54 protein-coding genes (1 of these 54 cut by a window edge) are annotated in these 54,812 nt (G+C 72.7%); 34 read left to right on the forward strand and 20 right to left on the reverse strand.

Annotated features, from left to right (window positions below; all coding sequences use genetic code 11):
- Positions 1–163: 163 nt before the first annotated feature.
- On the forward strand, positions 164–1,186 hold the full coding sequence (locus AB0M30_RS17445) for an oxidoreductase (RefSeq protein WP_364585037.1): 1,023 nt from the start codon (positions 164–166) through the stop codon (positions 1,184–1,186).
- On the opposite strand, the gene AB0M30_RS17450 is transcribed toward AB0M30_RS17445, so the two are convergent.
- Both AB0M30_RS17450 and AB0M30_RS17455 read right to left on the reverse strand, forming a co-directional pair.
- Entirely contained in the window at positions 1,183–1,881 is a 699-nt protein-coding gene (locus AB0M30_RS17450) for an SDR family oxidoreductase (protein WP_364585038.1), read from the reverse strand. The genes AB0M30_RS17445 and AB0M30_RS17450 overlap by 4 nt on opposite strands.
- A 32-nt stretch (positions 1,882–1,913) precedes the next feature.
- Complete coding sequence (locus AB0M30_RS17455) at positions 1,914–2,837, reverse strand: NADP-dependent oxidoreductase (protein WP_364585039.1); 924 nt, start codon at positions 2,835–2,837, stop codon at positions 1,914–1,916.
- Positions 2,838–2,944: 107 nt separating this feature from the next.
- On the opposite strand from AB0M30_RS17455, the gene AB0M30_RS17460 reads away from it, so the two are divergent.
- From AB0M30_RS17460 to AB0M30_RS17490, 7 genes are all read left to right on the forward strand, one after another.
- Positions 2,945–3,376 carry a helix-turn-helix domain-containing protein gene (locus AB0M30_RS17460; RefSeq protein ID WP_003065074.1) on the forward strand — a complete coding sequence of 144 codons (432 nt, stop codon included), beginning with the start codon at positions 2,945–2,947 and terminating at the stop codon, positions 3,374–3,376.
- A 10-nt stretch (positions 3,377–3,386) separates the two neighbouring features.
- Entirely contained in the window at positions 3,387–4,370 is a 984-nt protein-coding gene (locus AB0M30_RS17465; protein WP_364585040.1) for a WYL domain-containing protein, read from the forward strand.
- Positions 4,367–5,347 (forward strand): WYL domain-containing protein, encoded by a 981-nt coding sequence (locus tag AB0M30_RS17470; RefSeq protein WP_364585041.1) that lies wholly within the window; start codon positions 4,367–4,369, stop codon positions 5,345–5,347. Before AB0M30_RS17465 ends, AB0M30_RS17470 begins: the two co-directional genes overlap by 4 nt.
- A 9-nt stretch (positions 5,348–5,356) precedes the next feature.
- Positions 5,357–5,569, forward strand: a complete 213-nt coding sequence (locus tag AB0M30_RS17475; RefSeq protein WP_360181470.1) for a bacteriophage holin — start codon at positions 5,357–5,359, stop codon at positions 5,567–5,569.
- A 31-nt stretch (positions 5,570–5,600) separates the two neighbouring features.
- Positions 5,601–5,915 carry a Sec-independent protein translocase subunit TatA gene (gene tatA, locus AB0M30_RS17480; RefSeq protein WP_103342696.1) on the forward strand — a complete coding sequence of 105 codons (315 nt, stop codon included), beginning with the start codon at positions 5,601–5,603 and terminating at the stop codon, positions 5,913–5,915.
- Between the two features lie 87 nt (positions 5,916–6,002).
- Positions 6,003–6,974 (forward strand): twin-arginine translocase subunit TatC, encoded by a 972-nt coding sequence (gene tatC, locus AB0M30_RS17485; RefSeq protein ID WP_103342697.1) that lies wholly within the window; start codon positions 6,003–6,005, stop codon positions 6,972–6,974.
- Entirely contained in the window at positions 6,974–7,855 is an 882-nt protein-coding gene (locus AB0M30_RS17490; protein ID WP_364585042.1) for a YegS/Rv2252/BmrU family lipid kinase, read from the forward strand. Before tatC ends, AB0M30_RS17490 begins: the two co-directional genes overlap by 1 nt.
- Before the next feature lie 205 nt (positions 7,856–8,060).
- Here AB0M30_RS17490 and AB0M30_RS17495 read toward each other — a convergent pair whose 3' ends face one another.
- On the reverse strand, positions 8,061–8,636 hold the full coding sequence (locus AB0M30_RS17495; protein ID WP_364585043.1) for a hypothetical protein: 576 nt from the start codon (positions 8,634–8,636) through the stop codon (positions 8,061–8,063).
- Between the two features lie 122 nt (positions 8,637–8,758).
- Between AB0M30_RS17495 and AB0M30_RS17500 the strand changes: the two genes are divergently transcribed.
- The 4 genes from AB0M30_RS17500 to AB0M30_RS17515 all read left to right on the forward strand — a co-directional run bounded on the left by AB0M30_RS17500 (position 8,759) and on the right by AB0M30_RS17515 (position 15,018).
- The gene (locus AB0M30_RS17500; RefSeq protein WP_364585044.1) at positions 8,759–11,536 is read left to right on the forward strand and encodes a DEAD/DEAH box helicase; all 2,778 of its coding nucleotides are present in this window, start codon (positions 8,759–8,761) and stop codon (positions 11,534–11,536) included.
- 157 nt (positions 11,537–11,693) lie between these two features.
- Positions 11,694–12,461, forward strand: coding sequence for a DUF4333 domain-containing protein (locus AB0M30_RS17505; protein WP_364585045.1), 768 nt, complete (start codon positions 11,694–11,696; stop codon positions 12,459–12,461).
- An 82-nt stretch (positions 12,462–12,543) separates the two neighbouring features.
- Positions 12,544–13,746, forward strand: a complete 1,203-nt coding sequence (locus AB0M30_RS17510) for a GNAT family N-acetyltransferase (RefSeq protein WP_364585046.1) — start codon at positions 12,544–12,546, stop codon at positions 13,744–13,746.
- A gap of 54 nt (positions 13,747–13,800) precedes the next feature.
- Positions 13,801–15,018 carry a GNAT family N-acetyltransferase gene (locus AB0M30_RS17515; RefSeq protein ID WP_364585047.1) on the forward strand — a complete coding sequence of 406 codons (1,218 nt, stop codon included), beginning with the start codon at positions 13,801–13,803 and terminating at the stop codon, positions 15,016–15,018.
- On the opposite strand, the gene AB0M30_RS17520 is transcribed toward AB0M30_RS17515, so the two are convergent.
- Positions 15,015–15,959: a 5'-3' exonuclease H3TH domain-containing protein gene (locus AB0M30_RS17520; protein ID WP_364585048.1), complete on the reverse strand. Its 945-nt coding sequence runs from the start codon at positions 15,957–15,959 to the stop codon at positions 15,015–15,017. The genes AB0M30_RS17515 and AB0M30_RS17520 overlap by 4 nt on opposite strands.
- Positions 15,960–16,616: 657 nt before the next feature.
- On the opposite strand from AB0M30_RS17520, the gene AB0M30_RS17525 reads away from it, so the two are divergent.
- From AB0M30_RS17525 to AB0M30_RS17540, 4 genes are read left to right on the forward strand one after another with little or no spacing between them, the layout of a single operon-like run.
- Positions 16,617–17,759 carry a Xaa-Pro peptidase family protein gene (locus AB0M30_RS17525; protein WP_364585049.1) on the forward strand — a complete coding sequence of 381 codons (1,143 nt, stop codon included), beginning with the start codon at positions 16,617–16,619 and terminating at the stop codon, positions 17,757–17,759.
- Positions 17,756–18,211, forward strand: a complete 456-nt coding sequence (locus AB0M30_RS17530; RefSeq protein WP_103342705.1) for an Lrp/AsnC family transcriptional regulator — start codon at positions 17,756–17,758, stop codon at positions 18,209–18,211. Before AB0M30_RS17525 ends, AB0M30_RS17530 begins: the two co-directional genes overlap by 4 nt.
- Positions 18,212–18,257: 46 nt before the next feature.
- Positions 18,258–18,482 (forward strand): hypothetical protein, encoded by a 225-nt coding sequence (locus AB0M30_RS17535; RefSeq protein WP_364585050.1) that lies wholly within the window; start codon positions 18,258–18,260, stop codon positions 18,480–18,482.
- The gene (locus AB0M30_RS17540; protein WP_013226701.1) at positions 18,469–18,768 is read left to right on the forward strand and encodes a hypothetical protein; all 300 of its coding nucleotides are present in this window, start codon (positions 18,469–18,471) and stop codon (positions 18,766–18,768) included. Before AB0M30_RS17535 ends, AB0M30_RS17540 begins: the two co-directional genes overlap by 14 nt.
- Before the next feature lie 147 nt (positions 18,769–18,915).
- On the opposite strand, the gene AB0M30_RS17545 is transcribed toward AB0M30_RS17540, so the two are convergent.
- Together AB0M30_RS17545 and AB0M30_RS17550 are read right to left on the reverse strand one after the other, a co-directional pair.
- Positions 18,916–19,995 (reverse strand): GDSL-type esterase/lipase family protein, encoded by a 1,080-nt coding sequence (locus AB0M30_RS17545; protein WP_364585051.1) that lies wholly within the window; start codon positions 19,993–19,995, stop codon positions 18,916–18,918.
- Positions 19,996–20,047: 52 nt separating this feature from the next.
- A complete protein-coding gene (locus tag AB0M30_RS17550) occupies positions 20,048–20,680 on the reverse strand; it encodes a helix-turn-helix domain-containing protein (RefSeq protein ID WP_364585052.1) in 633 nt (210 codons plus the stop codon).
- Between the two features lie 61 nt (positions 20,681–20,741).
- Between AB0M30_RS17550 and AB0M30_RS17555 the strand changes: the two genes are divergently transcribed.
- Together AB0M30_RS17555 and AB0M30_RS17560 are read left to right on the forward strand one after the other, a co-directional pair.
- Positions 20,742–21,371: an NAD(P)H-dependent oxidoreductase gene (locus AB0M30_RS17555; protein WP_364585053.1), complete on the forward strand. Its 630-nt coding sequence runs from the start codon at positions 20,742–20,744 to the stop codon at positions 21,369–21,371.
- Positions 21,372–21,381: 10 nt separating this feature from the next.
- Positions 21,382–21,717 carry a rhodanese-like domain-containing protein gene (locus AB0M30_RS17560; protein ID WP_364585054.1) on the forward strand — a complete coding sequence of 112 codons (336 nt, stop codon included), beginning with the start codon at positions 21,382–21,384 and terminating at the stop codon, positions 21,715–21,717.
- On the opposite strand, the gene AB0M30_RS17565 is transcribed toward AB0M30_RS17560, so the two are convergent.
- Positions 21,705–22,607: a LysR family transcriptional regulator gene (locus AB0M30_RS17565; protein ID WP_364585055.1), complete on the reverse strand. Its 903-nt coding sequence runs from the start codon at positions 22,605–22,607 to the stop codon at positions 21,705–21,707. The genes AB0M30_RS17560 and AB0M30_RS17565 overlap by 13 nt on opposite strands.
- A 97-nt stretch (positions 22,608–22,704) precedes the next feature.
- Here AB0M30_RS17565 and AB0M30_RS17570 point away from each other — a divergent pair, with 97 nt between their 5' ends.
- Complete coding sequence (locus AB0M30_RS17570) at positions 22,705–23,544, forward strand: oxidoreductase (RefSeq protein ID WP_364585056.1); 840 nt, start codon at positions 22,705–22,707, stop codon at positions 23,542–23,544.
- Here AB0M30_RS17570 and AB0M30_RS17575 read toward each other — a convergent pair.
- On the reverse strand, positions 23,541–23,894 hold the full coding sequence (locus AB0M30_RS17575; protein WP_364585057.1) for a VOC family protein: 354 nt from the start codon (positions 23,892–23,894) through the stop codon (positions 23,541–23,543). The genes AB0M30_RS17570 and AB0M30_RS17575 overlap by 4 nt on opposite strands.
- A 144-nt stretch (positions 23,895–24,038) precedes the next feature.
- On the opposite strand from AB0M30_RS17575, the gene AB0M30_RS17580 reads away from it, so the two are divergent.
- Both AB0M30_RS17580 and AB0M30_RS17585 read left to right on the forward strand, forming a co-directional pair.
- Entirely contained in the window at positions 24,039–25,241 is a 1,203-nt protein-coding gene (locus tag AB0M30_RS17580; RefSeq protein WP_364585058.1) for an FAD-dependent monooxygenase, read from the forward strand.
- 137 nt (positions 25,242–25,378) lie between these two features.
- Positions 25,379–25,585 (forward strand): hypothetical protein, encoded by a 207-nt coding sequence (locus AB0M30_RS17585; RefSeq protein WP_364585059.1) that lies wholly within the window; start codon positions 25,379–25,381, stop codon positions 25,583–25,585.
- Here AB0M30_RS17585 and AB0M30_RS17590 read toward each other — a convergent pair.
- From AB0M30_RS17590 to AB0M30_RS17600, 3 genes are read right to left on the reverse strand one after another with little or no spacing between them, the layout of a single operon-like run.
- Positions 25,566–26,234 (reverse strand): ATP-binding cassette domain-containing protein, encoded by a 669-nt coding sequence (locus tag AB0M30_RS17590; protein ID WP_364585060.1) that lies wholly within the window; start codon positions 26,232–26,234, stop codon positions 25,566–25,568. The genes AB0M30_RS17585 and AB0M30_RS17590 overlap by 20 nt on opposite strands.
- The gene (locus tag AB0M30_RS17595; protein WP_360181529.1) at positions 26,231–26,923 is read right to left on the reverse strand and encodes an ATP-binding cassette domain-containing protein; all 693 of its coding nucleotides are present in this window, start codon (positions 26,921–26,923) and stop codon (positions 26,231–26,233) included. The genes AB0M30_RS17590 and AB0M30_RS17595 overlap by 4 nt, the downstream gene beginning before the upstream one ends.
- The gene (locus AB0M30_RS17600) at positions 26,916–29,501 is read right to left on the reverse strand and encodes an ABC transporter permease (protein WP_364585061.1); all 2,586 of its coding nucleotides are present in this window, start codon (positions 29,499–29,501) and stop codon (positions 26,916–26,918) included. The genes AB0M30_RS17595 and AB0M30_RS17600 overlap by 8 nt, the downstream gene beginning before the upstream one ends.
- A gap of 287 nt (positions 29,502–29,788) precedes the next feature.
- On the opposite strand from AB0M30_RS17600, the gene AB0M30_RS17605 reads away from it, so the two are divergent.
- The 4 genes from AB0M30_RS17605 (at position 29,789) to AB0M30_RS17620 (ending at position 33,269) form a co-directional block, all read left to right on the forward strand.
- Positions 29,789–31,504: a glycosyl hydrolase family 18 protein gene (locus AB0M30_RS17605; RefSeq protein WP_364585062.1), complete on the forward strand. Its 1,716-nt coding sequence runs from the start codon at positions 29,789–29,791 to the stop codon at positions 31,502–31,504.
- Between the two features lie 161 nt (positions 31,505–31,665).
- A complete protein-coding gene (locus AB0M30_RS17610; protein ID WP_364585063.1) occupies positions 31,666–32,199 on the forward strand; it encodes a carboxymuconolactone decarboxylase family protein in 534 nt (177 codons plus the stop codon).
- 55 nt (positions 32,200–32,254) lie between these two features.
- The gene (locus AB0M30_RS17615) at positions 32,255–33,019 is read left to right on the forward strand and encodes a hypothetical protein (RefSeq protein WP_364585064.1); all 765 of its coding nucleotides are present in this window, start codon (positions 32,255–32,257) and stop codon (positions 33,017–33,019) included.
- 82 nt (positions 33,020–33,101) lie between these two features.
- Complete coding sequence (locus AB0M30_RS17620) at positions 33,102–33,269, forward strand: hypothetical protein (protein ID WP_364585065.1); 168 nt, start codon at positions 33,102–33,104, stop codon at positions 33,267–33,269.
- 49 nt (positions 33,270–33,318) lie between these two features.
- Here the strand turns inward: AB0M30_RS17620 and AB0M30_RS17625 are convergent, their stop codons facing one another.
- The 5 genes from AB0M30_RS17625 to AB0M30_RS17645 all read right to left on the reverse strand — a co-directional run bounded on the left by AB0M30_RS17625 (position 33,319) and on the right by AB0M30_RS17645 (position 37,970).
- The gene (locus AB0M30_RS17625; protein WP_364585066.1) at positions 33,319–34,254 is read right to left on the reverse strand and encodes a zinc-binding dehydrogenase; all 936 of its coding nucleotides are present in this window, start codon (positions 34,252–34,254) and stop codon (positions 33,319–33,321) included.
- A complete protein-coding gene (locus tag AB0M30_RS17630; RefSeq protein ID WP_364585067.1) occupies positions 34,251–35,111 on the reverse strand; it encodes a dioxygenase in 861 nt (286 codons plus the stop codon). Before AB0M30_RS17630 ends, AB0M30_RS17625 begins: the two co-directional genes overlap by 4 nt.
- An 11-nt stretch (positions 35,112–35,122) precedes the next feature.
- A complete protein-coding gene (locus AB0M30_RS17635; protein WP_364585068.1) occupies positions 35,123–35,914 on the reverse strand; it encodes a citryl-CoA lyase in 792 nt (263 codons plus the stop codon).
- Complete coding sequence (locus AB0M30_RS17640) at positions 35,907–37,064, reverse strand: CaiB/BaiF CoA-transferase family protein (RefSeq protein WP_364585069.1); 1,158 nt, start codon at positions 37,062–37,064, stop codon at positions 35,907–35,909. The genes AB0M30_RS17635 and AB0M30_RS17640 overlap by 8 nt, the downstream gene beginning before the upstream one ends.
- Positions 37,065–37,160: 96 nt before the next feature.
- Positions 37,161–37,970, reverse strand: coding sequence for an IclR family transcriptional regulator C-terminal domain-containing protein (locus AB0M30_RS17645; protein ID WP_364585070.1), 810 nt, complete (start codon positions 37,968–37,970; stop codon positions 37,161–37,163).
- Positions 37,971–38,111: 141 nt separating this feature from the next.
- Between AB0M30_RS17645 and AB0M30_RS17650 the strand changes: the two genes are divergently transcribed.
- Complete coding sequence (locus AB0M30_RS17650) at positions 38,112–39,527, forward strand: amidohydrolase family protein (RefSeq protein WP_364585071.1); 1,416 nt, start codon at positions 38,112–38,114, stop codon at positions 39,525–39,527.
- 16 nt (positions 39,528–39,543) lie between these two features.
- Positions 39,544–40,047 (forward strand): hypothetical protein, encoded by a 504-nt coding sequence (locus AB0M30_RS17655; protein ID WP_364585072.1) that lies wholly within the window; start codon positions 39,544–39,546, stop codon positions 40,045–40,047.
- A gap of 9 nt (positions 40,048–40,056) precedes the next feature.
- On the opposite strand, the gene AB0M30_RS17660 is transcribed toward AB0M30_RS17655, so the two are convergent.
- Positions 40,057–41,547, reverse strand: a complete 1,491-nt coding sequence (locus AB0M30_RS17660) for a right-handed parallel beta-helix repeat-containing protein (protein ID WP_364585073.1) — start codon at positions 41,545–41,547, stop codon at positions 40,057–40,059.
- Positions 41,548–42,173: 626 nt separating this feature from the next.
- Between AB0M30_RS17660 and AB0M30_RS17665 the strand changes: the two genes are divergently transcribed.
- Positions 42,174–43,007, forward strand: a complete 834-nt coding sequence (locus tag AB0M30_RS17665; RefSeq protein ID WP_364585074.1) for a hypothetical protein — start codon at positions 42,174–42,176, stop codon at positions 43,005–43,007.
- Between the two features lie 60 nt (positions 43,008–43,067).
- Here the strand turns inward: AB0M30_RS17665 and AB0M30_RS17670 are convergent, their stop codons facing one another.
- On the reverse strand, positions 43,068–43,985 hold the full coding sequence (locus AB0M30_RS17670) for a hypothetical protein (RefSeq protein WP_364585075.1): 918 nt from the start codon (positions 43,983–43,985) through the stop codon (positions 43,068–43,070).
- Between the two features lie 8 nt (positions 43,986–43,993).
- Positions 43,994–44,548 (reverse strand): hypothetical protein, encoded by a 555-nt coding sequence (locus AB0M30_RS17675; protein ID WP_364585076.1) that lies wholly within the window; start codon positions 44,546–44,548, stop codon positions 43,994–43,996.
- A gap of 458 nt (positions 44,549–45,006) precedes the next feature.
- Between AB0M30_RS17675 and AB0M30_RS17680 the strand changes: the two genes are divergently transcribed.
- The 5 genes from AB0M30_RS17680 (at position 45,007) to AB0M30_RS17700 (ending at position 50,126) form a co-directional block, all read left to right on the forward strand.
- Positions 45,007–45,666: a DUF4255 domain-containing protein gene (locus AB0M30_RS17680; RefSeq protein WP_360181584.1), complete on the forward strand. Its 660-nt coding sequence runs from the start codon at positions 45,007–45,009 to the stop codon at positions 45,664–45,666.
- A complete protein-coding gene (locus tag AB0M30_RS17685) occupies positions 45,663–47,648 on the forward strand; it encodes an ATP-binding protein (RefSeq protein WP_364585077.1) in 1,986 nt (661 codons plus the stop codon). Before AB0M30_RS17680 ends, AB0M30_RS17685 begins: the two co-directional genes overlap by 4 nt.
- A gap of 103 nt (positions 47,649–47,751) precedes the next feature.
- Positions 47,752–48,498 carry a DUF4157 domain-containing protein gene (locus AB0M30_RS17690; RefSeq protein WP_364585078.1) on the forward strand — a complete coding sequence of 249 codons (747 nt, stop codon included), beginning with the start codon at positions 47,752–47,754 and terminating at the stop codon, positions 48,496–48,498.
- Between the two features lie 69 nt (positions 48,499–48,567).
- Positions 48,568–49,365 carry an alpha/beta fold hydrolase gene (locus tag AB0M30_RS17695; RefSeq protein ID WP_364585079.1) on the forward strand — a complete coding sequence of 266 codons (798 nt, stop codon included), beginning with the start codon at positions 48,568–48,570 and terminating at the stop codon, positions 49,363–49,365.
- A complete protein-coding gene (locus AB0M30_RS17700) occupies positions 49,359–50,126 on the forward strand; it encodes a MerR family transcriptional regulator (RefSeq protein ID WP_364585080.1) in 768 nt (255 codons plus the stop codon). Before AB0M30_RS17695 ends, AB0M30_RS17700 begins: the two co-directional genes overlap by 7 nt.
- Before the next feature lie 19 nt (positions 50,127–50,145).
- Here the strand turns inward: AB0M30_RS17700 and AB0M30_RS17705 are convergent, their stop codons facing one another.
- Positions 50,146–53,580 (reverse strand): hypothetical protein, encoded by a 3,435-nt coding sequence (locus AB0M30_RS17705; protein WP_364585081.1) that lies wholly within the window; start codon positions 53,578–53,580, stop codon positions 50,146–50,148.
- A gap of 191 nt (positions 53,581–53,771) precedes the next feature.
- Here AB0M30_RS17705 and AB0M30_RS17710 point away from each other — a divergent pair, with 191 nt between their 5' ends.
- Positions 53,772–54,812, forward strand: partial view of a phage tail sheath subtilisin-like domain-containing protein gene (locus AB0M30_RS17710; protein WP_364585082.1) — the 5' portion only. The gene runs 513 nt beyond the window's last position; only the first 1,041 of its 1,554 coding nucleotides appear in the window; the start codon lies at positions 53,772–53,774; its stop codon lies off the right edge, out of view.

A 54,812-nucleotide genomic window follows, 5' to 3' on the forward strand; every position in this document is an offset into this window, starting at 1 on the left:
GGCCCGGGCGGGCCGCGGGGGTGTCCGCCCGCTACCCTCCCCCCACCCCCCCCACCCCCCCGTGGTGGTGCGTGATTGGGGTGTCACCCCCCCCCAAACCCCCCCCCCCCCCTGCCGGGTGTTTCCGACGAAAGTCGCGTGACGGGTGCGGCAGGATCGCCGCATGCGTGTCGTGCTGATCGTGCTCGCCCTGCTGGTTTCGCTCGCGGTTCCGGCGTCGGCGGGGGAGCACCTGCCCGCCTGGGAGCTGAAGGCGACCGGCGTCACCGCCCAGTTCCGCGGCCTGGCCGCGGTCAGCGCCCGGGTCGCGTGGGTCAGTGGTACGCAGGGCACCGTCCTGCGCACGGTCGACGGCGGCCGCACCTGGGCGCCGGTCGGGCCGCCCGGGACCGAGGCGCTCCAGTTCCGCGACATCGAGGCCTTCGACGCCGACCACGCCGTGGTCCTCTCCATCGGGCCGGGGACCGACTCCCGCGTCTACCGGACCGACGACGGCGGCGCGCATTGGCGCCAGACGTTCCAGAACACCGACGCGGCGGCGTTCTACGACTGCCTCGCCTTCTTCGACCCGTGGCGCGGCCTGGCGATGAGCGACCCCGTCGACGGCCGCTTCCGGGTGCAGGCCACCTTCGACGGCGGCCGCAGCTGGCGCCCGGTGCCCGACAGCGGCTTCCCGCCCGCGCTGCCCGGGGAGGCCGGGTTCGCGGCCAGCGGCCAGTGCGTCACGACGGCCGGGCCGTTCGACGCCTGGCTCGCCACCGGCGGCGGCGCGACCGCCCGCGTCCTGCACTCCGGCGACGGCGGCCGGCACTGGACGGCGTCGGACACGCCGTTGCCCAGCAGCTCGTCGGCGGGCGTGTTCGCCCTGGCCTTCCGCTCGCCGTCCCAGGGCATCGCGATCGGTGGCGACTTCGCGAACCCGGGCGCGCCCGGCCCGGCCGTCGCGCTGACCCGGGACCGCGGCCGCACCTGGACGACCCCGCCCCAGTACCCCGCCGGCTACCGCTCGGGGCTGGCCTGGCGCGGCGGGACGGTGCTGGCGGTCGGCCCCGGCGGCAGCGACTACAGCCCCGACGGCGGCCGGCACTGGACGTCGTTCGGCACGGGCAGCTTCGACAGCGTCGACTGCGCCGGGCCGGCCTGCTGGGCCAGCGGCGCCGGAGGCCGGGTCGCCCGGCTTCGCTAGAGCACCTGGCCGGTCGGCCGGACCATGATCTCGTTGACGTCGACCGTGGGCGGCTGCTGGAGGGCGTAGAGGACCGCGCGAGCGATGTCGTCCGCGGCCAGCTTCGGCTTCTCGCGCTGTTCGTCGGTGAGGATGTCGGTGTCGGTGATGCCCGGGTTGATCAGCGTGACCCGGACGCCGGTGCCGACGGCCTCCTCGCGGATGGCTCCGGCCATCCCGGTCACGGCCCACTTCGTGGCGGAGTAGAGGCTCGCGTTGCGGATGTAGCGGCCGGCGACGGACCCGGTGATCAGCAGGTGGCCCGCGGTTTCCCGGAGCGCGGGCAGCGCGGCGCGGGCGGTGTAGGCGGCGCCGAGGACGTTGGTGCGGACCATCTCCTCCCACGCCCGCGGGTCGGGGTCGTCGGTGCCGAAGAACGACGTCCCGACGCCGATGCCGGCGTTGGCGAAGGCGGCGTCGAGCCGGCCGAACCGTTCGACGGTTTCGGCGACGGCCCCGGAGATACTCGGCCAGTCCGCCACGTCGGCGGCGAGGGCGATGGCCCGGTCGTCGCCGAGTTCGGTGGCCAGGGGCGTGACGGACTCGGCCTTGCGGGCGACGAGGGCGACCCTGAAGCCCGAGGCGGCGGCCAGGCGCGCGGTCGCGGCGCCGAGGCCGCGCGAGGCGCCGGTGACGAGGAGAACGCGATCATCCATGTGCTCCAGGTTATGGGACCCCGGCCGGGTTCTCACGGCAGCAGGACGAGCCGCCCGCGCAGGCCGCCCGCGGCCAGCCGTTCGTGCGCGGCCGCCGCCTCGGTCAGCGGCAGGGTGCCGGCGACGCGCAGGGGGAGCGTGCCGTTCTCCGCCAAGCGGGCCAGCTCGGCGAGGCGTTCGCCGTCCGCGCGGATCCAGACGGTGCGGACGCGGATCCCGCGCAGGGGGATCGGGGCGGCGCCCGCGGCGAAGGCCACGAACTCGCCGCCGCCGCGGACCGCGTCGAGGGCGTCCAAGCCGAGCAGGGCCGTGTCGAGGGCGGCGTCCACCCCGCCCGGGACCACCGCGCGCACCCGGTCGCCCAGCGACGGCCCGCGCGGCACGAACTCGTCGGCGCCGAAGGCCCGCACCTGGGCTTCGTCGGCTTCGGCGGCCACGGCGACGACCCGCAGCTTCCGCGCGTGCGCCAGCGCGACGGCGTACCCGCCGACCGCGCCGGCCGCCCCGGTGACCAGGACCGTGCCGGTGGTTTCGACCAGGTCGAGCGCCTGCGCGGCGGTCAGGGCGTTCAGCGGCAGGGTCGCGGCTTCGACCGCCGAAACACCCGCCGGAGCCGGCGCGACCGCCGACGCGTCCAGGACGATCCGCTCGGCGTAGGCGCCGAGCGGCGTGGCGATCCGGTCACGCAGGCCGATCACCGCCCCGCCCACCCGGAACCCGGTGTCCCCGGCGTCGTCGATCGACCCGGCGACGTCCCACCCCAGCCCGAGCACCGCCCGTGCCGGAACCACCCCGGCCGCACTCAGCACCCCGCTCCTGGTCGCCAGGTCCACCGGGTTCACCGCGGCCGCCGCCACCCGGATCCGCACCTGCCCCGGACCCGGTTCGGGCACGGGCACCTCGGCGAACTCCAGCACCTCCGGCCCCCCGAACCGCCGGACCACCACCGCACGCATCGCCTGCTCCTCTCGATCGGGCACCTTCCCCCACGAACGTATGGGGAGCTACTCTCCGATGGGAAGTACGCACCTACAGGTTCCCTGCTCACCAGGAGGTTCGCCCGGTGCCCACGCGCACGGCGGAACAGCGGCGGCAAGCCGAAAAAGCCGCCTACGACGCCTATCTGGCGGCGTGCCCGACCCGGAAGCTGCTCGACGAGATCGCCGGCAAGTGGGTCAGCCTGATCCTGGTCGCGCTCGGTGACGGCCCGCAGCGCTACAGCGACCTTTCGCGGCGCATCGCCGGGGTCAGCCAGAAGATGCTCACCCAGACCCTGCGGGTGCTCGAACGGGACGGTCTCGTCCGCCGCGAAGTGACGCCGGCGGTGCCCGTCCGCGTCGACTATTCCCTTACGCCACTGGGGGAATCGCTGCGCGCGCTGATGGCCGGGTTCAAGGCGTGGGCCGAGGCCAACTTCGAAGCCGTCGACGCCGCCCGGACCGATTACGACGCGCGTACCCCGGACCTCACGATCGGGCCGGGCGGCGCGGGCTAGGCTCTACCGGGTGTCCACCGCCCGCGCCGAACGACTGGTCAACCTGGTACTGGCCCTGTTGTCCACCCGGCAGTACCTCACGGCCGAAAAGATCCGCGGCATCGTGCCCGGCTACGGCGACGCGGCCAGCGACGAGGCCTACTTCCGGACGTTCGAACGGGACAAGACCGAGCTGCGCGAGCTCGGCATCCCCCTGGAGACCGGCCGCAACTCCGCGTTCGACGCGATCGAGGGCTACCGCATCGCCCGCCGCGACTACGAACTCGGCGAAATCGACCTCGCTCCCGACGAAGCCGCCGCGGTCGCGCTGGCGTCCCGGCTGTGGGACTCCCCGGAGCTGACCGGCCAGGCGCAGGGGGCGCTCGTGAAGCTGCGCGCCGCCGGCCTGGAGGTCGACGACCAGGCGCCCACCGTGGTCGAGCCGCGCGTGCGCGCCGAACCGGCGTTCGGGCCGCTGCTGGCCGCGGTCCAGAACGGCCAGGCCGTCCGCTTCGAGTACCGCCGCAGCGGCTCCCCGGAGCGGATCATGCGCACCCTCGAACCGTGGGGCGTGGTGTCGTGGCGGGCCCGCTGGTACGTCGTCGGGCACGACCGCGACCGCGGCGCCACCCGCTGCTTCCGGCTCTCCCGCGTCACCGGCCAGGTCCGCCCGGTCGGCAAGCCCGGCGAGGTCCGGCGCCCCGAGGGCGTCAACCTGCTCAAGCTCGTCACGGCCACCGTCGAGAGCGAACCGGCGCCGGTCACCACCGCCCGGGTCTGGGTCGCCGACGGCCGTGCGGCCGGTGTCCGCCGCCGCGGCACCGTGGTCGGCCGCGCCACCGTCGACGGCGAAGAGGGCGATCTCGTGGAGATCGGGCTGCTGTACCCGGAATCGGCCGCCGATTGGATCAGCGCGCAGGGCCCGGACGTCGTCGTCTACGAACCCGACGTGCTGGCCAAGAGCGTCCAGGACCGGCTGGAAGCCGTCGTCGCCCGGCAGGGGAGCGCGTTGTGAGCGGGTCCACCGACCGGATGCCGAGACTGCTCGCGCTCGTGCCGTACCTGCTCGCGCGCCCGGGCGTCCGCATCGACGAGGCCGCGCACGACTTCGACGTCTCGCCGAAGCAGCTGCGCAAGGACCTCGAGCTGCTGTGGATGTGCGGGCTGCCCGGCTACGGCCCCGGCGACCTGATCGACCTGTCCTTCGAGGGTGACACGATCATCGTCACCCACGACGCCGGGATGAGCCGCCCGCTGCGCCTGACCGGCGGCGAGGCGACCGCACTGCTGGTGGCGCTGCGCGCGCTGGCCGAGACCCCGGGCGTGGTCGACGGCGACGCCGTCCGCCGCTCCATCGCCAAGATCGAAGCCGCCGCCGGGCAGGCCCAGCCGGCCGGCGTGATCGTCGGCGGGGGAGTCCGCGAAGGCAAGAAGACCGCCCGGACCCGCGAGGAGGTCGCCCGCGCGCTGCAGGGCGGGCGGGCGCTGCGGATCCGCTACTACACCGCCTCGAAGGACCAGATCACCGAGCGCACGGTCGACCCGATGCGGCTGCTGATCGTCCAGGCGGTGGGCTACCTCGAGGCCTGGTGCCGCCGCGCCGAGGACGTCCGGTTGTTCCGGCTCGACCGGATCGACGAGCTGACGGTCCTCGACGAGCCGGCGCGCCCGCCCGCGCACGCCCACCCCACCGACATCTCCGAGGGTGTCTTTCGGCAGCGTCCCGACCAGCGGGAGGCCGTCCTGGTCCTCGACCCGGACGCACGCTGGGTAGCCGAGTACTACCCGTGCGAGGAGCTCGACGAGCTCGACGGCGGCCGGCTGCGGATCCGGATGCGCTACGCCGACCAGTCGTGGATGGTGCGCCTGGTGCTGGGTCTGGGCGGGGAAGCGCTGGTGGAGAGCCCGGCCGACCTCGCGTCCGACGTCGGCCGCCGGGCCGCCGACGCCGTGGCCCGAGCCCGTCACCTTCCGTCAACCTGCGACCACTAGGCTGATCGCGTGCCGTACCTGCCCGCCGCCGTGCTCATCCTGATCGGTCTCGCCGGCCTCGTGGTCCTGCTGGTGCGGACCGTCAAGGTCTTGCGTGCCTTCCGGCAAACCACAAGCATGGTGGTGACGAACACCCAGGACCGGGCCGGGCTCGTCCGGGCCCGGTCGGCGGGACTGCGCGTCGCGTTCGCGCGGCGCCGCCGCAAAGCGGAAAACCAGTAACATCCCTACCAGACGCAGATAGGAGGCCACCATGCTGAACGGATTGCAGCCGTGGCATTTGATCATCTTGGTGCTCGTCGTCGTGCTGCTGTTCGGGGCCAAGAGGCTTCCCGACGCGGCCCGGTCCATCGGCAAGTCCATGAAGATCTTCAAGGCCGAGACCAAGGACCTCACCGGCGACAAGGCCGCGGCGCACGAAGACGCCGAGCCCGTCGAGACGAAGCAGATCCCGGCCACGCCCGCCGCACCCGCTTCGACCGACCAGCAGGTCGCCGACCTGCAGCGGCAGCTCGACGAGCTGAAGAAGCAGCAGGCGGCCGAGCAGCCGCAGAAGAACGTCAGCTGAGCGGCTCCGGCCACACCCGGTCCCCGGTCCACGGAGCGCGCCGCACCCGGCGCGCTCCGGCGGACTCCGACGAGAACGGAACAACCCGTGGCGGAATCCGCCTCCGGAAACGGTGACAGCCGCACTTCGAAGCGGCGCAAGCGCAGCCGTCGCACCAACCCCGACGGCACGATGACGCTCATCGAGCACATCTACGAGTTCCGCCGCCGCCTCGGCTTCGCGCTGCTCGCCGTCGTCATCGGCGGCATCTTCGGGTTCATCTGGTTCGGGACCAACATCGGCCCGATCCCGTCGCTGGGCGACCTCGTCAAGGACCCGTACTGCGCCATCCCGCCGCAGCGCCGGCTGGACAGCGCCGAGGGGTGCCGGCTGCTGCAGACCGTGCCGTTCGAGGCCTTCATGACGCAGCTGAAGGTCGGGATCGCCGCCGGCGCCGTGCTCCTCTCGCCGGCTTGGCTGTACCAGCTCTGGGCGTTCATCGCGCCCGGCCTGTACAGCAAGGAGCGCAAGTACGCCCTGACGTTCGTCGGGTTCGCGTCGGTGCTGTTCGCCACCGGTGCCGTGCTCGCCTACATCCTCTTCCCGCACGCCCTGCAGCTGCTCATGGGCTTCGGGCAGGACGCGTTCGTCACCGCGCTCACCGCGGACAAGTACATTTCGTTCCTGCTGTCGCTGCTGATCATCTTCGGGATCAGCTTCGAGCTGCCGCTGCTGGTGGTGATGCTCAACCGCGTCGGCATCGTCAAGTACGTGCAGCTGAAGAAGTGGCGCCGCGGCATCGTGTTCGCGTTGTTCGTCTTCGCGGCCTTCGCCACCCCCGGCTCGGACCCGTTCTCCATGCTCGGCCTCGCCGGCGCGCTCACCGTGCTGTTCGAGATCGCCGTCCAGATGGCGCGCTTCCACGACCGCAAGCTCGAAAAGAGCCGTGGCGAAGAAGGCTGGGACAAGCTCGCCGACGACGAAGCCGCGCCGTTCGACTACACGCCGAGCACCGTCGACGACGAGCCGTCCACCCCGACCGCGTCCGGCGGCCGCTCGAGCACCGACGACGTCACGTAGTGGGGATCCACGCCGCGCTCGCCGTGCACCCGGCGTCGGGGCACGGCGCGGCCGCCCGGATCGCCGACACGGTCGCCGAGCGGCTGCGCACCGCCGTGGACCGCCTCGACGTCCTGGTCGCCAACTCGGTCGAGGAGTCCCGCGCGCTGATGCGGTCCTCCCACGCCGCCGGTCTGGACGTCCTGATCGTGCTCGGCGGGGACGGCGCCGCCCACCAGGGCGTCCAGTTCTGCGCGAACCACGACGTCGCGCTCGGCCTGGTCCCGGCGGGCACCGGCAACGACTTCGCCCGTGCCCTCGGCATCCCTGGCGAGCCGCTCCCGGCGGTCGACGCACTGGTCGCCGCCCTGCGCTCGGGCGCCCGCCGGCGGATCGACCTCGGCCGCGTGGGCGACACCTGGTTCGCGACGGTGCTGTGCGCGGGGTTCGACGCGAGCGTCAACGAACGCGCCAACCGGATGCGCTGGCCGGCCGGGCCGCGCCGCTACGACGTCGCGATCCTGGCCGAACTGGCGGCGTTCCGCTCCCGCCCGGTGGTCGTCGACACCGGCACCGGCCGCCTCGAACTCGACGCGACGCTCGTGGCGATCGGCAACACCCGCTTCTACGGCGGCGGCGTCCCGATCTGCCCGACGGCCGACCCCGAGGACGGCGTCTTCGACGTCACGATCATCGGCCACGCCACCCGCCGCGGCCTGATCCGCCTGCTCCCGGGCCTGCGCACGGGCAAGCACCTGACCCACCCGGCGGTCCGCACGCTGCGCGCCCGCTCGGTGACCCTGGCGGGCAACACGTGGCCCGCGTACGCCGACGGCGAACCGCAGGGCACGGTCCCGGTGACGGCCAGCTGTGTGCCGGGTGCGCTCACCGTGCTGGCCTGACTGCCCGCCTCAACCGTGCGTGCGGCGCTGGTTCGCTGCCGATCGGCCGGGTCACCGGCGACCCGGTGCGCCGCTGCGAGCGCGACCATCCAGGTCGCCAACGCCGAGATCTACGCCGGCGGAACCGCCAGCCGGCGGAACCGCCGCCACCGCTGCCGGTCCCGGTGACGGCCAGCTGTGTGCCGGGTGCGCTGACCGTGCTGGCCTAACGGTCGTAGCCGCCCGCCCGCGCCACCAGGTGCCGGAAGTGGGCCGGGGTCAGCAGGCGGCCCGCCTCGGCGAAGTAGACGCCGCCGCAGCGGTGGCAGAACCAGCCCTGCTCCCACACCTGCCGCGCCGCCGGGACCCCGCGCCGCTGCCGCCGGTGCGCCCGCACCCGCCGCGCGTACAGCCACACCAGCACGCCGGCCGCGACGAACACGCACAGCGAAGGCAGTGCGAACAGCACGACCCCCAGCGCCATCGCCGCCGCACCGCCGGGCGGCGGGCCGTCGGACACCGAGAACGGCAGCAGCAGGAAACAGCTGCCTACCAGGGCCAGCACGATCGCCGTCACCAGCAGGCCGCCGCCGCGCCGCGGGGGAGGGAAGGGGTCCAGCGAACGGGCGACGGCGGTCACGGAGACCCCGCTGACCTGACTGCTGGTGTAGACGAGGCCGTCGCCGGCCGGCACGGCCACCGTCGGGCCCTGACCACGGTAGAAGGAGTGCCCGCCGTGGTAGACCGCGGGCACGTGCTGCACCTGGTCCAGCGAGCCGCAGCTCGGGCACGGTTCCGTCATGCCCGCTCCGACGCGACCGGACGGAAACCGGTTCCGTGGTCCGTTCAGGTGTATAACGACCTATTCGGCAGATCGTCATACGCAACGTGCGAACTGTCGGAGGGGTGTGAAACCCTGACGAGGTGGCCAGTAGCCCTTCTTCGTCCCCGGCCGAGGCCTATGCGGCCTCCGCGCGCCGTGGGAAGTACCCCCAGCTGACGCGCTTCGCCGCCGAGGCGTCCTTCGAGTTCGACCAGTTCCAGATCCGCGGGTGCGAGGCCCTGGAAGACGGCCACGGCGTGCTGGTGTGCGCGCCCACCGGGGCGGGCAAGACCGTGGTCGGCGAGTTCGCCGTGCACCTGGCGCTCGCCGAGGGCCGCAAGTGCTTCTACACGACGCCGATCAAGGCCTTGTCGAACCAGAAGTACGCCGACCTCGTGGCCCGGTACGGCGCCGACGCCGTCGGGTTGCTGACCGGGGACACCTCGATCAACGGCAACGCGCAGGTGGTCGTGATGACCACCGAGGTGCTGCGCAACATGCTCTACGCGGGCTCGTCCACGATCATCGACCTCGGGTACGTCGTGATGGACGAGGTCCACTACCTCGCCGACCGGTTCCGGGGCGCGGTGTGGGAAGAGGTGATCCTGCACCTGCCCGAGCACGTCCGCGTGGTGGGGCTGTCGGCGACGGTCAGCAACGCCGAGGAGTTCGGCGAGTGGCTGGTGGAGGTCCGGGGCGACACGACGGTCGTCGTGGACGAGCACCGGCCGGTGCCGCTCTGGCAGCACATGCTGGTGGGCAACCGGCTGCTGGACCTGTTCGCCGGGGACGACGTGCACGCGCCGAACGCCGAGCTGCGGATCAACCCGACCCTGCTGCGCCGGACGGAGGAGATCGGCCGCCAGTACGCGCCGGCGGGGTTCCGCGGGCCGCGGGGCCGGCGGGGTGCGCCGCCGCGGATGCCGCGGTTCCGGCCGCCGTCGCGGGTCGACGTCGTCGAGCAGCTGGACCGGGCCGGGTTGCTGCCGGCGATCGTGTTCATCTTTTCCCGCGCCGGTTGTGACGCCGCGGTCGCGCAGTGCGTCCGGTCGGGGTTGCGGCTGAACGGGCCGGGCGAGGTCGACGAGATCCGCCGGGTGATCGAGGAGCGCACGGCGGATCTGCCCGAAGGTGACCTGGGCGTGCTGGGTTACTGGGAGTGGCGGGAGGCGCTGGAGCGCGGGATCGCCGGGCACCACGCCGGGTTGCTGCCGGCGTTCAAGGAGACCGTCGAGGAGCTGTTCGTCCGTGGGCTGGTGAAGGCCGTCTTCGCCACGGAGACCTTGGCGCTGGGGATCAACATGCCCGCCCGCACGGTCGTGCTCGAGCGGCTGGTGAAGTACAACGGCGAGGCGCACGTCGATCTGACGCCGGGGGAGTACACGCAGCTCACCGGCCGGGCCGGGCGGCGGGGCATCGACGTGGAGGGGCACGCCGTCGTCGCGTGGCAGCCGGGGGTGGATCCGAAGCAGGTGGCCGGGCTGGCCTCGACGCGGACCTATCCGCTGCGGTCGTCGTTCCGGCCGGGCTACAACATGGCGGTCAACCTGGTGGCGCAGGTCGGGGCGGCCGAGGCGCGTGAGCTGCTGGAGCAGTCGTTCGCGCAGTTCCAGGCCGACCGGTCGGTGGTGGGCACCGCGCGCCGGATCGAGCGGAACAAGGAAGCGCTGAAGGGCTACACGGCCGCGGTGACCGGCGATTTCGACGAGGTCCTGGAGTACGTCGAGCTGCGGGCGAAGATTTCGGCGCGGGAGAAGGCGTTGTCGCGGCAGAACACGGCCGTGCGGCGGGCCGGGACCGCGGAGTCGCTGGAGAAGCTGCGCAAGGGTGACGTCATCGCCGTGCCGGCCGGGCGCCGGGCGGGGCTGGCGGTGGTGGTCGATCCGGGGCTGGACCCGATCCGGGAGCCGCGTCCGGTGGTGGTGACCGAGGATCGGTGGTCCGGGCCGTTGTCGGTGGCGGACTTCCCGGCACCGGTGGAGGTGCTGGGGCGGATCAAGCTGCCCAAGCACATCGAGCTGCGGTCGCCGCGGACGCGCCGGGACATCGCTTCGGCGCTGCGCAGCGCCGGGATTTCGCTGCCGGGCCGGCAAAAGCGGCGGTCGGGGGCGAACGAGGACGGCGAGCTGGCCGTGCTGCAGCGGGCGCTGCGGGCGCATCCGTGCCACGGGCTGGCCGAGCGCGAGGCGAACCTGCGCTGGGTCGAGCGGTATCAACGGCTGGCCGCGGAAACGGAGCAGCTGGAGCGGAAGGTCGCGGCGACGACGCACTCGCTGGCGCGCGCGTTCGACCGGATCCTGGCTTTGCTGGGTGAGCGCGGCTATCTCGGGCCGGAGTCGGCGGGTGACGGCGAGGATCGCGTCACGGAGCACGGCCGGCGGCTGACCCGGCTCTACAGCGAGTCGGACCTGCTGGCCGCGGAGTGCATCCGGCACGGCGTGTGGCGGAAGCTGAACCCGGCCGAACTGGCCGCGGTCGTGTCGACGCTCGTGTTCGAGGCGCGCCGGGACACCGCCGGTGAGCCGCGGCTGCCGGGCGGGGCCGTGCCGGAGGCGTGGCAGGAGACGGCGCGGCTGTGGGTGGAGCTGACCGAGGACGAGCGGCGGCACCGGCTCGATCGCACCCGGGAGCCCGACGCGGGGTTCGCGTGGCCGGTTTATCGGTGGGCCCGCGGTGAATCCCTGGAGAAGGTCCTCACCGCGGCCGAGGCCAACGGCCAGGAGCTGTCGGCCGGTGACTTCGTGCGCTGGTCGCGTCAGGTGATCGACCTGCTCGACCAGATCCGGGACGTGCTCGGCAAGGCGGATCCGGTGGGTGCGGCGGCGGCGGAGGCGGTGAAGGCCCTGCGCCGCGGAGTCGTGGCCGCGGGCGCCGCGTGAACTCGGTGTTAGCCCTGCTCGGTGGCCGCGCGGGCGGTGAGCGTGGACACGTGTGCTCGGCTCCGACCTGTGGTTGGATCGCGTGCGACACCGTGTGTGCGGCTTGCCGGTGTTTCGGGGTGGACAGCGAGATGAGCGAAGCAGGCGGAGGCAGACGATGAGCACGCCGTATGGCGGCAACGACCCACAGCAGCCCCAGTACGGGCAGCAGCCGGGCGGCGCGTACCCGCCGAGCGGTTCGCAGGAGCAGCCGCAGTGGGGGCAGCCGCAGCAGCCTCCTTACGATCCGAACCAGCAGCAGCCGTGGGGCCAGCCGCAGCAGCCCCAGCAACCGCAGCAGTGGGGGCAGCAGCCGGGCGGGTACACCCCGCCGCAGCAGCCGCAGTGGGGCCAGCAGCCGCCGCCCTACGGGCAGCAGCCCGGGGGCGGGTACCCGCAGAGCGGGCCGCAGGCCCAGCCGCAGTACGGCCAGCAGCCCGGCGGGGCGTACCCGCCGAGCGGGCCCCAGGCGCAGCCGCAGTACGGGCAGCAGCCGGGCGGCCAGTACGACTACGGCCAGCAGTTCCCCGGCGCGGCCGCCCCGGAGGGGGAGAAGCCGGCGAAGTCGAAGAAGGGCCTGCTGATCGGCGTGGTGGTGGCGATCGTGGCCGTCGCCGTGTTCCTGGTCCTGGGGTTCGTCGCGCCCGGGTTCCTGAAGACGCAGGTCTTCAACAACACCCAGATGCAGACCGACGTGCAGAAGCTGCTGACCGAGACGTACAAGATCGACGGCGTCACCGGCGTCACCTGTCCCGCCGAGCAGAAGGTGGAGGACGGGGCCAAGTTCTCGTGCACCGCCACGATCGCCGGGAAGCCGCAGCAGGTGCCGATCACGGTGAAGGGCACCGGCGGCAACTACGAGGTTTCCCCGCCCGTCGCCAAGTAGGAGCGACCCCTGGGCGACTCCGAGGCCCGGCCGCCGGTGTTTCCGGTGGCCGGGTTTCGCCGTTTCCGGAGATGATCCGGGCATGAACGACTTCGAGATCCGGACGCTGGGCACCGGGGAGCACCGGGCGGCGAGCAACCTGTTCCGGGAGACCGTGCACAACCCGCCGTCCGACGACGCCGAATGGGTGTACGCGGCGCGGTACTACCAGCCCGGGGGTGCGCTCGGGGCGTTCGATCCGGAGCTCATCGGGACCGCCCGGTTCTTCGACGCGGAGCTGACGGTGCCCGGCGGGGCGCGGCTGCCGATGGTGGGCGTCACCTCGGTGGGGGTGCGCGCCGATCGCACTCGCCGCGGGGTGCTGCGGGCGCTGATGACCACGCAGCTGGCGGGCTTCGCCGACCGAGGGGTGGTGTTCGCGAACCTGCTCGCGTCCGAAGCCGGGATCTACAGCCGGTTCGGCTACGGCTTGGCCACCCGGTACCGCACCTACGGCGTCGACCGGCACCGGGCGCGGCTGCGGCCGGATGCGCCGATCGGTGGGGAGCTGGAGCTGCTGGACCTCGACCGGGCGCTGGAAGTCTGCCCCGGTGTGTACGACGGTCTCGAGCACCGGCCGGGGATGATGTCCCGGCCGGAGGTGCTGTGGCGGCTCTACGAGATGCAGCTGCGGCGGCGCGCTTCGCCGGTGAAGGCCGTCGTGCATCACGGACCCGGTGGGCCCGACGGGTTCGCGACCTACTCCGTGGGGGGCGCGCTCGCCCACCCGTGGACCAAGACCCTGGAGGTGGCGGACCTGTTCGCGGGTTCCGCGACCGCGTACGCGGGGCTGTGGCGGTTCCTGCTCGGCGTCGACCTGGTCGATCGGGTCGTCGCGGATTCGCGGCCGCTGGACGATCCGATCGAGCTGCTGCTCGCCGACCACCGGAGCGGGAACGTCGACCGGATCGGCGACGAGCACTGGATCCGGCTCGTCGACGTCCCGGCCGCGTTGGCCGGCCGGGCCTACGGCCACGCCGGCCCGGTGGTCGTCGAGGTGACCGACCCGCTGCTGCCCGGCAACAGCGGCACCTACCTCGTCGGCCCGGACGGTGCCGGGCGCACGGACCGGCCGGCCGGGCTCCGGATGGACGTCACCACCCTGGCCATGGTCTACCTCGGGACCTGGCGGCCTTCGGCGCTGGCGGCGGCCGGCCGGATCGAGGTGCGTGACCCGGCCGCGCCCGAGGCGGCGGACCTGCTCTTCGGCACCCGCGTGGCGGCCTGGAGCGGCAGCCACTTCTGAGCGGGCGCGGAAAACCGCGTGCCGGGCCGGATGCCCCGCGGCAAGATCGGGAGGATGACCGCCTTCGACGTCCGCCCGATCACCGAAGAAGAGCGCCGCGGCACCTTCGACCTGCTGCGCCGCGCGCTGCACCGCGGGCCCGTCCCCGACGACGTCTGGGCCCGGGCCGGGGATTCGTGGCCCGTCGCGCACAAGTTCGGCGCGTTCGACGGCCGCGCTCCGATCGGGATCGTGAGCTCCTACGACACCGAGATCGCCGTCCCGGGTGGGCGGACGCTGCCGGTCGCCGCGGTGGAGGGCGTCGGCGTCCGCGCCGACCGGACCCGCCGCGGCGTGCTCAGCGCGATGATGGCCGCCCAGCTGGCCGATTTCGCCGCGCGCGGGCTGCCGCTGGCGGCGCTGCACGCCAGCGAACCCACCATCTACGGGCGGTTCGGCTACGGCTCGGCGGCGCTCGGCAAGACGCTGCGGGTGACGCGGCCGGCGGCCCGGCTCCACGAGCGCGTGGCCGCCGGCGGAGACGTCCGGCTGCTCACGCCCGAGGAGGCGGTGAAGGAGATTCCGGGGCTGTACCGGCGGATCGGGCTGCACCGGCCGGGCATGATCGGGCGGCCGGAGCTGTGGTGGCCGATCTCGCACGACCGGTACGCCGGCCCGGACGGCGGCCGGCTCGTCGCCGTCCACAGTGGACCGGACGGGGAGGACGGCTTCGTCGTCTACGCCACGATCGATCGCCGGACGTTCGATTCACCCGATCACGGTGCCGCGCTGGAAGTCTTCGACCTGCACGGGGCGAGCCCGGCCGCGCGGGCCGCGCTCTGGCGGTTCCTGCTGTCGGTGGACCTGGTATCGCAGGTGCACGCCCGGCACCGGCCGGTCGACGAGCCGCTGGCCCTGATGCTGACCGACCACCGGCACGCGGCGACCACCGCCGTCGAGGACGACCTGTGGCTGCGGCCGATCGACGTCACCGCCGCGCTCGCCGCGCGCACCTACCGCGCGGCCGGCCCGGTCGTGCTCGCGGTCACCGACCGGCTGCTGCCGGCCAACACCGGGCACTACGAGATCGGCCCGGACGGCGCCCGGCGCACCGACGCGGCCGCGGACCTGGCCCTCGACGCCGGCACGCTCGGCATGCTCTACCTCGGGCACTGGGCTGCGACGACGCTGGCGGACGCGGGCCGCATCGACGTCCGCGACGCGGCCGCGCTCGGGCGGGCCGACGAGCTGTTCACCACGACGGCCGCCCCGTGGTGCGGCACGCACTTCTAGGCGCCGGGCAGGGCCTTGAGCAGCCGTTCGACCGAGTTGCCGAGGTTCCACCGTTCGGCCAGCTCGGCGACCCGCTCCGGGTCGGCCGGCGTCGCGGGCACGGTGTCGGGGCGGGACTGCTCCACCGGCGCGTCGACCGCCACCCGGACGACGGTCGGGGCGACGGCGAGGTAGTCCGCCGCGTCCTTCAGCCGCAGCCGGGTCTTGAGCGGGACCGCGGAATCCCCGGCGTCGGCCGCGGCGAGGAGGGCGTCGAGCGACCCGAACTGCGTGATCAGCTTCGCGGCGGTCTTCTCGCCGATGCCCGCGACACCGGGCAGACCGTCGGAGGGGTCGCCGCGCATCATCGACATGTCCGCGTACGCGGGCCCGGCGGTCTCGCGGGGCAGGCTGTAGCGCTCGGCGATCTCGGCCGGCCCGAGGACTTCGGCCTTGGCCCAGCCTTTGCCGACGTAGATGACCGAGGTGGGCGTGGGTTCGCTGCGCACCAGCTGGAAGAGGTCCCGGTCGCCGGTGATCACCTCGACCGGGTCGGTCTTTTCGCGGGTCGCCAGCGCGCCGATGACGTCATCGGCCTCGTAGCCGGCGGCTTCGGCGGTGGCGAACCCGAACGCTTCGAGCAGCTCGAGGATGATCGGCACCTGCGGGGTGAGCGTGTCGGGCACCTCTTCGACGTCCGGGCCGCTGCCGGTCTCTTCGGCCACCCGGTGCGCCTTGTAGCTGGGCAGCAGGTCGGTGCGGAACTTCGGCCGCCAGTCGGCGTCTAGGCAGCAGACCAGCCGCGCGGGCCGCCGGTCGGTGAGGATCCGCGCGATCGTGTCGGCGAACCCCCGCACGGCGTTGACCTGCGTCCCGTCGGCGGCGCGCATCGAGTCGGGCAGGGCGAAGAAGGAGCGGAAGTACAGGCTCGCGGAGTCGAGCAGGGCAAGGGATCCGGTCACCCGCACAGACTGCCATGCCCCGGCCCGGGTGGGTGCCAAGCCACGCGACCCGGCACGGGTAGGCGCTCGACGTGGACGCGGCAGTGGTTCGGGCTCGCCTCGAAGACCGCGGCTGACCGGTTCGGTCTTTCCGGGGCCCGGAATTGTCGGTGGTGACCGGTAGCGTGGAAAATGGGGGGCCCCGCGGGCCAGGGCGGGCTGGTGCCCGGAGAGCGGGCGGCTCGCCCCCCGCGGAGCAGGGCGGCTCGCTTGCAAGCCGGGGTGGCTTGCCCCGCGAGCCGGGGTGGCTCGGGCCCGCAGGCCGGGAGCGGCGGGTGCTGGGGCGGCGCCACTCGCACCAGCCAGCAGAGCCGGCCATCGGAGCGCAGCCGGCGGCCGGGTCGGGGAACTCCACGCGCACCGGCGTGGTGCCACTCGCACTGACCATCGGAGCGCAGCTGGTGGCTGCTGGGGCGGGCCGCACTCGCACCGGCCGTCGGAGCGCAGCCGGTGGCGGGGTCGGGGAACTCCACTCGCACCGGCGTGCCACTCGCACCGGCGTGATGCCACTCGCACCGGCCACCGGAGCGCGGCCCGCGGCGGCCCGCGTCACCCGGACCGGCATGTCGTGGGCCCGGGCGCGTCCGTCGCCCGCGGCGCCCTACTAGGCTCGGCTTCATGTCGCGCCGTTCCCTCCACACGCCCGCTCCCGACGCCGCCGCCCTGCGGGTGCGGCTGGACCGTGCCCGCGCTGCCGCGGCCGCCGCGGGCACCGATGCCCTGCTGATCGCGCCCGGCTCCGACCTGCGGTACCTGCTCGGGCAGGCCGGGGGCTCGTTCGAGCGGCTCACCACCCTCGTCGTCCCCGCCGACGGCACTCCCGCGCTGGTCGTGCCCAAGCTGGAGGCGCCCGGGTACGCCGACGTCCCCACCGATGACCTCGGCGTGGAGCTGCTGACCTGGGTCGACGGCGACGACCCGTACAAGCTCGTCGCCGACCGGCTCGGCAAGCCCGGCCGGGTCGCCGTCAGCGACTTCACCCCGGCGCTGCACGTCCTCGCGCTGCGGGCCGCGCTGGGGGAGGCCGAGCAGACCCTGGCCGGTCCGGTCGTGCGGGAACTGCGGATGCGCAAGGACGCCGCCGAGATCGCGTCGCTGCGCGAGGCCGGCGCGGCGATCGACCGGGTGCACGCCCGCGTCCACGAGTGGCTGCGGCCGGGCCGCACCGAGGCCGAGGTCGGCGCCGACATCGCCGCGGCCATCGTCGAGGAAGGTCACGTCCGGGCGGACTTCGTGATCGTCGGCTCCGGCCCGAACGGTGCCAGCCCGCACCACGACGTCTCCGAGCGTGTCATCGAGCGAGGTGACGTCGTGGTCATCGACATCGGCGGCCCGCTGCCGGCCGGCTACAACTCCGACTCCACCCGCACCTACGCCGTCGGCGAGCCGCGGGACGCCGACGTGGCCGAGACGTACGCGGTGCTGCAGCGGGCCCAGGCCGCCGCGGTCGCCGCGGTCAAGCCGGGCGTCACCGCCGAGGCCGTCGACGCCGCCGCGCGGGACGTCATCGCCGAGGCGGGCTTCGGCGAGTACTTCATCCACCGCACCGGGCACGGCATCGGCCTGGACGTGCACGAGGAGCCCTACATCATCGCCGGGAACGCGCTGCCGCTGGAGCCGGGGATGGCCTTCAGCGTCGAGCCGGGCATCTACCAGCCGGGCCGGTGGGGCGCCCGGATCGAGGACATCGTCATCGTCACCGAAGACGGCGTCGCGTCCGTCAACAACCAGCCGCACGAGCTCGTCGTGCTGGACGCATGACGACCGGCGGCCTGGAGCCGCTGGACCAGTCGATCGTCCAGGAGCTCGCGTCCGATGGCCGGCGCAGCTTCACCGACCTCGCCGAGCGGGTGGGGCTGTCGGTGTCGGCGGTGCACCAGCGGGTGCGCCGCCTCGAGCAGCGCGGGGTCATCCTCGGCTACACCGCGCGGCTCGACGGCGAGCAGATCGGCCTGCCGCTGACGGCGTTGATCTCGTTGACGCCGAACGACCCGGGCGCGCCGGACGACTACCCGCAGCGGATCCAGCACATCAAGGAGATCGAGTCGTGCTACTCGGTGGCCGGCGACGAGTCCTACATCCTGCTGGTGCGCGTCCAGTCGCCGCTGGCCCTGGAGGACCTGCTGCGCCGGATCCGGGAGGCCGCGAAGGTGTCGACCCGGACGACAGTGGTGCTCTCTACGCCGTTCGAGGGACGTTCGCCGACGTTCTGACACCGGCGCTCCGTCCGGCGGCCGGGGCGCTGGTACGGTAAAAGGTATGGCAACACGTAAGGTCACTCTTTCGCTGGACAGCGGCGCGCTGGAATTCGCCGAACGAGCCGCGAAAGCCCACGGAATCTCGGTCTCGTCCTGGCTGTCGAAGGCGGCCAGGCGCGAGGCGGTGCGCACGGGTTACACGCCGCAGAGGCCGGAACCGGTCTTCGCGGAATCGGACGAGGCCGAGCGCAGCGCGGCGGAAAAGGATCTGCGTGCGCAGGGGTGAAGTCTGGACGTACCACCCCCCGACCGATCCGGCCCGGCAGCGCACGGTGGTGCTGCTGTCCTCGGACGGGGTGAACGAGTCCGAGCGGCCCTGGCTGCTCGGCACCGAACTCCTCGACCGCGACCCGATGGACATCCTCGGCGTGGCGGTCGACGCCCGCTACTGGGTCTCGACGCTCAACCTCACCCGGCTCTACCGCCCGTGGTTCGACGAGCGGATCGCCGAGATCGACCAGGACGTCCAGGAACGCATCGACATCGCGTTGCGGGCCGCCCTCGACCTCTGACCCGCGTACCGGGAGGGTCGGCCGGCGTACCCGGAGAGTCGGTCGGCGTACCTGGAGGGTCGGCTGGTGAGCCGACCCTCCAGGTACGCGAACCGACTTCCTGGGTACGCGAACCGACCGTCCGGGTACGCGAACCGGCCCCCGGGGTCAGCGGGCCACGACCTCCGGGACCGCGTGGAGCTTGCCGTCCGCGCCGGCCAGGCAGGAGGCGTTGCCGTCCTTGGCCGCGATGAACTCCGTCAGGCAGCTGGCGATCGCGGTGTGGCCGGCGGCGTTGGGGTGGAACGACTCCTGCAGCGCGTGCCCGGCGCGCTCGGCCTGGGCGAGGTCGGCCAGCTGCAGCGTCAGCCGGGTGAACCACTCCGTCGCCGGGTTCGCGCCGCCACTGCAGGCTTCGTGCTTGACGCCCGCCTTGGCCAGGTCCAGGAAACGGGCCCCGGTCTGCCGGGCGGCCGCCTTCAGCCCGGACGACAGCACGCCGATGCCGGTCTGGGCGATCCAGCGCAGGTCTTCGGTGCGGAACGGGCAGCCGTCGAGGGTGCGCAGGTTCTCCGGCAGGTCCGGGCCGATCGGGGCCGCGTAGGACTGCAGGATCAGCTGGTAGTCCGCCGGGACGTAGCCGGCGGCGGCCAGCACCGCCTTCACGTCGGACACCGCCTTCGCCACCTTCGGCACCATCGCGTCCACTTTGGACTGCCAGGTCTGCTTCAGCGCCGTGCTGCAGGGCGGGCCGCCGGCGTCGAACCAGGCCTTGAAGCAGTCGTTGACCTGGTTGGAGAACTTCGGCTCGTCGTTCGCGCCGACCGCGATCACCACCGCGGCCACCCGGTGGTCCTTCACCAGGGCGGCCAGCTGCTGCGCTTGCGAACCCTCGGTCCACTGCTTGACGTCGCCGAGCGCGACCTGCTCGGCGGGTGCGCCGGAGCAGGCGAGGTTGACGTGCGCGGTGATACCGGGGGCGGCGATCTTCCCGGCGAAGGCGTTGGGGGAGCGGTGGCACCAGTTGCCGCCCTGGCCGTTGGTGGCGGCCGTGTACTGGCCGGCGCCTTCGCCGGAGACGGTGCTGTCACCCATCGTGACGACGGTGAGCGGGCCGGTGCCCGGCGGGCCCTGCCGGGGCTGTGGCCGCCCGGGCTGGCTTTCGGAGCCGAAGAAGACGAAGAACCCGGCCAGCAAGGCCACGCACGCGAGGACGAGGGCTCCCCAATACCACCGAAGACGTCGCATCGCCGTCGATTCTACGGACCGGGTGATCGACTCCCGATCCGGACACCGTGCGTCACGACAGCCAGGTCCGCACCAGCCGGACGAGCGACCGCGCCAGGGTGGTCGAGCTGATCTCCCGGTCCCGCCGCCAGTGCCGGACCTGCTCGGCGGCGAGCGCCGCGAGCAGGACGTCCGTGGCGATCTCGGCGCCGTCCGCGCCGCCGGTTTCGAGCAGGTGCCGGCAGTGCTGCCGCCACAGGGCGTGCGCGCCGGTCCGGAACCGGGCGCCGGTCGTGGCGGTCTCGGAGAGCAGGACGAGGTCCAGCTGCCGGTCGAGGAGTTCGAGGTAGGCCTCGATGAACGCGCCGAGGCGATCGGCGGGTTCCGCGCCGGGGCCCAGCGGCGGCGGGCCGGTGAGGATCTGCGCCTGGAGCTCGCGTTCGCGCTGGTCGAGCAGGGCCATGGCGAGGCCGCCCTTGTCGCCGAAGCGGCGGTAGAGCGTGCCTTTGCCGACCCCGGCGGCGCCCGCGACGTCGTCCATGGTGACCGCGTCGACGCCGCGCTCGGCGAAGAGTTTCTCGGCGGCCTCAAGGACGCGGATCCGGTTGCGGGCGGCGTCCGCCCGCTCGCGGACGGGCGCGCCGAGGACCGGCAGCTCGGGGGGCGTTGACGAAGCGGACTGCGGTCCGCTACGGTTCGAGGACATAAGCGGACTCTAGTCCGATTCTTCGCCCGGCGGAAGCCGGCACCCCGCAAGGAGCCTCGTCATGCCCGACCTGCTGCACATTTCCGCGTCCCCACGAGGGGAAGACTCCCGGTCGCTGCGTCTGGCAGCTACTTTCCTGGACACCTACCGCAGCCTCCACCCGGACGCCGACATCGACGAATGGGACCTCTGGGACGGCTCGCTGCCCGCGTTCGGCCCGGCCGCGGCCCGCGCCAAGATGACCGTCTTCGGTGGCGGCACCCCGCAGGGCGAGGAAGCCGAAGCCTGGGCGGCCGCGCAGGCGGCGTTCGCCCGGTTCGACGCCGCCGACCGGATCCTGTTCAGCGTGCCGATGTGGAACTCCGGCGTGCCCTACGTGCTCAAGCAGTTCGTCGACGTCGTGTCCCAGCCCGGCTGGATCTTCGGCGTCGACCCGGCCACCGGCTACCGGCACCTGCTCGAAGGGCGCGGCAAGCGCGCCGCGGTCATCTACACCAGCGCGGTGTGGGCCCCGGGGCTCGGCCCGGAGTTCGGCGCGGACTTCCAGGCACCGTTCTTCACCGGCTGGCTGAACTGGACCGGCATCGACGACGTGACCGAGATCCGGTTCCACCCCACCCTCACCGGCGACGCCGGGGAAGCCGCCCGCATCGCCGGCGAAGCCGCCCGCGACACCGCCAAGACCTTCTGAAGGAGCAACCATGACCGAGACCATCGACCGCGACGCGGTCCGCGCCGGGCTCGCCGACGGCACTCTCGTCCTCGTCGACGCGCTGCCCGAGTCCTATTACACGGCCCAGCACCTGCCGGGAGCGATCAACCTTCTCGCCGGCGACGTCGCCGCCGAGGCGCCCCGGCTGCTGCCGGACAAGGCCGCCGCGATCGTCACCTACTGCTCCAACCCCGCCTGCGCCAACAGCGGCCAGGTCGCCGCGCAGCTGGCCCGGCTCGGCTACACCGACGTCCGCAAGTACGCCGCGGGCATCGAGGACTGGGTGCGCGCCGGCCTGCCCACCGAAAGCGGTCAGCCCGCCTGAGTCAGGTCCGTGGCCGCCGCCAGTTCGGCCGCGACCTCGGCGATCGCCCGTACCGCCGGGTTGTCGTTGCCCGGCACCCACACCAGTTCCGTGCGGGCGACATCGCCGTCCAGGGGCACGAACGCCACGCCGGTGCGGCGCAGGCTGTGCGAGGAACGGGCCAGCCGGGTGACGCCGACGCCGGCCGCGACCAGCCCGAGCAGGCCTTGCACGGTGGCGGCCCGCTGCACCACCCGCGGGGTGAAACCGGCCGCGGCGAAGTCGTCGTCGTAGCCGCGGTGCCACGGCTCCCAGCTGCCGCGCGGGGTGAGCACCCACGGCTCGGCCGCCAGGTCGGCCAGCTTCAGCGAGGCGCGCCCGGCCAGCGGGTGGCCGGTAGGCAGCACCGCGCACACCTCTTCGGTCAGCAGCGTCCGGGAGACCAGGTCGCCGACCAGCGGCGGCCGGGTGAACGCCAGGTCGAACCGGCCCTCGCGCAGGCCCTCGACGAGCTCGGCGATCGACGCCTCCGCCGTCGTCACCGCCAGCCCGGGAAGCCGCTCCCGCACCGCGCGGACCACCGGCGGCAGCAGGTAGTTCGCCGTCGTGGCGAGGAAGACGAGCCGGACGTCGCCGATCTCGCCGCGCACCGCCCGGCCGAGCGTCGCGACGGCTTCTTCGGCACGGGCCAGCACCGCGCGGGCCTCGGGCAGGAACAGCCGGCCGACGGCGGTCAGCCGCGCCCCGCGCGCGTCGCGGTCGAACAGCCGCACGCCGAGGGCCCGCTCCAGCACGGTGATCTGCTGGGACAGCGACTGCTGCGCGAGGTGCAGGCCGGCGGCGGCGCGGGTGAAGCTGGTCGCCTCGGCGACGGCGACGAAGTAGCGGAGCTGCCGCAACTCGGGGGTCACAGGCTCCGACTGTAGCCGCGGCAGGACATCGGTGTTGGCGCCGCGGCCGTGATCATCCCCAGGATGGAAGGGAGGAAAGCACTGGGAGGAAACGAAGATGACGAACACCGACGGCCGCGTCTGGCTGATCACCGGCTGCTCCGCCGGCTTCGGCCGGGAGATCGCGCTGGCCGCCCTCGCCGCGGGCGACCGCGTGCTGGCCACGGCCCGCCGCCCGGAAACCCTGGCTGAACTGCGGGAACGCGGGGGCGACCGGCTCCGGACCGCGGCCCTCGACGTCACCGACGCCGGGCAGGTCGACACGGCGGTGCAGGCCGCGCTCGAGGCGTTCGGCCGGATCGACGTCGTGGTCAACAACGCCGGCAGTGGTTCGGTCGGCGCGGTCGAAGAACTCACCTTGACCGAGCTGCGCGAGCTGATGGACGTGATGTTCTTCGGCGCGGTCGGGGTCACCAAGGCGGTGCTGCCGCACCTGCGCGCGCAGGGCAGCGGCACGGTCGTGCAGATCAGCTCGATGGGCGGGCAGCTGTCCCCGCCCGGCTACGGCGCCTACTGCGCGGCGAAGTTCGCCCTGGAAGGCATCTCCGAGGCGCTGGCCGCGGAGGTGGCGCCGTTCGGGGTGCGGGTGCTGATCGTCGAGCCGGGCGCCTTCCGCACCGAGTTCGGCGGCGGCCGCATGCACCGCTCCCGCACGATCGACGCCTACGCGGTGTCGACCGGCGGAACGCGCGAAGCGGTCGAGACCATGGACGGCACCCAGCCCGGCGACCCGGCCAAGGCGGCCGCGGCGATCGTCCGCGCGGTCGGCAGCGACGACGCGCCGCTGCGGCTCGCGCTGGGCGCGGACGCCGTCGAAGCGATCCGCGCCCACCACGAGGCCGTCGCGGCGGACCTGGCCGCCTGGGAGGAGGTCAGCCGGGCCACCGCGCTCGGCTAACCCCGCGCGTCCTGCAGCAGGCCGAGGACGTTGCCGTCGGCGTCGGTGAAGGTCGCCACCAGGCGCCCGTTGCCGACGTCCTTCGGCTCGTCCTTCACCTTCCCGCCCGCCGCGGTCACCTCGGCGAGCTTCGCCTCGATGTCGCCGACGTGCCAGTAGGTCACCGGCCCGGTCATGCCCTGCTGCGCGCCGTTCGGCACCAGGCCGATGTGCTGGCCTTCGGCGTCGTAGCCGACGTAGTAGGGCGCGTCGGCCTGCGGCTCGATGCCGAGCAACGCGGTGTACACGGCCTTGGCGGCGGCCAGGTCGGTGACGGGGTGCAGGACGGTCTTGATCCCCTGGGTGCTCATCTCGGGTGCTCCTGAAGTCGTGGTCTTGCGGTACGCCGGTGACGCTATTCGCGGACCGCTGAACAGCGCTTCTCGATTCCTGATCGGTTGCCGCGGCCGCTACACTCCCGACCGTCATCCGGACAGGCGATGGGGGGAACCGCGATGAGCGGGAACAGGGTTTTGGTGGCCGGAGCGAGCATCGCGGGGCCCGCGCTGGCCCACTGGCTGTGCCGGCGGGGCGCCGAGGTGACCGTGGTCGAGCGGGCCCCCGGGCTGCGTCCCGGCGGGCAGGCGGTCGATGCGCGCGGGGTGGCCAAGGAGGTCATCAAGCGGATGGGGCTGGACACCGCGGTGCGCGCGGCCCGCACCGAGACCGCCGGCGCGCACACCGTGGACGTCGACGGAAATGTGCTGGAGACCTTCAACGCCGACGACAACGGCGGCGACGGGTTCATCGCGGACATCGAGATCCTGCGCGGGGACCTGTCCGAGATACTCCACGAAGACACCCGCGATGCAGTCGAATACGTCTTCGGCGACCGGATCGCCGAGCTCACCCAGGACGCGGACGGGGTCGACGTCACCTTCGCGAGCGGCGCCCGGCGGCGTTTCGACCTGGTGATCGGGGCCGACGGGCTGCACTCCGCCCTGCGCGCGATGGTCTTCGGGCCGCGCGAGCGGTTCGTCCGCCACCTCGGGCTCGTGCTGGCCTTTTACAGCGTGCCCAACGAATTCGGGCTGGATCGCTGGATGATCGACCACCAGGACCCGGCGTCCGGGCGCTCCGCCGGCCTGCGGCCCCTCAAGGACCCCACCCGGGCGATGGCCATGCTGTCCTTCCCCTCGGACGGCTTCGACGTCGACTACCGCGACATCGACGCGCAGAAGGACCTGCTGCGGGAGCGGATGGCCGGCCTGGGCTGGCAGACCCCGCGCATCCTCGCGCACCTGGACGACACCCCGGACTTCTACCTCGACCAGGTCGCCCAGGTGGTCATGGACCGCTGGTCGGCCGGCCGGGTGGGGCTGATCGGCGACGCGGCCTTCTGCTCGTCGCCGATGTCCGGCGGCGGCACCGGGCTGGCCCTGGTCGGCGCCTACCTGCTGGCCGGCGAGCTGGCCGCCGCCGGGTGGGACCCCGAGGCCGGGTTCGCCGGCTACGAGCAGCGGATGCGCTCGTACGTCGAGGCCAACCAGGAAATCGGCCGGCTGCACATCCGGAGCCGTGCGGCGGACGCCGAGGAAGCCGAGCTCGACATGGAGGCGCTGATGCCGTTGATCGAGCGGGCGATCAACGGTGCCGCGTTGCCGGGCTATGCCGGTGTGCCGGATGTGCGGGCGTCGGTCAGTCCAGCAGGGCGGTGAGGACTCCGTCGAGGAGGCGGACGCGGCGGTCGGCGATGCGGTGCGCCTGTTTGTCGTGGGTGGCATGGAGGTGCTGATGCCGTTGATCGAGCGGGCGATCAACGGTGCCGCGCTGCCTGGCTATGCCGGTGTGCCGGATGCCCGGGCGTCGGTCAGTCCAGCAGGGCGGTGAGGACTCCGTCGAGGAGGCGGACGCGGCGGTCGGCGATGCGGTGCGCCTGTTTGTCGTGGGTGGCATGGAGGTGCTGATGCCGTTGATCGAGCGGGCGATCAACGGTGCCGCGTTGCCGGGCTATGCCGGTGTGCCGGATGTGCGGGTTTCGGTCAGTCCAGCAGGGCGGTGAGGACTCCGTCGAGGAGGCGGACGCGGCGGTCGGCGATGCGGTGCACCTCTTCGTCGTGCGTCGCGACGATCACGGCCGCTCCCTCCTCCGCGCACCGGCGCAGCAGCCGCAGCACCCGGGGCGTCGAGCCGGCGTCCAGGTGCGCGGTCGGCTCGTCGGTGAGCAGGACCCGCGGCCGGCCGGCGACCGCGCGGGCCAGCGCCACCCGCTGCTGCTGCCCGAACGAGACCTCCAACGGGTAGCGGTCGCCGAGCTCGCCGATGCCCAGCTCGTCCAGCAGGCCGGTCACCCGCTCGGCGATCGCCGACGGGGCCGGGCGCGGGACGTCGGAGCGCAGCCGCAGCGGCAGGGCGACGTTCTCGGCGATCGTCAGCTCGTTGGCCAGCCCGAGCGCCTGCGGCAGCACCGCGCAGGTGTGCCACGGCGGCGCGCCGCTGATCGGGACGCCGTCGAGCAGCACGCAGCCGGCGTCGGGGGAGTCGAACCCGCACAGCAGGGCCAGCAGCGCGCTCTTGCCCGATCCCGACCGGCCCGACACCGTCACGAGCTCACCGGCGCCGACGCGCAGTTCCAGCCCGCGCAGCACCTCGATGTCGCCGCTGGGATGGGCGAAACTGCGGCGCAGCCCGACCGCTTCCACGAGTGTCATGCCGGCAGCTCCCGTTCTTCGATGCCTTCGAGCGCGCCCTTGTGCAGCCGGGCCACCCGCGCGCCGAGGTCGATCAGGCGTTCGTCGTGCGAGGCGACCAGGACCGCGAAATCCTGGTCCACCAGGTACTGCAGGGTGTCCAGCACCAGGTCGGCCGACGCCTCGTCCAGCTGCGACGTCGGCTCGTCGGCGAGGATCACCGTCGAGCGCGCGGCGAGCACGCACCCGAACGCCAGCCGCTGCTGCTGCCCGCCCGACAGCGCCGAAATCTTCCAGCTGCCGGTGCCGTGCAGGCCCAGCTGCCCGAGGATGTCGTCCGCCGCGCACTCGGTCCCGGCGGCCTCGGCCGCGGCGTGCAGGTTCTCGGCCACGGTCAGGTAGCCCAGCAGGTTGTCGGCCGGGTTCTGGAACACCAACCCCAGGTGGTGGCGCCGCAACGCCCGCCGCTCGCGGTGCTTGAGCTTGCGGACGTCGGCGCCCTGGAACGTCAGCGTGCCGCGCGCGGGCTGCTCGAACAGCCCCAGCACCCGCAGCAGCGTCGACTTCCCCGACCCCGACGGGCCGGCGAGCACGGTCATCCCGCGCGCGGGCACGTCGAGGCTGACGTCGTCGACCCCGGTGACGAGCCCGGCGGGCGTCGGGTAGTCGACGCCGATGCCGCGCAGGGAAAAGATGGGCTTCTCAGGCACGGATCAGCTCCGCGGTCCGGGCGGTGCGCACCGAGCGCACCGCGATCCAGCCGGCCAGCGCGACCACGGCCACGCCGATCGCGACGACGGTCAGCACGAACGGCAGCGGATCCGGGAGTTCCGAACGCGGCGCGAGGAAGGTCGCCGGGTCGAACCGCGGCACCGACAAGCCCGCCACCGAGACCCCGCACACGACGCCGACGACGATCGCCAGCCCGCTCAGCGCCCCCAGCTCCATCAGGTGGCTGGCCAGGAGGGTCCGCGGCCGCATGCCCATCCGCAGCACCAGCGCCCCGGCGAGGGCGTTCTGCCGCCGCCGGACTTCGACCGCCACGAGCAGTGCCAGGATCGCCACCACGCCGAGCACCGCGCCCAGCAGGGCCACGAACGAGAACGTCCACGACACGACGAAGAACGGCAGACCGTCCAAAGCGGACTCGCGGCTGATCCGGTTCGGGAGGTACACCCCCGCCGCGCGCAGCGCGGTGGTCGCCTCCGCCATCGGCGCCGTCGTCAGCACGCTCCACTTCGGAATGCCGTCCAGCTGCGCGTGGCTGAGCACCGTGCGGGATACGACGTAACCGGGGGAGGTGCCGATCATCGGGAACACCGGCAGGTCCCTGGCGACGACCGCGTCGGGCAGGCCGTCGGGCAGCCGGGCGTCCTGTTTGGCCGTGTGCCCGACGCGGAGCACCGGTGTGCCGCGCGGGTCCGGCCGCGAGATCTTCTCGAGCAGCCCGGCCAGGTCGTCGCCGGGCACGCGGTCCACCGCGGCGCCGCGGGTGAACGTCGCCGGGTCGACCACCAGCACCACGCTGCCGGTCCCGGTCAGCTCGCCGACCACCGTGCTCGTCCCCGCCAGCGACGCGGGCATCGGGACCTGGCCCATGCCGATCGGGCTGTCGGTGTCGAGGCGGGCGTTGCTGCCGACGAAGATCGCCGACTTGGTGTCGAGGGCCTCCTCCTGGCCGTCGGCGATGCCGATCCCGGTGGCGAGCGTCCCGATCGCGAGGGTGCCGATGACGAGCACCCCGGTCACCGGGGCGCGGGCGCCGGCCAGCCGCCGGATCGCCAGCTGCAGCGCCGGGCGCGACCAGAACCGGGCCCGGTGCGAGGCGTGCAGCGCCAGCCACGCCAGCCGCGCGGTCAGCAGCCCCACCGTCAGCACCACGAACACCGGGTAGGTCAGGGCGACCGGGTCCACCTGGGGCAGGGGATTGCCCAGCCGTGACGTCGTGCCGTAGTGCGCCAGGCGGGTCCAGCCCAGCCACGCCATGCCCGCGGTCGCCAGTTCCCAGGGGAAGTAGGCCAGCAGCCGGACTCGCTTGCGGCCGCCGCGGCGGATCCGGCCGAGCTCGAACTCCCGGTGCACCCGTACCGCGACGACCAGCGCCAGCAGCGCCAGCGACACCGCGAGCGTCACGGCCGCGACGACGGCGGCGCGCAGCTCGGCCGCCGGATCCGGGGTGCCGGGCGGGCCGTACACGCCGAGCAGCAGCCGCGCCGCGACCGCGCCGGCCGCCCCGCCGAGCAGGATCGGCAGGCCGAGCTCGGCGACGGCGAGCCCGCCGAGTGCCGCCGGGCCGCTGCCGCGCGCGGAGAGCAGCCGCAGCTGCGGGTGCCGCCGCTGGTACCACTGCAGAGCGACCGTGCCGAGGCCCGCGCAGCCGACCAGGACGCTGATCAGCGCGAGCGGCAGGATCGAGACGAACACGTTGTCCTGCGCCTGGCGGGAGATCTGCACCGAACGCTGGAACGTCGGGACGTCGGCGGCGATCAGCGAACCGAGCCCCTGGGCGGTCAGGTCGGCGCGGACGTCGGCGACCAGGTCCTGCGAGCGCTGCTGCAGGTCCTCCGCCGCGCTCAGCGTCGTCGGCGCCGGCTCGTAGAAGGAGACGTGGAAGTACTGCATCGTCGGCAGCCCGATCGCCTGGATCGTGTCGTCGAAGGTCTTGCGGTCGGTGGCGAAGACGATGGAGTCGATCGGGTCGTCGACCAGCCGGTCGATCACGGCACCGGACTGCTGGGAACACCACCACCGCGGCGGCGGGTCGAGCAGGTCGCCGTAGATGCCGGTGATCGGCGGCAGCGGGATGCCCTGCAGGCTCGGCTTGGTGCCGATGCCGATGTGCTCGGCGTCGGCCACCACGTTGCCCAGCCACAGCCCCGGCGTGCGCGCGCCCTGCCGCAGCGTCAGGTTGTCCAGGCCCGCCTGGTCGCGGTAGCCGAGGCGGATCTTGTAGTGCGGGTCGCCGTTGAACTCGGTACCCCGCAGCACGTTCGTGAACTGGCCGACGACGGGCGCGCCGAACCCGTGGGCGGCCGCGTGCCGCTGGATGGTGCCGGTCACCGCGGGGATGTCCCGCACCGGCATGTTGCCCTTGCCGAACATCGGGCCGTAGCTGTCCGGGCAGGTGATGCCCGTCTGGTACCGCACCGCCGCGCCGCCGGCCGCCGAGGCCTGCAGCACCGCGGCGCTGCCGAGGAAACACGCCAGCAGTGCGGTCACGGCCGCCACGACCAGCGTCAGCGGGCTGGAGAGGGCGGCCTTCGGAGCCGCTCGCCACGGCTTGGTCACTGTGCGTCGTCCATTCTTCCCCCACGTCACCCGCATGGACCAGGACGCTACCGGCCACCCCCGGTGGTTGGAACGTTTTTGTTCCGATCGTTGCTCACCCCATGTGTTCAAGCCGGGGGAGGCGCCGCCGAGCAATCCCTACCGCCATCCGGCCTGTTTAGTGGTCTAGACCTTGACGGGCGGATTGGTCTGATCCAATCCTGAGGGGGTTCCCGCCGTGCTCCGCCGCCGCACGGCTCCCCGCCGGCTTTGGAGCGCAGATGCGTCGACGCAGATCTTTCTCCCGATTGTCCGTTTCCCTGGCCCTGGCGGCGTTCTCGGCCGGTTCGCTGGTCGCCGCCGCCGGAACCGCCGACGCCGCCACGCCGCTGCCCGCGCACGTCTTCGCGCCGTACTTCGAAGCCTGGACCGGCGAGAGCCCCGCCGCGCTGGCGCAGCAGTCCGGCGCCAAGCACCTCACCATGGCGTTCCTGCAGGCCGCCACCAAGGGCTCGTGCACGGTGTACTGGAACGGCGACACCGGGATGCCGGTCGCCACCGGCACCTTCGGTGCCGACATCGCCACCATCCGCTCCCGCGGCGGCGACGTCATCCCGTCCTTCGGCGGCTACACCGCCGACAACACCGGCACCGAGATCGCCGACAGCTGCACGAACGTCGACTCGATCGCCGCCGCCTACGAGTCGGTGATCACCACCTACGACGTCCCGCGCCTGGACATGGACATCGAGGACAACTCGCTGACCAACTCCGCCGGGATCGACCGCCGCAACAAGGCCATCAAGAAGGTCCAGGACTGGGCCGCGGCCTCCGGTCGCTCGCTGCAGATCTCCTACACCCTGCCCACGACCACGCGCGGCCTCGCCGACAGCGGCCTGGCCGTACTGCGCAACGCCGTCACCAACGGCACCCGCGTCGACGTCGTCAACATGATGACCTTCGACTACTACGACAACGCCGCCCACGAGATGGCCACCGACACCCAGACCGCCGCGACCGGCCTGGTTTCACAGCTGGGCACGCTCTACCCGGGCAAACCGCAGGCGCAGCTGTGGGCGATGGTCGGGATCACCGAGATGATCGGGGTCGACGACTTCGGGCCGGCCGAGACCTTCACCACCGCCGACGCCGCCACCGTCTACGACTGGGCCGTCGCCAAGGGCATCAACACCCTCTCCTTCTGGGCGCTGCAACGCGACAACGGCAGCTGCCCCGGCGGCGCGGCGGCGGACAACTGCTCCGGCATCGCCCAGGACACCTGGTTCTTCAGCCACGCGTTCGAGCCGTTCACCGGCGGTACCTCCGTGCCCGGCAACGACTTCTCCCTCGCCGCCAGCCCGGCCTCGGCCGCGGTGGACCCCGGCGGCTCGGCGTCGGCGACGGTGACCACCGCCGTGACGTCCGGCTCCGCCCAGCAGGTCACGCTGTCGGTCACCGGCGCGCCCGCCGGCGTCACCGCGTCGGTCAGCCCCGGTTCGGTGACCGCGGGCGGCAGCGCGACGCTCTCGGTCGGCACCACCTCGGCCGCCGTCCCCGGCAGCTACCCGCTCACCGTGACGGGCACCGCCGCCTCCGGCCGCCACAGCACCACCTTCACCCTCACCGTCAAGGGCACCCCGCCCGCGGGCGGGGTGGTCAACGGCGGCTTCGAAACCGGCGCGCTGAGCCCGTGGACCGGCCCCGGCGACGCGGTCGTCGCCTCACCGGCGCACTCGGGCACCCACGCGCTGCAGGTGACGCCCTCGGCGTCGGCCACGGGCGAAGCGGCGCAGAACGTCACGCTCGCCGCGAACCACGCCTACACGCTCACGGCGTGGGTCCAGGGCAGCTACGCCCACGTCGGTGTCCGCGGCGGGGCCACCGCGAGCGCGTGGACCTCGAGCAGCGGCTGGACGCGGCTGTCGGTGCCGTTCACGACCGGCGCGTCCGGGGCGGTGACCGTGTACGTCCACGGCTGGTACGGCCAAAGTGCCGTCTTCGCGGACGATTTCGCGATCGGCTGAGCCGCTTCGGGGGGTCCGGGTGGCGGAGCCCCCGGCCCGGGGCGGAGCCCCGGTGTCACTGAGCTTTCGGCGGCGGCCCGGTTGAGCAACACGGAGGTTGGCCGGGCCGCCGCGGGCCGCGAGACTGCGGGGGACGATCTTTCGCCCACCTGGAGGAATCGATGCCGCACATCCCGCTCGACCCGCAGCTGCCCGGCATCCGGTCGCTGATGGCGTTCCGGCCCGAGACCGCGGTCCCGCTCAACCACCTGGCGCAGACCCTGCTGCGCGGCCCGAGCAGCCTGAGCGTCGGCGAGCGCGAACTGATCGCGGCGGTCGTGTCGAACGGCAACGAGTGCCGCTTCTGCCACGGCTCCCACGCCGCCGCGGCGGCCGAGACCCTCGACGGCGGCCGCACGGTGGTCGACGCGGCCTGCGCCGGGATCGACGACGCACCGGTGGGGGAGAAGGTGAAGGCGCTGCTGCGGATCGCCCTCGCCACCCGCGAGACCGGTCGCGCCGTGACGCCCGAACTGGTCGCGGCGGCCCGCGCGGAAGGCGCCACCGACGTCGAGCTGCACGACACGGTCCTGATCGCCGCGGCGTTCTGCATGTACAACCGCTACGTCGACGGCCTCGCCACGGTGGCCCCGGACGACCCGGCGGCTTACGAGCAGATCGGGAAGGCGCTGGCCGCCGAGGGCTACGGCGGCTGAACCGCATCTCCGACGTCGGATAGGCTCCCGCCGGCAACGTTGAGGGGGGACTTCGATGTCGAGATTCGTCAAGCCCGCACTGTGGACGATCGGGGCGCTCGCCGCCGGCGGGTTCGTCTTCTGGCTGCTGCTGGCGCTGAACATCCCGTACAAGAGCACCGCCGCGCCCGAAACCACGCCGCTCACCACGTCGGCGGCGGCCACCACGGAATCGCCGCCGCCCGTGCCCGGGCCGCCGGCGGAGAGCGAAGCGTGGGTCGTCGACGTCCGGCCGGGCCCCGACGACCACACCGCGCTGCTGCACGTCGAGCTGCCCACCTGTGCTGTCGAACCGCACGTCGAGTTCACCGAGATCGGCGACGGCATCCGGGCCGCCGTCCGGTACCGGGTCCCGGACGGCGCGAAGTGCGGGCAGGCCCCGGCCGACATTCCGGTCAAGACGGTCGCACCGATCGGGAAGCGGCTGGTGATCGTCAACTCCGCGGACCCCTGGGGACTGCGATCCGGCGTCTTCAAGAAGTGCGACCGGGTGGTCGCGTGCGACCCGCCGGCCGACCACTGCGACCCGGCGTGGGTCGCGGAAATCGAGTACAGCACCGAGGCGGAATTCCCCGGCACCACCCGGGCGTGCGACCAGAACTGGCTGATCCACGACCTGCAGCGGCACCGCGGCCAGGCCCCGAACCGGGTCGCCTACCGCTGGGCGGGCAACGGCTGGTCGAGTTTCGCCTCGGCGAAGGGCGGTGGCTGCGGTGAGATCGTGGCCGCCGAACCGAAGTTCCCGACGGCCCTCTGCCAGAACCTCAACCCCGCGGGGTGAGGCTCGCGGTGGCTTTCCGGATTCGGAAGCGGTTTGGAAGCCGGAACCGGCACAATGCGGGGGAACGCGAAGGAGCCTGACGATGAAACGTGCTGTAGCTGCCGCTTTGCTCACCGCGGCCGCGCTCGCCGTGCTCGCCCCCGCGGCGTCCGCGACGAGCGGACCTCCGAACACCCCGTCGCCGGTCGGCGGGGTGGGAAGCGGTCCCTACATCGGCGACGTGCCGCAACCCGGTCCTGGGGGTCAGTGACCGAAGTGGACGAGGACCACGGTGCCTTGAGAAACCCGCTCCGGGTGTCCTAAGGCACCAGCACGACGCGGCCCGGGCGGTGCCACGCCCGGGCCGCCTCCTGCAGCGGGACGCGCTCGTAGCCGACCGTCAGCGCGCCCGTCATCGTCTGCGCCACCACGGTCAGCAGCGCTTCGCGGCGCTCGCCGGCGGTGAGCTCGTTGTTCGTGTAGCCGAGGATGCGCAGCGACCGGCCGCGCAGGACGGCCGAGGGCACCGGGCACACCTCGCCGGCCGCGCTGCCGAGGTTGACCAGCCGGCCGCCCGGGCGCAGGGTGTGCAGCGCCGCCGCGGCCGGGAGCCCGCACACCGGGTCGAGCACCAGGTCGACCGGCCCGGCCACCTCGCCGAGTCGTCGTGCCAGCCCCTCGGCGTCTTCGCCGTCCTCGAGCCGGACCGTGTCGTCCGCGCCGAGCCGGCGGGCCTGGTCCAGCGCCGCGTCCGACCGCGCGCACGCCACCACCCGGCCGGCCCCGGCCACCCGCGCCAGCTGGACGGCCGACTGCCCGACCACCCCGCCCGCGCCGAGCACCAGCACGGTCTCACCCGCGGCGAGTTCGCCCTTGCCCGTCAAGCACATCCACGCCGCGACCGCCGACAGCCCGAGCGCCGCGACGAGCGGGGGATCGGCCTCCTCCGGCAGGGTGACCACGTCGGCGGACGCGGCCACGGCGTGCTCGGCCATGCTGCCGTCACCCGGGCGCATGCCCGCCGCCGTGGCGAACCAGACCGGCTTCCCCGCCAGCACTCCGACCCCTTGCACCCCCGGCACGTAGGGCGTGGCGGGGGTGCCGAAGTAGGACGTGCCGGACGCGCAGAGCAGGTCGAGCGGGGTGATCGGCGCCGCCGTCACGCGCACGGCCACCTCGCCGGGCCCGGGGGCCGGCTCCGCCCGCTCGGCCACGACCGGGGGTTGCCCGGGCGTCCGGATCTCGGCCGCGATCACACCGGCTGCAGGACGAAGTCGTACCGGGCCTCGAGCCACGGCTGCGCCGATTCGCCGCCGTCCGGCGTCGGCCCGGGCTCGCGCGGCTCGAACGCGACCACCAGCTCCTGCTTCGTGCCGAACACGACGTCGCTGTCCAGGTACTGCGCGCCCTCCTGGAACAGGTGCGTGATCAGCGGCTCGAACCCGGCGGCGTTGATCAGGAAGTGCACGTGGGCGGGCCGGAAGTGACTGATGTCGGTGTCCCGGATGAGCGCGCCGACCGGGCCGTCCATCGGGATCGAATACCCCTTCGGCGCGATGGTGCGCAGGCAGTAGGTCCCGTCGGCGCGGCTGGTGTACTTCGCGCGCAGCCGGGCCTCGTCGACGTCGGCGACCTGCGACTCGTACGCGCCTTCCTCGTCGGCCTGCCAGACGTCGAGGACCGCGCCGACGACGGGGAAGCCGTCCAGGCCGCGGACCGTGCCGGTGACGTAGAGCGGCGTACCGGGCAGGCCGTCGGACATGTCGCCGCCGAACTCCTTCTCCGGCGAACCCTCGATGTGGAAGGGGCCGAGCACGGTGGCCGGGGTCGCCTTCGCGTCGAAGGCGTGGTTCATCTGCACCACCAGCATGCTCAGGCCGAGCACGTCGGAGGCGAGGATGAACTCCTCCCGCTTCTCGTCGCTGATCCGCCCGGTGTCGGTCAGCCACCGCATCGCGGCCATCCACTCGGGCTCGCTCAGCCGCACCTCGCGCGCGAAGGCGTGCAGGTGACGCACGAGCGCCGACATCACCTCGGCCGTCCGCGGATCGTGCGCGCTCGCCCAGCGCTGCGCGGCGAGCTCGGTGATGTTGTCCTCGGTGACCAGCTGCATCGGCGTTCCTCTCACGCGTGCGGATCCGGCGGGACCGACCGGTTGTTCAGGTCGACGGACAGGAAGATGTCGTTCGCGACGGGGTGCCGCAGCTCCTCGGCGAGCTGGCCGATCAGCCCGGCGGTGCGGGCCAGGAGCGCGAACCCGCGCAGCAGCTCCAGCGGCAGCCCGAGGTCGGCGAGCGCGGCGCCGCAGACGCCGGCCCCGTTGAGCGGCAGCGTCTTGCCCAGCACCCGCGGGTGCACCCGGCCGATCGCGGCGAACAGCTCCAGGTGCGGGCCGCGCAGGCCTTCGGCGTCGGCGATGGCGAACAGCCGCGGGGTGCGCGGGTCGCCGTCCTTGTGCACGTGGTGCCCGAGGCCGGGGACGAACTTCTTTTCGGCGCGGCGCTTTTCGACGGTTTCGAGCGCGAGTGCGTCCCAGCCCTCGGTGTCGGTGGGCCGTTCGACGCCGGTAAGGACGTCGTGCAGGAAGCGGCCGCAGTCCTCGGTGACGCCGAGGAACCGCGACCCGCCGCCCAGCAGGCCGGCCGCCAGGGCACCCTGGACCGAGTCCGGCGCGGACAGGTACGTCAGCCGCGTGACGATCGCGGTCGGGGTGAAGCCGTGGTCGGCCAGCGCGGCCAGCACCGCCTCGAAGACCCGGGTTTCCCCTTTGGACGGACGTCGCTGCGTCGCCAGCCAGAAGGCGAGCTCGCCGAACCCGACCGTGCCCATGACGTCCTCGGCCAGGTCCTGCCCGAGCAGGGTGATCTTGTCCTTTGTGGATGCCCCGAGGGCGGTTTCGTAGACCGGGTCAGCCATCGGCGGCCTCCGTCAGCCACGCCCGCAGTTCGGCGCCGTGTTCGTCGAGCTCCGGCGGCGGCAGCCGGTAGCCGGCCGGGGTCGCGGAGAACCGGATGGGGTGGCGGGTCGTCGGGACCGCGCGGTCGCCGGCGCCGACCTCGACGATCGGGTCGAGGCCGAAGCGTTCGGCCATCGCGAACCCGCCGTCGATCGTGTTGATCGGTCCACACGGGACACCGACCTTCGTCAGCGCGTCGAACCAGTCCACCGCGCCGCGTTTCGCCAGCCGCTCGACCAGGAGCGGCCGGAGCTCTTCGCGGTTCTTCGTGCGGTCGGCGTTGCGGGCGAACCGCGGGTCGTCCGGGACCTCGGGCAGGTCGAGGACTTCGCACAGCCGGCGGAACTGCCCGTCGTTGGCCGCGGCGACGATCAGGTCGGCGTCGGCGGTCGGCAGCGGTTCGTAGGGGAACACGCTGGGGTGGGCGTTGCCCATCCGGTACGGCACCACGCCACCGGCGGCGAAGGCCGAGCTGTGGTTGACCAACCCGGTCAGCGCCGAGGACAGTAGGTTGACCTCGACGTGCTGGCCCGCACCGGTCGCGTCGCGGTGGCGCAGCGCGGCCAGGATGCCGATCACCGCGTGGTTGCCCGCCATGACGTCGAACACCGAGATCCCGGCCCGGTACGGCGGGCCGTCCGGATCGCCGGTCAGGCTCATCAGCCCCGAGATCGCCTGCACCATCAGGTCGTAGCCGGGCACGTGGGCGCCTTCGCCGGCGCCGAACCCGCTGATCGAGGCGTAGACGCTGCCGGGGTTGACCCGGCGGACCGTCTCGTAGTCCAGGCCGTACTTGGCCAGCCCGCCGGGCTTGAAGTTCTCGATCAGCACGTCCGCGCGGGCCGCCAGCTCGCGCGCGACGACGGCGTCGGCCTCGTCGCGCAGGTCGAGCGCGATGGACCGCTTCCCGCGGTTGACGCCGAGGTAGTAGGTCGAGACGTCCCCGCGCACCGGGGGCATCCACGTGCGCGTCTCGTCACCCTGCGGCCCCTCCACCTTGACGACGTCGGCGCCCAGGTCGGCGAGCAGCATCGTGGCGTACGGGCCGGCCAGCACCCGGGAGAAGTCCGCGACCAGCAGCCCGGACAGCGGGCCGGGGGGTGGTTCCACGCGACGCCTCCACTCGTGTCCGCCTGTCGGACTAGTGTCCGCATTTTGCTCCCGCGTGCCGTTCCGGTCAAGGCAGCGCTGTCGAAGGCGGCGCGGTCACGGGAGTGCGGGCACGGTGACGTGCGGGACGCCGTCCAGCCGCGCGAAGTCCGCGCTGATCTCGCCGGCGGTCTGCAGCAGCAGCGGCAGGTGGTGGTCCAGCAGCTTCTCGACCGGTGTCTCGGCGGCATGGCAGTTGACGTTGACCCCGGCGATCACCCGCCCGGACCCGTCGCGCAGCGGCGCGGCCACCGACCGGATGCCCAGCGCGAGCTGCTCGTCGGTGAGCGCCCAGCCGCGGGCGCGGACCTCACGCAGTTCGGCGTCGCGCTCGGCGCGGTCCGGCTGCCAGCGCGGCACCAGCCCCGACCGGGTCGGTTCCGCGAGCACCGCCTCCAGCTCCGCCGGCGGCAGCGCCGCCAGCTGGACCTTGCCCAGCGACGTCGGCAACGCCGGGAACCGGGTGCCGATCTGCACGCTCAGGCCGACGATCTTCGGCACCGCGACCCGGGCGACGTACACGATGTCCGAGCCGTCGAGCTGGGCGATCGAACACGACTCGTTCGTGCGGGCGACCAGGCGCTCCAGGTGCGGCCGGGCGACGTCCCACAGGCCCATCGAGCGCACGTAGGCGACGCCGAGGTCGAGCACGCGCGGGGTCAGGGCGTAGCCGCGCCCGTCGGTGCGGACGTAGCCGAGTTCTTCGAGGGTGAGCAGGATCCGGCGGGCGGTCGGGCGGGCCAGGCCGGTGGCGGTGGCCACCTCGGCGAGCGTCATCTCCGGCCGGTGCGGCCCGAACGCCGTGATCACCTCGAGCCCGCGCGCCAGCGCTTCGATGAAATCGGGACCGGTTCCCTCGCGTGGCATGCGCCACCTCCCTCTCCGATGGTCCTGCCCGCAGCGTAGCCGCGGGGATTGACACCGGCGCGGCACTGGGCAAAGGTGACTTCACCCGCCGAATGTCCGTGGAGCGGACAAGTGTACGCAGTGCTCGTAATGGAGGCAGTCATGTCCGGATCGATCGTCCTGCGGGGTGGCACCGTGCTGACCCTCGACGACGCGCGCCGCGTCCTCACCGGCGAAGACGTCCTCGTCGAAGGCGACCGGATCACCGCGATCGGGCCCGCGCTGGAGGTCCCGGCGGGCACGACCGAGATCGACGCCTCCGGCGGCATCGTCATGCCCGGGATGATCGACACTCACCGCCACCTGTGGCAGACGGCCATGCGCGGCTACGGCGCCGACTGGACGCTGACCCAGTACTTCGTCTGGTACTACCTCGAGTGGGGCAAGGTGTTCCGCCCCGAGGACATCTACGCGGGCAACCTGCTCGGCGCGTGGGAGGCCCTGGAAGCGGGCGTCACGACCACCGTCGACTGGTCCCACGGCCTGCAGACCACCGGGCACGCCGACGCGGCGGCCGACGCGCTCGAAGCCGTGCCCGGCCGGTTCGTCCTGGCCTACGGCAACATCCAGGACGCCCCGGCGAACTGGACGGGCACGGGGGAGTTCCGCGACTTCGTCTCGCGGCGCACGGGTGGTGACCTCGGCTTCCAGCTCGCCTTCGACGTCACCGGTGACCCGGCGTTCCCCGAGAAGCCGGCCTTCGAAGTGGCCCGCGACCTCGGCGTGCCGGTGACCACGCACGCCGGCGTGTGGGGCGCGACCGGCGACGACGGCATCCGGCTGATGTACGACCACGGGTTCATGACGCCCGAGACGATCTACGTCCACGGCGCCTCGCTGTCGGCCGACTCCTACCACCGCATCGCCGCCACCGGCGGCTCGGTGTCGGTCTCGACCGAGAGCGAGCAGAGCGCCGGCCAGGGCTATCCGCCCACCTGGGCGCTGCGCAAGTACGGCATCCCGGTGTCGCTGTCGATGGACACCTCGGTGTGGTGGAGCGGCGACCTGTTCTCGGCCATGCGCGCCACCCTGGGCGCCGACCGGTCCCGGGAGCACCTGGAGGCCCACGCCACGGGCGAAACGGTGACGCACGCGGCTTTGCGCGCGGAACAGGTGGTGGAGTGGGCCACCCGCGGCGGTGCCGCGGCCCTGGGCCGCTCGGACCTGGGCAGCCTCGAGGTCGGCAAGAAAGCCGACGTCGTGCTGCTGAAGAACGACGACTCCCCGGTGTCGTTCCCGCTGCTGAACCCGTACGGCCACGTGGCGTTCCAGGCCCAGCGCGCCGACGTCCACACCGTGCTGGTCGGCGGCCGGGTGGTCAAGCGCGACGGCAAGCTGGTCGGCGCCGACCTGCCCGCCGTCCGGCGGCACGTCGAGGGGACGGTGGAGCACCTGCGCGCCCAGCTGGGCGAGGAGGCGTGGCAGCAGGGGATGAACCCCGACGTCCCCGAGGCGAAGATCCTCGACAACCCGTACACCTACACCGACTACCAGAGCGGCACCACCCACGGCGGCTGAGCTACCGTTTCCCACCGTGGCCCAGGTCTTCGTCCAACCCGCCTACGGCACCGCGGACGCCCGCCGCTACGGCGCGGAATCCCTCGACCGGACCGTTGCCTTCCGCGAGCTCGCCGACCTGCTCGAGCCCGCGGACCTGGCCCGCCTCGACGCCCTGCACCCGGGCGGCCGGGCCCGGTTCTGGGGTGCGAGGGACAAGTACGACCGCCGGATGGACACCGTGACCACCGGCGACGTCGTGCTCTTCACCGGCCGCAAGCACGTCCAGGCCGCGGCGGAGGTGGGCCACGGGTTCCGCAACCCCGCCTTCGCGCGCCGCCTCTGGAACCCGGACCCGGGCAAGTGCCTGTTCAGCAACGTCTACAGCCTGCGTCGCTACCGGCGCGTCGAGCTGCCCTACGAGGCGATCTGGGCGCTGCCCGGCTTCAACCCCGGCGACAACTTCATGGGCCTGCGGTTCCTGGACGAAGCGAAGTCCGCCGCCGTGCTGGGCCTGCTTTCCGGCGCCTCCGCGCACTGAGCACGCCGATCAGCAGCGCGGCATCACGTCGTCGAAGGTCGCGCAGTTGTCCTGGTACCAGGGGATCGACTGCCACTCGTCGGCCGTCAGGATCCGGGACGTGTCGCCCGCGACGAACTTCCAGGGGCCGTAGTAGGAGTTGCTGAACCAGTAGTTGCCCTGGTCGCGGGTGATGGCGTCCTGGACGATCTTGCCCTGGTACGGCGACCAGGACGGGTACGTCCCCCAATTGGACAGCAGCGCCATCTTGCCGCAGACCCCGTTCGTGCAGCCGGCGACGGCCGGGTCGAAGCGGAACGTGTTGTCGTGCACCTCGACCAGCTGGGTCTTCCAGCGGCAGTCGTCGTACAGCGGCGGCGACGCGATGCCGGGCGCCGAGCACTGCGTCCGGTCGGCGACGAGCTTGGTGCAGGTGTTGATCGAGGTGTTGGCCGGGCTGTTGCAGAACCGGTCGGCGTTCTCCCAGGCGGTGATGCCGGACCAGTTGTCCTCGAAGGTGTTGTCGTAGATGTCGATGAGGTGGGTCCGGGCCGGCACGCGCGGCTCGCCGCCCGACTCGGACAGGTAGACGCTCGCCACCGGGAAGTTGTCACCGCGGTCGGCGCGGCGCTTGCCCGCCACCAGGCTGTTGCGGCGCAGGACGTTGTCGCGGAACACGAGGTTGTAGCTGATCTCGTAGAACAGCGCCTCGGCGTCGTTGTCCTCGATGAGGTTGTTCTCGATCAGGAAGTCGTTGTTGTCGGTGTCGGCCCAGAGCCCGGCGCCGTGGTTGTGGTGGATCCAGTTGCCGCGGACGTCGGCCTTGTCGACGACCCAGAACTTGACCCCGCCGCTGCAGCCGCATCCGGGACTGCGCGTTTCCCAGTCGTCGGTGTTGTTCCCCGAGATTTCGTTGCCTTCGATGATCAGCGCGGTGATCGTGCTGTCCGATCGGTAGGCGTTCATGCCGTATTGCCCGTTGTTGCGCAGGCAGCTGTGCCGCACCTCCTGGCGGGCACCGGCCATGATTCCCGCGCCTTTGTTGTTCTGCACGGTGGTGTTTTCGATGATCCAATGTTCGCCGGAATCGTGGTTCACCACGCCCTGGTCCTGCGGGGCGACGAAGTTCTGGATGGTGAGCCCGCGGATGACGACGTCCTTCGCCTGCTGGGTGAAGGCCGCGCGGTTGATGCCCTGCCCGTCGAGCACCGCGCCCGGGGCGCCGAGGTAGACGTCGCCGTCCTTGGGGATGACCTGGCCGAACGGGTCCGTCGCCAGCAGGTGCGTGCCCGCGGGCAGCCAGAACGTCGTGCCGGGCGGCGACTCCTGCGACTTGTGGTAGAGGTCGCCGGGCACCGCGGCGTCGATGGCGACCGCGCCCGCGGGGGCCGTCGTGTTGGCCAGTGGCTGGTGATCGCACACCGGCCCGGGCGTCACTTCGGCGGCGGCCACCGCCGGGCCGGGCGGCACCACGAACGCGGCCAGCAGAACGACAGCCAAAATGGATCTGATCGGCGACATGCCGTGAACCTACGCAATTGACCGCGCAATGGCTTGGGCCGAACGAGTCCATTCCTGCGCTTTTCGGGTGTACCAGGTACCGAAAAAACCAGTGATTACTCCACGACTGTGAATACCGTGGGAACAATCGGTGGACGGTTCTGTTACCGTGGCCCGGCGGCGGCTCGTGGCCGGAATTCGCCGCCGATGCGGCGCTCGGGACGCCCATCCGGCTCTCCGTGGGTGAGCCACCTGCCGCGCTCCGGGCGGCCGCCCGGCGGAGTGCGGCCGGGGTCGATCGGCCGACGGCGGCCCCGGTGGCCCCCGCCGGGCCCGCCGGGCCCGCCGAGCCGTCCCGTCCGGGGACCACGGTTCTTTCCGCTAAACCGAGGACTACCTGAGCGAGTGATTTCCCGCCATTCATTCCGGCCACTCCGGCTGCGGCGAACTAGGCTGGTCCGACCCCATTCCCGGACTGTCCTCCACTCGGTGCGTACCGACGCACCGATCGGGTATTTGCGCAGGTCAAAGCCGCATCGAGACCCCATGGGGGCGGTAACGTCACCTATCGGACAGAACTTCTGCCCCGGCGTCCGGGCCCCGAATGAAACCCGGTTGCCGCACTCAGGAAGGAACCCCGAAAAATCATGTCCACATTGCGACGACTGGCAGTCGCCGGCGCTTTCGCGTTGCCGCTTTCCCTCGTCATCGCCGGGCCGTCGACGGCGCAGCCGCTCGGCTGGCCGAACGACTCCTGGAGCGCCGAAAGCTCCGGCAGCTGGGCCGGCATCGGCGGCGCGGGCACGACCGACACCGACGAAGGCACGACCTGGTGGGGACACCACTGGTCGGACTCCGACTCGGCCGTGGCCGGCATCGGCGGCGCCTACGTCACGCACAGCGGCGAGTCCGGCGACGACGGCTGGAACCACGCCTGGCACCACCCGGCGCAGGGCGGCTGGCACGACGGGGACGACGACGACTGCGATTACGACGGCGGCGACTACGACGGCGGCCACCACCACTACGTCAACGGCGACTACGACCACGACGCTCCCGACGTGACCGAGCACCACCACGTCATGAGCCACCCCGACCTGGTGAACCAGGAGCCGGCCGGCTACGTCGTCCACCCGGTCTACGCCGCCGACGACGATGACGCCGACGACGTGGGCTACTACGCCGAGCAGCACTCGGCCGGGGCGGACGGCGCCACCTCGGCGCACGTCGTCAGCCACGCGGGTGAGCACCACGCCACGTACGACGCGGAGAAGTACACGGCCGGCCCGTACGGCGCATCGTCGGAGGGTGCGCACGCGGTGGCCGTGCCGGACTACGCGGGTTACCACGCCTGGTACACCGCGGCCGGTGTGGGCGGTGCCGCCGCCCACTCGGTCACGGCGGTGGCCGACGCCACGGACGACGACAACGTCTGGGCCGACCACGACGCGGACAGCGACTTCGACTACGACCGGGGCTGACGCTCCCGATCGCAGCCGAGGCTGAGCGAGCCGGGTCCGCACCGCGCGGACCCGGCTCGCTCAGCAGGGTGCGTCCGGGTCCGCGGCCGGGGTGAACTCCAGCCGCAGGGCGTCGGTGCGTGGCAGCACCACGGCGGTCCCGTCCGCCTTGTGCCACCGCACGGGCAGGAGGAAGTACTGGCCGCCGGACTGCAGGATCAGCTTCAGCCCGGTGTACCGGTAGTGGTAGGCGGTGTCAGGGTTGCGGCAGGCGGTTTCGCGCACACCCGGCGCGGTGAGGTTCAAGCTCTTGGCGCTGTAGAGGACGGTCTCCGGCGGCCCGGCCAGCGCCGCCTCGATCTGGATGGCCCGGCCGACGCCGACCGAAGCGGAGTAGTCGGCCACGGCCCAGAAGAGACCCACGCTGACCAGCGCGAACGCCGCCAGCCACTCGGCGGTCGCCACCGAGGCCGGGAGCGGCCGCCGGGCCCGGGCCGCGAGCAGGCGCGAGGCGGACACGAGGAACAGGACGCCGAGGGAGAGCCCGGCGCCGGGCACCGAGTACGACGAGGCGAACGCTTCGGGACGCACCACGCCGACGGCCGCCACCGCGAACCCGGCCAGCCCGCAGCCGACGGCCACCGGGGTCGCGAGGCGGAGCAGCCGCTCCCACGCCGCGTCGCCGAGCCGGGCGCGCAGGAAGCGGTACAGCCACAGGAGCGTCAACACCGCGGCCAGCACGACGGCGATCGGGGCGAAGAGGCCGTCCGCGCTGCGGACCAGGTAGTCCTGCGCGGTCAGGCCGGTCGTCGAGAGCGGGACGCCGAAGTAGTCGAGGAGCCAGTTGGCGTGCTGGCGGCCGAAGAAGAACAGCAGCCCGGTCAGCACGGTCGTCGGTGCGAGCACCGAGCCGAGCAGGCGGAGCGCCTTCGACGGGCTTTCGGGCTTCGCCTCCGCCGGAGGGGCCGGGGGCCGCAGGGACCGGAGCCGGTTCGCCATCGCCGCCGCTACCCGGTGGGTTCGGGTGGCTCGGTGAAGTCCCCGCAGGGGTCGGAGAGCACGAAGGTGATGGTGTCGCCGCGGTAGATCGGCACCGACTGGATGATCCGCTTGACCGTGCAGTCCTGCCTCGGGTCCGGCGGTCCTTCGATCGTCTCCCGCAGCGTGACGCAGAGGGTGCCACCGCACTCGTCCGCGAGCTGCGCCTCGGTCACCGGTCCCAGTGCGGCGTACGACGTACCGATGATCTCGATGGGCGCGGTCCGCACGGGCGACCCCTTCGCCGGCGGTTTCGCCGTCGTGGGTGCGGGCTTGGGCGTCGGGGGATTGCGGGACGTCTTCGCGGTGGACGACCCGGCGGTCCGGGAGACCACGGTCCCCGGCGAACTTCCCGGCGCGGCGGTCGACGCCGGTCCGCTCCCGCCGGTGGCCGATTCGGCGGCCGAGGCCGTGGTCGCGGTGCCGGTGGCGAGCGGTGTTGGCGTCCCCGGTGGCGCGGGCCCGCCGCAGCCGGCCACCAGCAGGCCCAGGGCCAGGCCGGCCGGGCCGGAAATCCGTCGCATGCGCGCCACCTCGTTCTCTTGAAGCGGTAGTCGTCCCGGCACCGGGCCCGGTTACAAGATCGGACGTGAACCGGGTCCGGGCACCGCGAGCCCGGGGTCGGTGGTCGCGATCCCGCCGCCGGCAAGGACGGCTACGCCCGGTTCACCGGGATCGCCGCCGCCGCGCCCGACCGGATCCGGGCGATGGGCCACATGTGGGAGCCGCGCACCCCGGTCCGGTCGCTCATCGAGCGCTGGAACGGCGTGACTTGAACCCGCGTGCCGGCCGGCGACTTGCCCGGTGCCGGCCGGCGCCACCGGCGTGTGGGCGGTCGGCACCTTCGCGAATGCCGGGGTAAGCGGAGGCGCGTTGCCCATACGGGCAGCCGGGCGTACCCGAAGGTTTGCCGCTGCGCGGCTGGCCGGGGCGCCCGGTCGCGATCATCGTGGACGCACCGCCAGTGCGAGGAGGTCCGCCGGTGATCCACGAGGTCGACGAGGCGCTGCGCCGGCTGGTGAAGGACGAGGCGCTGCGCGGCAGCGAGGTCGACGTCGCCTTCGACGCGCCCACCAAGGACTGGGCCGCCCGGCGCAACGCGCCGACGGTGAACATCTACCTCTACGACGTGCGCGAGGACATGCGCCGCCGGTCGCGGGGGCTGCTCAACGAGTACGACCAGCGCGGCGAGGTCGCGGCGCGGCACCTGCCGCCCAAGCACGTCAAGCTGTCCTACCTGGTCACCGCCTGGACCCAGCGGCCCGAGGACGAGCACCGGGTGCTGTCGGACCTGCTGCTCGGCCTGCTGCGCCACGAAGCCGTGCCGGCCGGGATGCTCACCGGTTCGCTGGCCGAAATGGGGCTGCCGGTGCCGATGACCGTCGCGCTGCCGCCTCCGGAGGACCGCGCGTTCGCCGACGTGTGGACCGCGCTGGGCGGCGAACTCAAGCCGTCGCTGGACGTCGTCGTCTCCGCGCCGATCCACAGTGGACGCGTCTACCCGGCCGGGCCGCCCGCCAAGGAAGGCCTCAAGCTCGACACCGGCGACGGCGAGCTCCTCGGGCACCACGTGTCCGCGACCGGGGCCGTCGAAGGGCAGCGCCGGGTCGCGATGGCGCGCACCCACCGGAAGCCCCGGTGAGCCTGGAGTACCTGTTCGAGCGGCTGGCCCGGCTCGAACAGCGCATCCGCGACGCCGTCGACAGCCGTCGCGCGGCCGACCCGAACCCCGACGACCCGTTCCGCGGCCTGTACCTGTCCAACGAGACGATCGATGCGCTGCTGGACGGGCTCCGCGAGCCGTTCACGCCGTTCGCCGACTCCGTCCCGGACGGCCGGCTGCGCCTGCTCGCCGAACGCGCGGGACTCACCGGCGTCGACGTCGAACTGCTGCTGGTCGCGCTCGCCCCTGACCTGGACAGCCGGTTCGAGCAGTTCTACGGCTACCTCAACGACGACGTGACCCGACGCCGCGCCAGCGCCGGGCTCGCGCTGCGGCTGTGCGGCCTCCCCGAAGCGTCGGCCGCCGGCCGCGCCCGGCTCGACGCCGACTCGCCGCTGGTCACCTGCGGCCTGCTCACGGTGGGCGAAGACGAACGGCCGTTCCTCTCGCGCACGCTGCGCGTCCCCGACCGGGTGGTCAACCACCTGCTCGGCGACGACCGGCTCGCGCCCGAGCTCGCCGGCTGCGCGCACCTGGGCACCGAGCTCGTCGAAGTGCCCGGCCGGGAGCGGCTCGCCCGCGCGATCCGCGGCCGGGTCGGGCTCGTCTACCTGAAGGAACAGCCCGGTGGCGGGGCCGAGGAGCTCGGCGTCGGCGCGCTGGCCGAGGCCGGCTACCCGGCGCTGGTGGTGGACGCGGCGCGCTGGCAGGCCGAGCCCGGCCACGCCGAGCTCACCGCGTCGCTGCGGCGGGAGGCGCTGCTGCGGGGCGCCGGGATCGTGCTGGGCCCGGTCGAGGACCCGCGGCTGGAGGACCTGGCGCACCCGGCGATCCCGCTGGTGGCGCACGGCACCGGGGCCTGGGACCCGCGCTGGAGCGCGACGCCGCCGCTGCAGCTCGACGCGCTGCCGCTGTCCGGCGCCGCCCGCGCGGAACTCTGGCGCAGCCGCCTCGACGGCCGGCTCGCCCCGGGCGTCGACCCGGGGGAGGAGACCGCCCACTTCGTGCTGGGCCCCGGGCAGATCGCCCGCGCGGCGAAGGCGGCGTCGGTGACCGCGCTGGCCGACGACGGGCTGGTCCGCACCGCCCACGTCCGGGCGGGGGCGCGCAGCCAGAACGCGGCCGGCCTGCAACGGCTCGCGCGGCGGATCGAACCGGTCGTCGGCTGGCCCGACCTGGTGCTGCCGGCGGGCGTGCTCTCGCTGCTGGACGAACTCGCGGCCCGGGCGCGCTACCGCGACCAGGTGCTCGACGACTGGCGGATGCGCCCGGGCGGCGGCCGCGGCCGGGGCGTCACCGGGCTCTTCGCCGGGGATTCGGGGACCGGCAAGACGATGTCCGCCGAGGTGATCGCCTCGTCGCTCGGGCTGGACCTCTACACCGTGAACCTGGCGACCGTGGTCGACAAGTACGTCGGCGAGACGGAGAAGAACCTGGAGCGGATCTTCACCGAGGCGTCCGGGGTCAACGGCGTCCTGCTCTTCGACGAGGCGGACGCGATCTTCGGCAAGCGGTCCGAGGTCCGCGACGCGCACGACCGGTACGCCAACATCGAAAGCGCGTACCTGCTGCAGCGGATGGAGACGTTCGACGGGATCGCGGTACTGGCCACCAACCTGCGGGCGAACCTCGACGAGGCCTTCACCCGGCGGCTCGACGTCATCGTCGACTTCCCGCTGCCGGACGTCGCACTCCGGCACCGGCTCTGGGACCGCTGCCTGGGCGTCCGGATGCCGCGCGGGGCGGACCTGGACCTGGGGTTCCTCGCCGAGGCGTTCGAACTGGCCGGCGGGCACATCCGGTCGGCCGCGGTCACCGGGGCGTACCTGGCCGCCGAGGCGGGCCGCCCGGTGGCGATGAGCGACCTGGTCGGCGCGGTCGCGCGGGAGTACCGCAAGCTGGGCCGGCTCTGCCTCGACCGGGAGTTCGGGCCCTACCTGGCGATGGTGACGGACGGCTGAACTGCCCCTGGGGGCAGGTTTCGCTGCCCTTCCGGACGGGCCCGCCAGTCTGGCGCGCGGCGCGGCGGCGGGGCAAGCTTTACGGGCGGCGGAGGGAGCTGTCATGCGCGGGCACAGTCACGAAAACGACCTCGAACCGGCCCTGCGGCCGAAGGGCGACCGCATCGAGCGGGACGACCACGACCTCCTGGGCCGCGCGGCCGCGGCCGGCCGCACCGACGTCCTGGGCCCGGCGGGCCTGCTGGGCCTGCAGCGCGCGGTGGGCAACGCGGGGACGTCTTCGCTGGTGGAGGAGGAGCGCTCACCGGTCCACGACGTCGTCGGTTCCGGCGGCGGCTCCCCGTTGGACACCGCGACCCGCGAGGACATGGAGACCCGCTTCGGCCACGACTTCGGCGACGTCCGGGTCCACACGGACGGGGCGGCGCACGACTCGGCGAAGTCGGTGAACGCGCAGGCGTACACGGTGGGCTCGAACATCGTGTTCCAGCGCGACAAGTACGACCCGTCTTCGGATTCCGGCAAGCACATGCTGGCGCACGAGCTGACGCACGTGGTGCAGCAGCGGAGCGGGCCGGTGGACGGGACGGACGCCGGGGGCGGGGTCAAGGTGTCGGATCCTTCGGACCGCTTCGAGCGCGAAGCCGTGTCGAACGCGGACCGGCTGATGTCTTCGCCCGCACCGGCCGGCCCCGCGGTGCAGCGGTGCGAAGACGGCGGGCATTCCGCGGCTTCCTCGGAGGAGTCGGCGGCGGTCCAGCGGGAGGAAGCGCCGGAGGCCGAGGAAGGCGAAGAGAAGATGGCGCAGACCTTCGTGCAGCGTGAGGAAGAGGCCGAAGAAGAGGCTTAGGACCGCACGAGGGTCCGGTCGCCCGCGGGGTTGACCCTGACGCAGGGGCAACCCGCCAGCATGGTGGCCATGACGACGAAAACCGAGCACTTCGAGGTCCGCCACGACGGCGTCTCGATCCGGGTCTCCCGCGGTGGCCGGGGACGGCCGCTGGTCCTCTGTCCCGGGCTCCTCACGACCCAGGCCGACCTGCACGAGCTGATCGAGCTGCTGCGCCGCGACCACGGCGTGGTGGCCTTCGACCTGAGGGGCCATGGCCTCTCGTCGCCCGCCGGCCGGTACACCTTCGAGGCGTTCCTCGGCGATTTCGCGGCCGTGATGACGGAGCTGGGACACCGGGACCTGCCGTCGGCGCCCACCCTTGCCGGGCACTCGCTGGGCGCGGACTTGGCCGTGCACTACGCCGCCGAGCACCCGGACGCCGTGGCCGGGCTCGTCCTCGTCGACGGCGCGAACCCGGTGCCCGAACCGTTCGTCACCGAGGCCGGCCTGCCGGAGTTCCGCGCGATGGCGGAGGGACTGCGGCACGAGCTCGAGCGGGCCGAGGGCACTGCGCGTCAGGTGCTGCTGACCCCGCAGGACTTCCTCGACCTGAACCTTGAGCTCGAGGGGGTGCGCGCCGGGATCCTGGACCGGTACCGGAAGATCGACCGCCCGATCCACCTGATCATGTCTGCCTCGATGGCCGGGACCGGCGGCGACGAACGGACCCGGTGGCGCAACCGGAACTGGCGGGCCGGGATCGAGCGGCTCGTCCGCGAGCGGCCGCGCGTCTCGGCGTCCTGGCTCGACGCCGACCACCGGCTCGTCGTCACCCACGCTCCGGAAATCGCCGGGCTGATCCGCGAGACACTGGACCGATGCTGACCATCGGCGAGCTGGCGTCGTACGCCGGGGTGACGGTGCGCGCGGTGCGGCACTACCACGCCAAGGGACTGCTGCCGGAGCCCGGGCGCGACCACTCCGGTTACCGGAGGTACGACGCCGGTGCCGTGGTCGAGCTGATCAGGATCAGGACCCTCGCCGAGGCCGGGGTCCCGCTCTCGCGGGTGCGGGAGCTGCTCCAGGCCGGCGAGGAGGAGTTCGCCGCGGCGGTCGCCGTCGTCGACCGGCGGCTGCGGGCGGAGATCCGGCAGCGGCAGCGGCATCGCGAGCGGATCGCCCGCCTCGCCGCGGGGGACAGCTTGGCGCTGCCCCCGGAGGTGGTCGAGATCCTCGACCGGCTGCGCGGGCTCGGCGTCGACGAGCGGATCGTCCAGGTCGAACGGGACGGCTGGATCCTGCTGACCGCGTACTCGCCCGAGCGGATCCCGGAGTGGGCGGTGCGCAAGCGGGAGCGGCTCGCCGACCCGCCGCTCATCGACTTCTACCTCACCTTGGGGCAGGTGCTCGACCACACCGGCGACGACCGGGAGCTGACCGTGCTGGCCGACAGGCTGGCCACCTCCATCACGCGGCTGGCCGGCGAGCAGGACCATGCCGGCGGCATCGACATCGAGCCACCGTTCGCGGAATTGATGGACTTCTTGGCGTTCGACACCGCGCCGCCGGCTCGCCGGTTGGTCGAGCTGCTGAGGACGCGAGGCTGGACCGGCTGGACGAAGCTCGAACGAACTCCTCGCCCGTGACGGCGCGACTTCGCCGGGGTCACTCTTTCCCGTCGGGGCCGGTGAAGCCCGGGATCTCCACGTCCTTGCGGTACCGCTCGGCCGCGCCCGTGTCGGCGTCCTTGGACCCCTTCTTGCTGTTGCACGACGCGCACAGGACCTCGAGGTTGCCCGGATCGGCGTAGAACTGCGAGCGGTCGGTCTGGCCCTTCTCCCGGCCCTGCGTGTTCCAGTGCCCGGCCACGGACTTCCGGTGGTCCAGCGCGTAGTTGTCGGCGTTGTTCGGCTTGACGCGGGCGGCGACGTGCGGGGCGATGCCGAGGAACGGGACACCCGGGCAGGTGAACGTCAGCCCGTCCGGCCGCATCACCGCGGCGATCTTGGCGGCGTCGTGGCCGCTGTACTTGTGGGAGCCGCCGTAGAAGACCGCGCGGACGTCGTGGTACTCGGGCCGCAGCGTCTTGCCGTCGATCGTGTACTGCGTCTGGCTCGCGCCGCCTTCGGCCGGGGCGAGTTCGGGACCGCCGTTCGGGGTGTTGGCCAGGAACTTGAGCACCGGGAACGCCGGCCGCCCTTCGGAGCTCTTGCTCCGGCCGCCGGCGTTGCGCTCCAGCTCGTACTGGAGCGTCACCCAGCCGTCGGGGCGGACGTCGGTGACCTTGGCGACCCGGTTGGTCGCCTTCACGACGAACCGCTTGCCTAGGTAGACCTTCGCTTCGTCGACCGGCGCCATCGGCCCGAGCGGGAGTTCGCCGGTGTCGTCGGTCGGGTTGACCTCCAGGTGGGTCTTGAACTTGCCGTTGCTCGTGGGCACCAGCGCGATGGTCGTGAGCTGGTAGGTGTCCTTGATCTTCGGGAGCGCCGCTTCGACGGTGTGCTGGGTCGCGTTCGGCTTGCGCATCTCGGCGTCGGCCGCCTGCTTGGCCTGGGCCAGAGCCTGCTGCTTCTGGCCGGCACTGCGCGGGTCCGGCACCCCGCTGCCCTTCTTGCCCTTGAACTTGCTCCAGACCTTCTTGCCCGCCTTGACGATCGTCCCCACGACCGAGTCGATCACCTTGCCGACCGGGGCCTGGACCTTCTCCAGCACCGACTTGATCTTTTCCGAGATCCCGCCCAGCCCCAGCAAGCTGGCCAGGAACCCCAGCACCATCGGCAACGCTTTCGCCAGCGTCCGCTCGATCAGGCCCGCCACCGCGCCCGCGCCACCGCGGGCGATCGACTCCACCGAGTCCAGGACCGAATCCACGAACTCCTTGATCTGCGCGGCTTTGTCCACGAAGAACATGACGATGTCGTAGATCGCCTTGCAGGCCTTGATGAACGCCGCCGCCGGGTTGAGCATCGAGATGATCCAGGTGATGCCCGCCTTGACGATCTTCTCGATCACGAATTCCTTGATCTGGCCGAGCACCATCTCCTTCAGGTCGCCCAGCTTCGCGACGATCCAGCGCCACAGGCCCGGCACGCCCTCGGTGAGCAGGATCTTGACGACGTCGAGGGTCTGCTCCAGCTTCGCCAGCACCGGCTCCGGGATGAACCGCAGGATCCGCGCGCGGACACTGGCCCAGGTCAGGCCCAGCAGCGACAGGACCATCTTCAGGATGCCCTTGGCGTCCAGCGCTTCCGGGATCTCGATGCCCGCGCTGGCCAGGTTGCCCAGCAGCCACCCCTTCAGGCCGTCCTTGAGGTGCTGGACGATGTTGGCGCCGAAGTTCATGACGCCGGTCTTGACCGCGTTGACCAGGTTGCCGAGGAACTCGATCGGCTTCGCGATGATCAACCCGACCGCGTTCGCGGCCCGCGAAAGCACGCCGAGCAGCATGTCCTTCAGCTTGAGGATCGTTTCGATCGCGCCGCCGACGGCTTCCTTCGCCTTGCTCCACAGGCCCTTGTTCTCGGCCTGCAGCGCCTTGATCTCCTCGTCGACGGCGTTGCGGGCCTCGCCGTACTTCTGGGCCAGGTCCTCGACCAGCGCATCCTGCTTCTCGTCGACGGACTTCTCGAGGTCGTCGAACTGGCCGCCGAACTCCTTCGCCGCCTCGCCCGCGATCTTGCGCAACGCCGGTGACTGGGACGCCACCTTCTGCTGCACGCGGGCGCGGCCGTCGGCGATCAGCTGCTTCGCCTCGCCCAGCTGCCGGCCGACGAAGTCCGCGATGTCGCCGATGACGCCCTGCATCTTCGACTCGTAGACCTTCTTGGCCTCGAGGAAGAGGTTGTTCGCTTCGGCGGGCAAGTCGGCGAAGAGGTCGTACGCCCAGCGCGCCGCGCCGGTGATCCCGTCGTAGCGCTCGTCCTTGTACCGCTTCATCCGCGCCTGGTGGTCGGCGGTGAACGCGGCCTTGGCCTGCGCCTCGCCCGCCTCGAACTTCTTCGCCACCTGGTCGTCGAGCGCGCCCAGCACGCCCTCGACCTTCGTCTTGGTCTCGGCGAAGATCGCCTTGATCTCGCCGGTGATCCGCGCCCGGTCCTGCTCGTCCTTCGACTTCGTGGCCGACTTCGCGGCCTGGCCCCGCTGGCCCGACGACGACCGCGCGCCCGTCATGCCCGTCATCGCCGCCTGGCCGGACGCCTGGGCCGCGCCGGTCACCGCGGCCAGCTGCCCGGCCTCGGACTCGCGGACCGCGGCCGGTGCCGAAGCCGTGTGCTGCTCGCCTTCCCGCTTCGCCGCCAGTGCGCCGGTGAACTCCGGCTCGTTGGACTCGGCCAGCTGCTGCTCGGTGACGTCCGCCGCGGCCATCGCGCCCTGGGTTTCGCACTGGTCGGCGCGTAAGTCGGTCTGCTCGGGCGGCGCCTTGTCCGGGGTCGCCATGCGCGCGTCCGGTGGCGCCAGCGCCGGCGGGGCCGGTGGTTGCGGTAGCGGCGTGACCGGCTTTTCCACGGCCCGGCCGGGGTCCGGCGGTTCCTTCGTCCGGTCGGTGACGTCCTTGGCCGAGGCGTCCTTGCCGCTGGTGACCTTGCCCAGCACCTCGGTCTTCACCTGGTCCGCCTTGCCGGAGGTGGCGAACTTGTCGGCCTCGTCGAGGTTCTTCGGTGCCTGCTTGGCGATCGCGGTGTTCACCGCCGCGATGAAGGCCGCCTTGTCGAAGCCGGCCGGCTTCGCCGCGGCCATCTTGTCCGCCTGAGCGGCCTTGGCCTGCGCGTCCTTGTCGTCGGGCGGCGCCACCGCGGCGTCCTGCGCCTGCTTGACCTCCGCACCGGCGGGCGGGTGCGCCTTCGCCGTCTTGGCCTTGCCGGCGACGTCGTTCTTCAGCGACTGGAACTTCGGGTCGGACGCCGGCGTCACGCCGGGCGGCGCGACCGGGGGAGCGGGGCAGCCCTGCCGCTGCAACGCGACCAGGCCCGACACCGCCGCGTTGCCCGCCGAGGATTGCAGGCGCAGCAACCCGGGCGGCGTCGCCCGCGTCGCGGGCCGGACGGGCCGCGCCGGCTGTCCGGACGGCTCCCGTGGCGCCTTGTCCCGGCCCGTTGGCATGCGTTCAACTGTCGGCTCTGCCGGGCCGGTTGCCAACGACCGGACGGGCGGGCACGGCTGCCCGAACGGGCAGTTGCCTTTAAGGGCAGAGATCGGTTCCCGCGGGCCTAGCCGCACGGTCGTTCCGCGCAGAACGCCCTGGCAGCAGCATCGCCGGGGACAAGACTTGTGCGTCGACAAGGGAGGCACGCATGCCCACCTATCTCACGCCGGGGGTGTACGTCGAGGAGATCGAGGCGGGCGCACGGCCGATCGAGGGCGTGGGCACCGCGGTCGCCGCCTTCGTCGGCTTCGCGGCGGACGGTCCCTTCAACACCCCGACGCTGGTGTCCAACTGGGGCCAGTTCACCCAGACCTTCGGTGACTTCCTCGAAGGCTGCTACCTGGCCCAGTCGGTCTACGGCTACTTCCTCAACGGCGGCAGCAACTGCTACATCGTCCGCATCGGCGGATCGCGCGCGCAGAACAACGGCGCCGCACCGAAGCAGATCGAGGCCCGCCAGGCCGTCCTCGGCGGCTACCGCTTCGTCGCGAAGGAGCTGCCGGAGGGCAAGCAGGGCGGCGAGATCACCGTCGAGGTGGCCGAACCGACCGGCGACAACCCGGCCGACGACCGGTTCACCGTGCTGGTCAAGCAGGACGGCAAGGTCGTCGAAACGCACAACGTGACGACCAAGCGCACCAAGGAGAACGTCGTCACCGCGGTGCGGGAGAAGTCCGGCCTGATCACCATCGAAGAGGTCGCCACCGGCGGCGCGGTCAGCAAGCCCGACAAGGGCACCGCGGTGCTCTCGGCGCCGCCGAAGGAGGCGGAGGCCCCGCCGGTCCCGGGCCGGGTCGCGGCGAACGACTACGTCGGCGACGTCGCCGACCGGACCGGGTTCGGCGGCTTGGAGGCCATCGACGAGATCACCATGGTCGCGGCGCCGGACTTGATGGCCGCCTACCAGCGCGACCTGATCGACCTCGACACCGTCAAGGCCGTCCAGCTGGCGATGATCGCGCACTGCGAGCTGATGGGCGACCGGATGGCGATCATCGACCCGCCGCCGGCGCTCAACCCCCAGGAAGTCCGCAGCTGGCGGATGGACGCGGCCGGCTACGACTCGAAGTACGCCGCGCTGTACTACCCGTGGGTGCAGGTCCTCGACCCCGCGTCGGGCACCAACGCGTTCATCCCGCCGAGCGGCCACATGGCCGGCGTGTGGGCCCGCACCGACGCCACCCGCGGC

The organism is Amycolatopsis sp. NPDC051716, from assembly GCF_040681595.1.
Classification (GTDB): domain Bacteria; phylum Actinomycetota; class Actinomycetes; order Mycobacteriales; family Pseudonocardiaceae; genus Amycolatopsis.

What these genes read in the sequence shown, in the direction of transcription:
- AB0M30_RS17705 (WP_364585081.1), bottom strand. Translation starts at nt 53,580, where the DNA reads ATGCCAACGGGCCGGGACAAGGCGCCACGGGAGCCGTCCGGACAGCCG.
- AB0M30_RS17670 (WP_364585075.1), bottom strand. Translation starts at nt 43,985, where the DNA reads ATGGCGAACCGGCTCCGGTCCCTGCGGCCCCCGGCCCCTCCGGCGGAG.
- AB0M30_RS17455 (WP_364585039.1), bottom strand. Translation starts at nt 2,837, where the DNA reads ATGCGTGCGGTGGTGGTCCGGCGGTTCGGGGGGCCGGAGGTGCTGGAG.
- AB0M30_RS17590 (WP_364585060.1), bottom strand. Translation starts at nt 26,234, where the DNA reads ATGACACTCGTGGAAGCGGTCGGGCTGCGCCGCAGTTTCGCCCATCCC.
- AB0M30_RS17635 (WP_364585068.1), bottom strand. Translation starts at nt 35,914, where the DNA reads ATGGCTGACCCGGTCTACGAAACCGCCCTCGGGGCATCCACAAAGGAC.
- AB0M30_RS17570 (WP_364585056.1), top strand. Translation starts at nt 22,705, where the DNA reads ATGACGAACACCGACGGCCGCGTCTGGCTGATCACCGGCTGCTCCGCC.
- AB0M30_RS17575 (WP_364585057.1), bottom strand. Translation starts at nt 23,894, where the DNA reads ATGAGCACCCAGGGGATCAAGACCGTCCTGCACCCCGTCACCGACCTG.
- AB0M30_RS17660 (WP_364585073.1), bottom strand. Translation starts at nt 41,547, where the DNA reads ATGTCGCCGATCAGATCCATTTTGGCTGTCGTTCTGCTGGCCGCGTTC.
- AB0M30_RS17515 (WP_364585047.1), top strand. Translation starts at nt 13,801, where the DNA reads ATGACCGCCTTCGACGTCCGCCCGATCACCGAAGAAGAGCGCCGCGGC.
- AB0M30_RS17545 (WP_364585051.1), bottom strand. Translation starts at nt 19,995, where the DNA reads ATGCGACGTCTTCGGTGGTATTGGGGAGCCCTCGTCCTCGCGTGCGTG.
- tatA (WP_103342696.1), top strand. Translation starts at nt 5,601, where the DNA reads ATGCTGAACGGATTGCAGCCGTGGCATTTGATCATCTTGGTGCTCGTC.
- AB0M30_RS17510 (WP_364585046.1), top strand. Translation starts at nt 12,544, where the DNA reads ATGAACGACTTCGAGATCCGGACGCTGGGCACCGGGGAGCACCGGGCG.
- AB0M30_RS17580 (WP_364585058.1), top strand. Translation starts at nt 24,039, where the DNA reads ATGAGCGGGAACAGGGTTTTGGTGGCCGGAGCGAGCATCGCGGGGCCC.
- AB0M30_RS17495 (WP_364585043.1), bottom strand. Translation starts at nt 8,636, where the DNA reads ATGACGGAACCGTGCCCGAGCTGCGGCTCGCTGGACCAGGTGCAGCAC.
- AB0M30_RS17555 (WP_364585053.1), top strand. Translation starts at nt 20,742, where the DNA reads ATGCCCGACCTGCTGCACATTTCCGCGTCCCCACGAGGGGAAGACTCC.
- AB0M30_RS17665 (WP_364585074.1), top strand. Translation starts at nt 42,174, where the DNA reads ATGTCCACATTGCGACGACTGGCAGTCGCCGGCGCTTTCGCGTTGCCG.
- AB0M30_RS17445 (WP_364585037.1), top strand. Translation starts at nt 164, where the DNA reads ATGCGTGTCGTGCTGATCGTGCTCGCCCTGCTGGTTTCGCTCGCGGTT.
- AB0M30_RS17525 (WP_364585049.1), top strand. Translation starts at nt 16,617, where the DNA reads ATGTCGCGCCGTTCCCTCCACACGCCCGCTCCCGACGCCGCCGCCCTG.
- AB0M30_RS17450 (WP_364585038.1), bottom strand. Translation starts at nt 1,881, where the DNA reads ATGGATGATCGCGTTCTCCTCGTCACCGGCGCCTCGCGCGGCCTCGGC.
- AB0M30_RS17675 (WP_364585076.1), bottom strand. Translation starts at nt 44,548, where the DNA reads ATGCGACGGATTTCCGGCCCGGCCGGCCTGGCCCTGGGCCTGCTGGTG.
- AB0M30_RS17645 (WP_364585070.1), bottom strand. Translation starts at nt 37,970, where the DNA reads ATGCCACGCGAGGGAACCGGTCCCGATTTCATCGAAGCGCTGGCGCGC.
- AB0M30_RS17650 (WP_364585071.1), top strand. Translation starts at nt 38,112, where the DNA reads ATGTCCGGATCGATCGTCCTGCGGGGTGGCACCGTGCTGACCCTCGAC.
- AB0M30_RS17530 (WP_103342705.1), top strand. Translation starts at nt 17,756, where the DNA reads ATGACGACCGGCGGCCTGGAGCCGCTGGACCAGTCGATCGTCCAGGAG.
- AB0M30_RS17695 (WP_364585079.1), top strand. Translation starts at nt 48,568, where the DNA reads ATGACGACGAAAACCGAGCACTTCGAGGTCCGCCACGACGGCGTCTCG.
- AB0M30_RS17610 (WP_364585063.1), top strand. Translation starts at nt 31,666, where the DNA reads ATGCCGCACATCCCGCTCGACCCGCAGCTGCCCGGCATCCGGTCGCTG.
- AB0M30_RS17550 (WP_364585052.1), bottom strand. Translation starts at nt 20,680, where the DNA reads ATGTCCTCGAACCGTAGCGGACCGCAGTCCGCTTCGTCAACGCCCCCC.
- AB0M30_RS17505 (WP_364585045.1), top strand. Translation starts at nt 11,694, where the DNA reads ATGAGCACGCCGTATGGCGGCAACGACCCACAGCAGCCCCAGTACGGG.
- AB0M30_RS17560 (WP_364585054.1), top strand. Translation starts at nt 21,382, where the DNA reads ATGACCGAGACCATCGACCGCGACGCGGTCCGCGCCGGGCTCGCCGAC.
- AB0M30_RS17620 (WP_364585065.1), top strand. Translation starts at nt 33,102, where the DNA reads ATGAAACGTGCTGTAGCTGCCGCTTTGCTCACCGCGGCCGCGCTCGCC.
- AB0M30_RS17585 (WP_364585059.1), top strand. Translation starts at nt 25,379, where the DNA reads ATGCCCGGGCGTCGGTCAGTCCAGCAGGGCGGTGAGGACTCCGTCGAG.
- AB0M30_RS17535 (WP_364585050.1), top strand. Translation starts at nt 18,258, where the DNA reads ATGGCAACACGTAAGGTCACTCTTTCGCTGGACAGCGGCGCGCTGGAA.
- AB0M30_RS17615 (WP_364585064.1), top strand. Translation starts at nt 32,255, where the DNA reads ATGTCGAGATTCGTCAAGCCCGCACTGTGGACGATCGGGGCGCTCGCC.
- AB0M30_RS17630 (WP_364585067.1), bottom strand. Translation starts at nt 35,111, where the DNA reads ATGCAGCTGGTCACCGAGGACAACATCACCGAGCTCGCCGCGCAGCGC.
- AB0M30_RS17690 (WP_364585078.1), top strand. Translation starts at nt 47,752, where the DNA reads ATGCGCGGGCACAGTCACGAAAACGACCTCGAACCGGCCCTGCGGCCG.
- AB0M30_RS17700 (WP_364585080.1), top strand. Translation starts at nt 49,359, where the DNA reads ATGCTGACCATCGGCGAGCTGGCGTCGTACGCCGGGGTGACGGTGCGC.